This window comes from Chryseobacterium sp. FG46 (assembly GCF_057809135.1).
On record NZ_JBMDJJ010000033.1, the window covers coordinates 1 to 41,577 of the forward strand.

General features: G+C 36.1%; 41 protein-coding genes and 3 tRNA genes. 31 read left to right on the forward strand and 13 right to left on the reverse strand.

Features of this window, described 5'->3' with window-relative positions:
• Positions 1-196: 196 nt before the first annotated feature.
• The 3 genes from ACODR7_RS18760 to ACODR7_RS18770 all read right to left on the reverse strand — a co-directional run bounded on the left by ACODR7_RS18760 (position 197) and on the right by ACODR7_RS18770 (position 488).
• Positions 197-270 (reverse strand) — tRNA-Arg (locus ACODR7_RS18760).
• Between the two features lie 43 nt (positions 271-313).
• Positions 314-388 (reverse strand) — tRNA-Pro (locus tag ACODR7_RS18765).
• A gap of 15 nt (positions 389-403) precedes the next feature.
• Positions 404-488 (reverse strand) — tRNA-Ser (locus tag ACODR7_RS18770).
• A 136-nt stretch (positions 489-624) separates the two neighbouring features.
• Between ACODR7_RS18770 and ACODR7_RS18775 the strand changes: the two genes are divergently transcribed.
• From ACODR7_RS18775 to ACODR7_RS18790, 4 genes are all read left to right on the forward strand, one after another.
• Complete coding sequence (locus ACODR7_RS18775) at positions 625-1,650, forward strand: N-acetylmuramoyl-L-alanine amidase (protein WP_488841454.1); 1,026 nt, start codon at positions 625-627, stop codon at positions 1,648-1,650.
• A 72-nt stretch (positions 1,651-1,722) separates the two neighbouring features.
• The gene (gene aspA / locus ACODR7_RS18780) at positions 1,723-3,123 is read left to right on the forward strand and encodes an aspartate ammonia-lyase (protein WP_488841456.1); all 1,401 of its coding nucleotides are present in this window, start codon (positions 1,723-1,725) and stop codon (positions 3,121-3,123) included.
• Positions 3,124-3,214: 91 nt separating this feature from the next.
• Complete coding sequence (locus tag ACODR7_RS18785) at positions 3,215-4,069, forward strand: glycosyltransferase family 2 protein (RefSeq protein WP_488841458.1); 855 nt, start codon at positions 3,215-3,217, stop codon at positions 4,067-4,069.
• A gap of 122 nt (positions 4,070-4,191) precedes the next feature.
• Positions 4,192-5,232, forward strand: coding sequence for a hypothetical protein (locus ACODR7_RS18790; protein WP_488841460.1), 1,041 nt, complete (start codon positions 4,192-4,194; stop codon positions 5,230-5,232).
• Positions 5,233-5,250: 18 nt separating this feature from the next.
• Here the strand turns inward: ACODR7_RS18790 and ACODR7_RS18795 are convergent, their stop codons facing one another.
• The 3 genes from ACODR7_RS18795 to ACODR7_RS18805 form a co-directional block, all read right to left on the reverse strand.
• Positions 5,251-6,729, reverse strand: a complete 1,479-nt coding sequence (locus ACODR7_RS18795) for a lipopolysaccharide biosynthesis protein (protein ID WP_488841462.1) — start codon at positions 6,727-6,729, stop codon at positions 5,251-5,253.
• An 8-nt stretch (positions 6,730-6,737) separates the two neighbouring features.
• Positions 6,738-7,532, reverse strand: coding sequence for an FkbM family methyltransferase (locus ACODR7_RS18800; RefSeq protein ID WP_488841464.1), 795 nt, complete (start codon positions 7,530-7,532; stop codon positions 6,738-6,740).
• 268 nt (positions 7,533-7,800) lie between these two features.
• The gene (locus ACODR7_RS18805; RefSeq protein WP_488841466.1) at positions 7,801-8,466 is read right to left on the reverse strand and encodes a DUF2461 domain-containing protein; all 666 of its coding nucleotides are present in this window, start codon (positions 8,464-8,466) and stop codon (positions 7,801-7,803) included.
• A 468-nt stretch (positions 8,467-8,934) separates the two neighbouring features.
• On the opposite strand from ACODR7_RS18805, the gene ACODR7_RS18810 reads away from it, so the two are divergent.
• The 8 genes from ACODR7_RS18810 to ACODR7_RS18845 all read left to right on the forward strand — a co-directional run bounded on the left by ACODR7_RS18810 (position 8,935) and on the right by ACODR7_RS18845 (position 17,129).
• Positions 8,935-10,635 carry a DEAD/DEAH box helicase gene (locus ACODR7_RS18810; protein WP_136522270.1) on the forward strand — a complete coding sequence of 567 codons (1,701 nt, stop codon included), beginning with the start codon at positions 8,935-8,937 and terminating at the stop codon, positions 10,633-10,635.
• 151 nt (positions 10,636-10,786) lie between these two features.
• Positions 10,787-11,425 (forward strand): DUF47 domain-containing protein, encoded by a 639-nt coding sequence (locus ACODR7_RS18815; protein WP_027374906.1) that lies wholly within the window; start codon positions 10,787-10,789, stop codon positions 11,423-11,425.
• A gap of 12 nt (positions 11,426-11,437) precedes the next feature.
• Positions 11,438-12,580 carry an inorganic phosphate transporter gene (locus ACODR7_RS18820; protein ID WP_488841469.1) on the forward strand — a complete coding sequence of 381 codons (1,143 nt, stop codon included), beginning with the start codon at positions 11,438-11,440 and terminating at the stop codon, positions 12,578-12,580.
• Positions 12,581-12,681: 101 nt separating this feature from the next.
• Positions 12,682-13,653, forward strand: coding sequence for a polyprenyl synthetase family protein (locus ACODR7_RS18825; protein WP_309432567.1), 972 nt, complete (start codon positions 12,682-12,684; stop codon positions 13,651-13,653).
• A gap of 76 nt (positions 13,654-13,729) precedes the next feature.
• Positions 13,730-14,680, forward strand: a complete 951-nt coding sequence (locus ACODR7_RS18830) for a GSCFA domain-containing protein (protein ID WP_488841471.1) — start codon at positions 13,730-13,732, stop codon at positions 14,678-14,680.
• Entirely contained in the window at positions 14,681-15,202 is a 522-nt protein-coding gene (locus tag ACODR7_RS18835) for a DUF4269 domain-containing protein (RefSeq protein WP_488841473.1), read from the forward strand.
• Between the two features lie 5 nt (positions 15,203-15,207).
• A complete protein-coding gene (locus ACODR7_RS18840; RefSeq protein ID WP_488841475.1) occupies positions 15,208-15,975 on the forward strand; it encodes a TatD family hydrolase in 768 nt (255 codons plus the stop codon).
• A gap of 8 nt (positions 15,976-15,983) precedes the next feature.
• Positions 15,984-17,129: a hypothetical protein gene (locus ACODR7_RS18845; RefSeq protein ID WP_488841477.1), complete on the forward strand. Its 1,146-nt coding sequence runs from the start codon at positions 15,984-15,986 to the stop codon at positions 17,127-17,129.
• Positions 17,130-17,186: 57 nt separating this feature from the next.
• On the opposite strand, the gene ACODR7_RS18850 is transcribed toward ACODR7_RS18845, so the two are convergent.
• The 7 genes from ACODR7_RS18850 to ACODR7_RS18880 all read right to left on the reverse strand — a co-directional run bounded on the left by ACODR7_RS18850 (position 17,187) and on the right by ACODR7_RS18880 (position 23,592).
• On the reverse strand, positions 17,187-18,491 hold the full coding sequence (locus tag ACODR7_RS18850; protein ID WP_488841479.1) for a DEAD/DEAH box helicase: 1,305 nt from the start codon (positions 18,489-18,491) through the stop codon (positions 17,187-17,189).
• Positions 18,492-18,708: 217 nt separating this feature from the next.
• Positions 18,709-19,200 (reverse strand): DUF6438 domain-containing protein, encoded by a 492-nt coding sequence (locus ACODR7_RS18855; RefSeq protein WP_488841481.1) that lies wholly within the window; start codon positions 19,198-19,200, stop codon positions 18,709-18,711.
• Between the two features lie 319 nt (positions 19,201-19,519).
• A complete protein-coding gene (gene obgE, locus ACODR7_RS18860; RefSeq protein ID WP_076596748.1) occupies positions 19,520-20,503 on the reverse strand; it encodes a GTPase ObgE in 984 nt (327 codons plus the stop codon).
• Between the two features lie 56 nt (positions 20,504-20,559).
• Positions 20,560-21,138, reverse strand: coding sequence for an adenylate kinase (locus ACODR7_RS18865; RefSeq protein ID WP_034697446.1), 579 nt, complete (start codon positions 21,136-21,138; stop codon positions 20,560-20,562).
• A gap of 154 nt (positions 21,139-21,292) precedes the next feature.
• Positions 21,293-21,847 carry a phosphoribosyltransferase gene (locus ACODR7_RS18870; protein ID WP_076596749.1) on the reverse strand — a complete coding sequence of 185 codons (555 nt, stop codon included), beginning with the start codon at positions 21,845-21,847 and terminating at the stop codon, positions 21,293-21,295.
• Between the two features lie 193 nt (positions 21,848-22,040).
• Entirely contained in the window at positions 22,041-22,964 is a 924-nt protein-coding gene (locus ACODR7_RS18875) for an alpha/beta fold hydrolase (RefSeq protein ID WP_488841483.1), read from the reverse strand.
• A 13-nt stretch (positions 22,965-22,977) separates the two neighbouring features.
• Positions 22,978-23,592, reverse strand: a complete 615-nt coding sequence (locus ACODR7_RS18880; RefSeq protein WP_488841484.1) for a hypothetical protein — start codon at positions 23,590-23,592, stop codon at positions 22,978-22,980.
• Between the two features lie 148 nt (positions 23,593-23,740).
• On the opposite strand from ACODR7_RS18880, the gene ACODR7_RS18885 reads away from it, so the two are divergent.
• The 19 genes from ACODR7_RS18885 to trxA all read left to right on the forward strand — a co-directional run bounded on the left by ACODR7_RS18885 (position 23,741) and on the right by trxA (position 41,400).
• On the forward strand, positions 23,741-25,027 hold the full coding sequence (locus tag ACODR7_RS18885) for an adenylosuccinate synthase (RefSeq protein ID WP_488841486.1): 1,287 nt from the start codon (positions 23,741-23,743) through the stop codon (positions 25,025-25,027).
• Positions 25,028-25,356: 329 nt separating this feature from the next.
• Complete coding sequence (locus tag ACODR7_RS18890) at positions 25,357-26,202, forward strand: energy transducer TonB (RefSeq protein WP_488841488.1); 846 nt, start codon at positions 25,357-25,359, stop codon at positions 26,200-26,202.
• 164 nt (positions 26,203-26,366) lie between these two features.
• The gene (locus ACODR7_RS18895; protein WP_002981269.1) at positions 26,367-27,140 is read left to right on the forward strand and encodes a ParA family protein; all 774 of its coding nucleotides are present in this window, start codon (positions 26,367-26,369) and stop codon (positions 27,138-27,140) included.
• A gap of 73 nt (positions 27,141-27,213) precedes the next feature.
• A complete protein-coding gene (locus ACODR7_RS18900; RefSeq protein WP_076596756.1) occupies positions 27,214-28,104 on the forward strand; it encodes a ParB/RepB/Spo0J family partition protein in 891 nt (296 codons plus the stop codon).
• A complete protein-coding gene (locus ACODR7_RS18905; RefSeq protein ID WP_076596757.1) occupies positions 28,105-28,743 on the forward strand; it encodes a DUF5683 domain-containing protein in 639 nt (212 codons plus the stop codon).
• Positions 28,744-28,805: 62 nt separating this feature from the next.
• The gene (dapB, locus tag ACODR7_RS18910; protein ID WP_488841491.1) at positions 28,806-29,507 is read left to right on the forward strand and encodes a 4-hydroxy-tetrahydrodipicolinate reductase; all 702 of its coding nucleotides are present in this window, start codon (positions 28,806-28,808) and stop codon (positions 29,505-29,507) included.
• Between the two features lie 131 nt (positions 29,508-29,638).
• Positions 29,639-31,294 (forward strand): signal peptidase I, encoded by a 1,656-nt coding sequence (gene lepB / locus ACODR7_RS18915; RefSeq protein ID WP_488841493.1) that lies wholly within the window; start codon positions 29,639-29,641, stop codon positions 31,292-31,294.
• Positions 31,294-31,968 carry a signal peptidase I gene (gene lepB / locus ACODR7_RS18920; protein ID WP_488841495.1) on the forward strand — a complete coding sequence of 225 codons (675 nt, stop codon included), beginning with the start codon at positions 31,294-31,296 and terminating at the stop codon, positions 31,966-31,968. The genes lepB (ACODR7_RS18915) and lepB (ACODR7_RS18920) overlap by 1 nt, the downstream gene beginning before the upstream one ends.
• 11 nt (positions 31,969-31,979) lie before the next feature.
• Positions 31,980-32,597 carry a WbqC family protein gene (locus ACODR7_RS18925; RefSeq protein WP_488841497.1) on the forward strand — a complete coding sequence of 206 codons (618 nt, stop codon included), beginning with the start codon at positions 31,980-31,982 and terminating at the stop codon, positions 32,595-32,597.
• Between the two features lie 93 nt (positions 32,598-32,690).
• Positions 32,691-34,373: a S8 family serine peptidase gene (locus tag ACODR7_RS18930; protein WP_488841499.1), complete on the forward strand. Its 1,683-nt coding sequence runs from the start codon at positions 32,691-32,693 to the stop codon at positions 34,371-34,373.
• A gap of 124 nt (positions 34,374-34,497) precedes the next feature.
• Entirely contained in the window at positions 34,498-34,989 is a 492-nt protein-coding gene (locus tag ACODR7_RS18935; protein ID WP_413931806.1) for a hypothetical protein, read from the forward strand.
• A gap of 26 nt (positions 34,990-35,015) precedes the next feature.
• Positions 35,016-35,705 (forward strand): YiaD family glycine zipper/OmpA-like lipoprotein, encoded by a 690-nt coding sequence (locus ACODR7_RS18940; protein WP_488841501.1) that lies wholly within the window; start codon positions 35,016-35,018, stop codon positions 35,703-35,705.
• A 107-nt stretch (positions 35,706-35,812) separates the two neighbouring features.
• Entirely contained in the window at positions 35,813-36,700 is an 888-nt protein-coding gene (locus ACODR7_RS18945) for a decaprenyl-phosphate phosphoribosyltransferase (RefSeq protein WP_488841503.1), read from the forward strand.
• A complete protein-coding gene (locus tag ACODR7_RS18950; protein ID WP_488841505.1) occupies positions 36,697-38,016 on the forward strand; it encodes an FAD-binding oxidoreductase in 1,320 nt (439 codons plus the stop codon). The genes ACODR7_RS18945 and ACODR7_RS18950 overlap by 4 nt, the downstream gene beginning before the upstream one ends.
• On the forward strand, positions 38,016-38,741 hold the full coding sequence (locus ACODR7_RS18955; RefSeq protein ID WP_488841507.1) for an SDR family NAD(P)-dependent oxidoreductase: 726 nt from the start codon (positions 38,016-38,018) through the stop codon (positions 38,739-38,741). The genes ACODR7_RS18950 and ACODR7_RS18955 overlap by 1 nt, the downstream gene beginning before the upstream one ends.
• A gap of 4 nt (positions 38,742-38,745) precedes the next feature.
• Complete coding sequence (locus tag ACODR7_RS18960) at positions 38,746-39,333, forward strand: HAD family hydrolase (RefSeq protein ID WP_488841509.1); 588 nt, start codon at positions 38,746-38,748, stop codon at positions 39,331-39,333.
• 24 nt (positions 39,334-39,357) lie between these two features.
• Entirely contained in the window at positions 39,358-39,825 is a 468-nt protein-coding gene (locus ACODR7_RS18965; RefSeq protein WP_488841511.1) for a hypothetical protein, read from the forward strand.
• A 2-nt stretch (positions 39,826-39,827) separates the two neighbouring features.
• Entirely contained in the window at positions 39,828-41,003 is a 1,176-nt protein-coding gene (locus ACODR7_RS18970) for a cysteine desulfurase family protein (protein WP_488841513.1), read from the forward strand.
• A gap of 79 nt (positions 41,004-41,082) precedes the next feature.
• Positions 41,083-41,400, forward strand: coding sequence for a thioredoxin (gene trxA, locus ACODR7_RS18975; RefSeq protein ID WP_047380983.1), 318 nt, complete (start codon positions 41,083-41,085; stop codon positions 41,398-41,400).
• Positions 41,401-41,577: the final 177 nt, after the last annotated feature.

Consider the following 41,577-nt stretch of genomic DNA (forward strand, 5'->3'; position numbering starts at 1 on the left):
GGAGTAAAAGACAAAACTTTCTTTCTATTCAGATTATCCAAACTTTTTGCTTAGCTCCCAACTTTTGCGCTTGATCCGGGACTCTGAAGAATGTACAAGATAGAATTTATCCAAAGTTTCGGAATAAAGTATATAACAGAAGTACATGAAACTAAAATAAACAAAAAACCTCACAATAAGAATTGTGAGGTTTTTGTGAGCGCGAAAGGATTCGAACCTTTGACCGTCTGCTTAGAAGGCAGATGCTCTATCCAGCTGAGCTACGCACCCTTAAAAGTTGATTCCCGCTTAGTAAATAAGCACATTAAAAAAGTCGGGGCGGCAGGATTCGAACCTGCGACCTCCTGGTCCCAAACCAGGCGCGATGACCGGACTACGCTACGCCCCGAATATATAAGAAGAGCGGAGGGTAAGGGATTCGAACCCTTGCGACACTTTCGCGTCGACAGTTTAGCAAACTGCTCCGTTAACCACTCCGGCAACCCTCCTTTTTTGTTTATTTTTTAATGATCGTTGTTCCGTTATTGCGAGTGCAAATATAGAACAGATTTCTTTATTTACCAAATAAAATTCAAGAAAATTTTGTGTATTTTTGAACTAATAAATCATCCAAAAACCAAACTGATGCGTAAAACATTATATATCATCGGATTAAGCACATTTGTTTTTTCATGTACTTCCAGGCAAAATGTGAAAAATAATACTTACAAACCGAAAACCCCAACAACACAGGCGAAACCAGCTGTTCAGACAAAACCTCCGGTTGCTCAAAAACCCAAAGTTGTATCTGATCATGGAGTGGATTTTTTTACGACCAATATAGCAGATCCAACCAAAAATGATAATACGGCAAGTTATGGTTCTATCGTATCTGCAAAACCAGGCGGATATAAAGTGGTGAAAACTTTTTTTCCTGCAGTGGCCCAGAATTTCAGACAGCGTTATCTGATATTACATTATACCGCTCTTGCAGATGATAAATCAGTTACTGTTCTGACCCAACAGGCAGTAAGTGCCCATTATCTTGTAAATAATACCGGAGATAATGAGATTTATCAATTGGTGGATGAAAACAAACGGGCATATCATGCAGGCGTAAGTGCGTGGAGAAATGATAAAAATCTTAACGATAATTCTATCGGTATTGAAATTGTAAATACTGGCTATACTACAGATAGTACCGGTAAAAGAATTTTTGCCCCTTTTAGTGATGAGCAGGTAAAAAAAGTGGCTGCATTGGTTAAAGATATTGTAACAAGGTATCAGATCCAGCCAACAAACGTATTGGGCCATTCAGATATTGCCCCTACAAGAAAGCAGGATCCTGGACCGATGTTCCCATGGAAAAAGCTCTATGACGAATATCAGGTTGGAATGTGGTATGATGAAGCTGCCAAACAGACGTATCTTGAACCTGCACAGGCAGACCTGGCAGCCAGATATAATGATTCCAGCTTTATTTTCCTTATTCAGACTTCATTACAGAAATTCGGATATGCACTTGATCTTAGCGGACAATGGGACGATGCTACCAAGAAAACAATTGAAGCTTTCCAGTACCACTTCCGTCCACAGAATTATGACGGAATCATGGATGCTGAAACATGGGCAATACTCCAGGCTTTAAATCAAAAATATACTGTAAAATAATTCAAATTAAAACGCATCGGTTAGATGCGTTTTTGCTATCTTTAAACGATCAAAAACAGTAAAATATCTGTAATGGAAAATTTCAGAAAAGAAAGTGATCTATTAGGCGAACTGAATGTGCCTTTAGACGCTTATTATGGGGTTCAGACACAAAGAGCTATCGACAATTTTAAAATTTCAGGACAGCTTTTGTCTTCATATCCGGATTTCATAAAAGGATTGGCGTTTGTAAAAAAAGCAGCGGCAAAAACCAATTATGAATTAGGGCTTTTAGACGAAAATCTGTATTTTAAAATAGCAGAAGCATGTGATGAAATTGTAGAAGGGAAATATCATGAGCAGTTTCCGGTAGATATGATTCAGGGAGGCGCTGGAACTTCCATCAACATGAATGCGAATGAAGTGATCGCCAATATCGTGTTGGAAAAATTAGGAAAAAATAAAGGAGAATACGAGTTCTGTTCACCTAATGATCATATCAATCTCTCTCAATCTACGAATGATGCTTATCCTACGGCAATCAAAATGGGACTGCTTCAGATGAACATCGGATTGGTGGAAAAACTGGAAAGAATTATCACTGCTTTCCGTGCAAAAGGACAGGAATTCCAGGATGTGATCAAAATGGGACGTACACAGCTTCAGGATGCCGTTCCGATGACTTTAGGACAGGAGTTTGAAGCCTACGCAGCCACTTTGGAAGAAGATATCTCCAAGCTTAATAACAATGCCAGCCTATTTGTGGAAGTAAATATGGGAGCTACAGCAATCGGAACAGGATTAAATGCTCCGGTAGGATATGCTACCCTTTGTGCTAAAAACTTAGCTCAGATTACAGGATTTCCGATTGTTTCAGCACCGGATTTAGTAGAAGCTACTCCTGATACAGGGTCTTATGTGATCTACTCTTCAGCAACAAAGCGTCTTGCAGTAAAGCTGTCTAAAATCTGTAATGATTTAAGATTGCTTTCATCAGGTCCAAGAGCAGGTCTTTTTGAAATCAACCTTCCGCCAATGCAGCCAGGATCTTCTATCATGCCTGGGAAAGTAAATCCTGTAATTCCGGAAGTGGTCAACCAGGTTTGTTTCAAAGTAATCGGTAATGACCTTACCGTAACTTTTGCCGCAGAAGCAGGACAGCTGCAGCTGAATGTAATGGAACCGGTACTTTCTCATGCCATTATGGAAAATATCAACTTCCTTTGCAATGCTTTAGATACGCTTCGTGACAAATGTGTGGTTGGAATTACTGCCAATAAAGAAGTCTGCCTGAATATGGTAAAACACAGCATCGGTATTGTAACCGCATTAAACCCTTATATCGGATACAAACAGTCTACACAAATTGCAAAAGAAGCATTAGAAACCGGTAAAAGCGTTTACAACCTTGTTCTGGAGAAAGGAATTCTTTCTCAGGAAAAACTGGATGAAATTCTTGATCCGAAGAACATGCTGAAACCGCATAACAAATAAAATCATCAACGATAAATGATCAATGATAATTGATGCCCTCAAAAGCTTCTCATCATTGATCATTTATTATTCATCATTTATACTATAATTCGTGAGGTTTTTAATTATCATTCCTGCTCATAACGAAGAAGACAACCTCCCATTTACTCTTAATTCTCTGCAACAGCAAAACAGCAAAGATTTTAAAGTAGTGGTAGTGAATGACGGTTCTACAGACAGAACAACTGAGGTGATCAGGAAATACACAGAAACTGATTCCCGTTTTGAAACAATCAACCTTCAGAAATCTGAACATCAGCCAGGTTCTAAAGTAGTTCATGCTTTTAACAACGGACTCAATACTCAAACGATAAATGAATTTGACATTATCTGTAAATTTGATGCCGATATCATTCTTCCGGAAAACTACCTCACTGCAGTAGAAACAGCTTTTATCACTCATCCCGAATATGGCCTTGTAGGAGGTCTTCTGTATATAGAAAAAGACGGAAACTGGGTGTATGAAGGAAATTCTAATAAACATCACGTAAGAGGTCCTATGAAGGCTTACCGTAAAGAATGTTTTATTCAGATTGGCGGTTTAAGGGAAACTTTGGGCTGGGATAATATTGACTCTATACTGTTGGAAAATCTGGGATGGAAAGAAGTTGTACTTCCTGAGCTCCATGTAAAGCTGATTAAATTAAAAGGAGCTGATTATACGATACGTCCTGCAGATTATTACGGAAGATATTTTTATTTCTTAGGACTGAACAGGTTTCTGGCATATATCGCCTCCTCAAAAGAAGCTATGAAAAGTAAGTCTGCTTCATTTTTCTTTGATATCATCAGGTCTTATGAAAGCTGCAGATCAAAGAAATTAGAATTGAAAATTACAAAAGAAGAACAAAAAGCCGTTAATGATCAGCGTTGGAGAATGCTGAAAAAGAAATGGCTTAAGATGTAAAAGATAAATTATTTTATACATTGTAAATGTTCATCAGTAGAAACGGGCTTTAGCCCGTTTAATTAAAAAAATAAAAATCCATTGGCTTTAGCCAAAACTTAAGATATAACTCCCGTTAACCTGTGAAAAAAATAGCTTACATAGAAATAGACACTCATGCAGAAATTGCTCAGGCTTTCATGGATATTATGGAGGGTTGTAAGGATTTTGCCGTAGACTATTATTTTTCAAAAAGGATAAAAGATCAGATCAACCATCGTGACGAAGCTGTTTTCTTATCAGACAGTTCCATGATTCTGGATCAGTTAAACGGGAAAGGATATGACCTTGTGGTAATAGGAACTGTTCATCGTTATTTTAATACATTTTTGGCAGTAACAAAAAAGTATAATACCGCAGTCATTACCCATAATCTTAATTTCATAAAAGCCTCAAAGCTGGATCTGATGAAAAGTGTTTTCAAAGGAGATGTTATTTTCAGGTTAAAACTATGGCTGAAGGAAGGGTTATTTTACAAAACCAAAGTTTATAAGACGTCAAGAACTCTTTTCGTGCTGGATGAAGCATTGGTTTCAGGGAGATATCAGTATTTGCCGCTGTTTTATACAAGAGATTTTGATAAAGCAAAAAATGAAGAGCTTGTGGTGGTGATTCCTGGTGGGGTCTCACAGAAAAGAAGAGATTACGCCCATATTTTTAAAACTATTCAGAAACTCAGTACGGATCAGCCCTGCAAATTTGTTTTCCTTGGAAAAGCAGGCGGACACGAGTTAAAACAACTTGAAAATCTGTCCGGAAAATTACCCGAAAACATTAAAATTACCTATTTTTCAGAAAGAGTGTCCTCCGAAGATTTTGAAAAATGGATGCAGAAAGCAGATGTTTTATGGTGCCCGATTCAGCAGGAAACAGAGTTTTTCGGCATGAAAGAAATTTATGGACTGACTAAAATGACAGGAAATCTGGGCGATGCCATCGCCTACGGAAAATTGGCGGTTTTTCCAGGAAATTATCCTTCAAAACTGGACTTTATTATTGCTGAAAAAGAAAATGTTCTTGAACAATTAAGAACTGTTTCAGAGACTTCATTTGATTTTTTGACAACATACAGCAGGAAAGAAGTTCAGAAAAGGCTGGAACAGTTTCTAACATCTTTGATCTAAAAAGTCTGGATTATTCTCTTATTTTATCTTAAATACACTCTTGATAAACCTCATATTCAGATAATCTTCAACCGGGAAAATCTTGGTGAAGTAATTTCCGATATAGATCAGTATCAAAACAACTGCAGGTTTGTAAACAAGATTAAGCAGGTTGCTGTTGAAATTGGGAAGAACAATAGACACGGTAATAGCTAAAGTACAGATAATGGAGACAAAAATCATTTCAATACTCAAAGGCGAAACCTTAAACACAATATAATTGAAAACAATTTTCACCACATTGTAAATGGTAAGGGAAATTGCTGTAGACAGAGCAATTCCGATCAGTTTCAGAGATGTATTTTTGATAAAATAGTAATTCAGTCCGATCGTTAATCCTGCCAGCAAAAGCATCACCAGAATATTGAATCTGTAATATTTTGAGAGCGAAATAATATTTCCATTAAATCCCGTAGCAAGGTCGATCAATACAGCAGAGCCCCAGATCCATACTACCGGCTCATACTCTCTGAGCATGGTCCCGTTCTTTGGCATGAACTGTGTCAGATAAGGGAATCCTACCATAATACATGAGAATAAAACAGCACCAAGGAAATACAGTGTTAAAGAAGTTTTCTTATGGAATCTGTCCAGTTCTACCATATCTCCGTCTGCCAGATTTTTACTGATAATAGGAGCTGAAATGTTGAATAGTCCCAATTGGGGGATAGAGATCAGAGAGATCAAAGCATAGAGAACAGAATAGATTCCGTTTTCTTCCATTCCCATAAATTCTCCAATCATAAAGCTGTTGATTGCCAGATAGTTTCCAAACGTCCCCAGAAATCCAAAAAAACTGTAGTTCAGGAATTCTTTCCAAAAATGATTTTTCCTGAAATAATCTGTGCTGATGTCGAACTTTATTTTTTCCAGTTTATTGGTATAATATATATACCCGAAAAGCATGAGCGCAAATATTCCGAAGAAAAAAGCCAGTGCGATATTTTGAGACAAAGAAAAATAGAAGAAAAGACAGAAAGCTCCCAGATTTGCTATTTTAGGAAAAAGATTGTCAAAGATATTCGAAACAACAATTCTTTTATAATTTGAGGTGTATTTATTGAAAATAGCGCAGAGTGATAAAATTAAAATCAAGGGTAAAATAATTTTTTTAATTTTCCACGCTTCTGAATGTACAAATTTGGGATAAAAATAGGGGAGGATAAAAAATACAGTAACAAAAATGAGAAAATTGATCAGGACCGTCACAAGAGAGAGTGAAAGCATATTCTGATTTTTTCCTTCTTTCTGCAAAGCATTAAAAAATTTTACATTCGCATAAGAAATACCAAAAACAACAAAAGGAACGAGCATTTCAGCAGTTTGCATACTGTAGCGCAGCTTTCCGTAAAATTCAAAATCATTCGGAAATATGAATATTGCGGAAACCGTGCCCAGCAAAAAACCAATATAACCGATAATGGAATATTTGAAGCCTTGTCTCGCTACTACACTCATAAGTTGTTTTAAATGTTTTTAGGTATAAAAATAATATTGTTGATGTACTGAGTCTTATTTTTTTCGTCGTTTGTATTTTGTGTTATGATATCTTCTGTAAGATTTTCCAGCGTAAAGCTGTTTCTGTTCAGATATTTGGCATCGTATCCCCAGCTCATCACTTCGGATATTTCATTCCATATAGGAGTTTGGTGGTGTCTTTGCTCCATTTCGACCATTAAAGTCGGCTTGAATTGTCTGATGGTTTCTCTCGCCCCGGACAATGTTTTTATTTCGTTTCCTTCAACGTCTATTTTGATAAAATCAAGTCTGCTGAAATTTTCCAGTGCAGCCCATTCATCAAGCTTGATAACTTTTACTTGTTCCGTATAGCTTTTCTCTTCTCCTTTTTCTTTGTAAGAAGTATTTAAAGTGCCGCGGGAAGCAATGGTTTTTCCATTAATAATGGGTACTTTGAACTCTGCAATTCTGTTTTCGTCAGAAAGAGCCAAAGGGAAAATGTGCATGTTCGAAAAAAGTCTTTTTAGTCTTCTGTAAAGCTTTTTATTAGGTTCAAAACCATAAATATGCTCATGCTTCAAGGTGTTTTCCAGCTGATAAAGGAAAGTTCCCACATTGGCACCAATATCCAGTATCACAGCATTTTTAGGAAGATATTCTTTAATCCATACCAATTCCGGTTCTACATTACGTTCCGAAAAGTTATTTTTATTAAGATTATTTAAAGCTTTAAAATATCTTTTTTTGTAGAAATTCGGGCTTATGTATTGTAGTTTCTCTGCAATTTTTTGGTATAAAGACATCTTTGGCTTTTTGGCGAACAGCAAAGATACGTAAAAATGTAAAACTTTTCTTAAAAAATGTTAATTGTAATGGCTTGATTTTCAGGATTGGTTTTTAAAATTACTTTGGTAACCTGTTGAATTTTAATATATTTTTGATTTGTCCCAGAGATATCTGCATACCCTGAATATCTCAGTTAAAATATTCTAAAATAATACAACCCAACAAGAATGCACCCGATATTCTGTTAAAAAATGAGTGATCTGTGATTAAAAAAAATAAAACTGTTTAAAGAAAAGGTGTATTCAGGAAATCATTGAAAGGCTTCATCAGTTTGAAAACTTTGGTCATGTTTTTTACCGCATTTTTGTCCAGTACTTCCTCATCTTTCAGAGAATATACCACAATAAAGTTTTTAAGTTTGAGATATTCTCCCATGGGATCCTCTTTCTCAAAACCCTGAGGTATTTTCTTCAGTTTGTCTTCCTGATCAAGCTCCGGAAAATGTTTTTTGAAATCTTTATTATTGAGAATTTTCAGAAAATCGTCTCCATACAAAGAAATTTCTTTACGAACTTCTTTCAGTACGGAAGATTCCGGCATGTAGATTCCTCCGGCTAAAAAGGATTTTCCAGGTTCCAGGTGAAGGTAATAACCTCCTTTCTGATTTCCTTTTCCCATTCCAAGAGAAGCTCCGAAATTGGTTTTATAAGGAGATTTATCCTTAGAAAAACGGGTGTCTCTGTAAATTCTGAAAAGGGCTTTTTTACTGTCAATTTTAGCAAGCTCTTCATCAAAACCAGACATTTCTTTGATGAGTTCATCTAAAAATAAAACTACATTTTGCTGAGATTCTGTGTACAGGTTTTTATTTTCATTAAACCATTCGCGGTTATTATTTTTATTTAACTTTTGTAAAAAATCAAAAGTTTTGGAAGAAATACTTGCAGACATATTGTGTTAAGTGTTTTTTTGTTATTAAATGAGATTCGAAACTGCTTCCCGATCCCGGACCAAAACTTCAAATCCCCGAAACCTCAAAACCAAATGTACAAAAAGTATTCATAGAAATATTATTCTGTTTTTTCTACTCAATAGAATTTCCCAGATTTCATACGGACGCATAATGGCATGTATGGACAAGTATTTAAATGATTAGGCAGGAAGGTGTCAAAAAGAAAAATTTGCTTTTCATGGCTTTATTTTTGAAAATTCATAAATAGTACAGAAAAAATCAATCGAATTTAATAAAAAAAAATAATGTTTAACAATTTTCTAATCTGAGGCTTGTTTTTTTGGGTTTAATTTTCCAAAAATTAAAAAAATATTACAGGATTGTGAATTTAAGATTGTATATTTAAAACTTTATTCAAAAACAAATCAAATATTTATTGTATCTTTGCAAAAATTTTAAAATAGTTAATGAATTTATTTACGGAAACCAATTTAAGTCCTGATATCCTTAAGGCGATTGGCGAACTGGGCTACGAAAGCCCAACAGAAATCCAAAAACAGACTATCCCTTTTATTCTTTCAGATATTCGCGACTTGATCGCACTTGCGCAGACAGGGACAGGCAAAACAGCAGCGTTTTCGCTTCCGATTTTGGATATGATTGACGATACGAGTCGCAAAATCCAATTATTGGTGCTTTGTCCGACACGGGAATTATGTCTTCAGATTTCGAAGGACATAAAGAACTACTCTAAGTATATGAAAGACATCAAGACAACTGCGGTTTATGGTGGAAGTAGTATTGTAGAGCAGATGAGATCTTTGAAGGATAAACCACAAATCATTGTGGGAACTCCGGGAAGAGTAATTGATCTTATCAACAGAAAAGCACTAGACTTTTCTGCGATTCATTGGTTGGTATTAGACGAAGCTGATGAAATGCTTTCTATGGGATTCAAGGATGAATTGGAAACCATTCTAAGCGAAACTCCGGAAACGAAACAAACTTTCTTATTCTCTGCAACGATGAATAAAGAGGTGGAAAGAATTTCCAAGAATTATCTTACAAAACCACATCGTATTTCAGTAGGTTCTATCAACGAAGTGAAGAAGAACATTACTCACGAATACTATGTTGTAGGATACCGTCAGAAAAAAGAAGCATTGAAGAGACTTATTGATGCGAATCCTAACCAGTACTCCATTATCTTCTGCAGAACGAGAATGGAAACTCAGGAGGTTGCTGATTTCTTAATGCAGAACGGATATGCAGCTGATGCTCTTCACGGTGATCTTTCTCAGGCGCAGAGAGATACGGTAATGAAGAAATTCAGATTGAAAAACATCGATATTCTTGTAGCAACAGACGTAGCAGCAAGAGGATTGGATGTGAACTCTTTAACTCACGTTATTCACTTCTCTTTACCGGATGATCCTGAAGTATTCGTTCACAGAAGCGGAAGAACAGGTAGAGCTGGGAAAGATGGTATTTCCATGGCTTTAATCAAGCCTGAAGAAAGCAGAAAACTGAAACAGATCAAATCTGCAACAAAAATTGAAATCAACGAGAAATTCATTCCTACTGGTGATGATATTATCAAAGCTCAGGTAGGTGGTGTATTCGAAAAATTATTGACGGAGCACGAAGATCTTTTCGAATTTGATGACAGCTTAATCCCGGATCTGAGCAACTTTACAAAAGAAGAACTGGTACACCAGCTTCTACAGTTCCAGTTGAGAGATCTTGCTTTATACTACAAAGACAAGCATGACCTTGTTGAGCAGAAATTTAGCAGCAGAGATGACGATTACTCCAGAAGAGACCGTGGCCGTGAAAGAGACAGAGACAGAGGTCGTGACAGAGATAGAGGAGATCGTGGAAGAGACAGAGATCGTGGAGCAAAACCAAGAAGAAGAGATGAAAACATGGTAAGATTCTTCTTCAACCTTGGTAAGAAAGACCATTTGAAAAAGCTTGATGTTTTAGATATTATCAATAAGGCAACTGCCGGCGGAAAAACCAAAAAGAGAGCTGAAATCGGTGATATCGAAATCTTAGAGAAATTCTCTTTCTTCGAAGTTGAAAAATCTTTCAAAGACAATGTATTGAGCAATATTCAATCTATGAAGTTCAAAGGAAAAGATATGAGAGCTGAAGTAGCAAACTAATCTCTTCCTATACCATACAAAACCGGCATTAATGCCGGTTTTTTTATTTGATAATCAGTAGTTAAGCGAATGTTAACAAAACTTAATGTCATATAGTTTCACGTACAATCCTTTTTTAAGAAATTTGCACACGAATTATAAATACTAAAAAATGGGAATTGGTAATATTTTCCACGCTTTTCAACCAAAAGATAAAATCTTCTTTGTACTTTTCGAAAAAGTAACTGAAAATCTCGTTGCAATGTCAGAAGAATTCAACACAGGAATCAAGGATTTCGATCTTAATGACGATTCAATGTTGAAGAAAATGAGCGACTTCGAACACAAGAATGATGAACTCACTCACGAAATTTTCGTAGAATTAGGGAAAAACTTCATTACACCTTTTGACCGTGAGGATATCCACACACTGGCAACCGGGCTTGATGATATCGCTGATTATATCTACGCATCCACAAAATATATTTTCCTTTACAAATCACCTGAGATGAAGGCTTATTCAGACTTCTCTTTATTGATCCACAAAGCATGTCTTGAAATTCAGAATGCTATGAAAAACCTTAAAGGGTTTAAAAATATGGAACAGGTGAAAGAAGCTTGTATTAAGGTGAACTCTATTGAGAATATTGCTGACGATTTGCTTTCCAACTCAATGGTAGAATTATTTGAAACCAATGATGCTATCAACATTATTAAAGTTTCATCCGTATTAAACTACCTTGAAATTGTAACAGACAAAGCAGAAGATGTTGCCAATACCATTGAGAACATCATGATTAAATACGCCTAATACATAGCAAAAATGGAATTTCCGATTTTACTTATAGTTATTATTGCGCTGGCACTGATCTTCGATTATATCAATGGTTTCCATGATGCAGCCAACTCAATTGCAACTATAGTTTCTACAAAAGTTTTAACTCCATTCCAGGCTGTACTTTGGGCGGCGCTTTGGAACTTTGCAGCTTTCTTTATTGCTGCTTATATTATTGGAGAATTCAAAATTGGTAACACAATTGCCAAAACAGTTAACGAGAATTTTATCACCCTTGAAGTTATATTTTCCGGTCTTGTGGCAGCTATTGCCTGGAACCTCCTGACGTGGTGGTTCGGAATCCCTTCATCATCATCACATACGCTGATTGGAGGTTTCCTGGGAGCAGCTCTTATGCATGCTTTCATGATGGATTATCATGATGTGGTGACAACACAGCCAGATCTTGGAATGTGGGGTACTGTTAAAGAAGCTTTCAATCAGGTTACCCACCAAAGTGTAGTGAAGTTTGATAAAGTAATTCCTATCTTCCTGTTCATTTTTATGGCACCGATTATAGGGATGATTATCTCGATCATTATTACCCTGATTATTGTACACCTTTATAAAAGATCAAACCCACACAAAGCAGACCAGTCTTTCAAAAGATTACAGTTGGCTTCATCAGCTTTATTCAGCTTGGGACACGGTTTGAATGATGCTCAGAAAGTAATGGGGATCATTGGTGCGGCACTTATCTATTATCATGTTGAAATGCTGCATGACCCGGTTTATCTGAATATTCCTGCTGCAGGACGTTTTGATTATTTTGCTGAACATTATCTTTGGGTTCCTTTGGTATCATTCCTTGCTATCGGTTTAGGAACCATGAGCGGTGGTTGGAAGATCATCAAAACCATGGGTACCAAGATTACTAAAGTAACTTCATTAGAAGGAGTAAGTGCAGAAACTGCAGGTGCTATTACTTTGTTCATCACAGACCACTTTGGTATTCCTGTATCTACAACCCATACGATTACTGGTTCTATCATCGGGGTAGGATTAACAAAAAGAATTTCAGCGGTAAGATGGGGAATCACTGTAAGCTTACTTTGGGCTTGGGTTCTTACCATTCCGATCTCTGCAATAGTAGCGGGAATTACCTATCTTGTGGTAACTTTCGTTTTCTAAAAAACAAATCATATAATTATATAAACTTTGTCCGTTTGGGCAAAGTTTTTTGTTTTATAAAGCCTTGAAAAATCGTATTTTTGTTCAAATTATAAGATTTTATGGAATTTTTAGACAGATACCAGCAGATTGTTGCAGATGCCATCACTAAATATACTTTTAAAGATAAACCTTCGGAGCTCTATGAGCCGATGAATTATATTATTTCCCATGGTGGAAAACGTCTTCGTCCCATTATGGTGCTTATGGCATGTGAGATGTTCGGTGGAGATCTTAAACAGGCCATCAAACCGGCATTGGCTATCGAGTTTTTCCATAACTTCACCCTGATTCATGATGATATTATGGATGAAGCTCCTTTGAGAAGAAACAAGCCTACCATTCATACTTTACATGGCCTTAACGTAGGTATTCTTTCCGGAGACGGGCTGATGCTGAAAGCCTATAAGTTTTTTGAAGATCTTGAACCTGAAATTTTCAAAGCATGTATCAGAATATTTACCCACACAGGACTTCTGTTATGTGAAGGACAGCAGTATGATATCAACTTTGAAACTCAGAAAGACGTTACTTTTGATGATTATATCAGAATGATTACCTATAAAACCGGAGTTTTGAGTGCTTCTTCATTTGAAATCGGAGCTTTGATTGCAAGAGCTGATTTTAAAGATGCGAAAGCTATTTTTAATTTCGGAAAGCATATCGGAATTGCCTTCCAGATTATGGATGATTATCTTGATGTATTCGGAGATCAGGCACAGTTTGGAAAAAAGCATGCCGGAGATATTTATGAGAACAAAAAAACGGTTCTGTATCTGTTAGCAAGAGAACATGCTACCGATGAAGAAAGAAAAGAACTGGATTACTGGTATTCTAAGAAGACTGAAAATGTTGATAAGGTATATGGCGTAGAAAAGATTTTCAGAAGAACAAAAGTAGATGAAAAAGCTTTACGTCTGATTGAAAAACATAATGAAATAGGACAAAGTTACCTTCAGAAAATAGATGTTCCGGAAGAAAAGAAAAAACCTTTCATTGAACTGGCTAATTATTTGTTGAGAAGAGAAAGTTAATATAGGTAACAGAGGGTAGTTCGCAGGTAACAGCAATTTACCTGCAACCTTTTACCTGCAACCTAATCCCTATACAATGAAATTCAGAACCGAAGTTGATATTCCCGTATCAGAAAAGAAGATTGAGATTGAAAATAAAATATTTTCAATAGGATCATGCTTTGCCTCTGAAATGACAGATCTACTGCAGGACGGACAACTTCAGACTCTTAACAACCCCTTTGGGACTATTTTTAATCCTTTTTCCATCAATAATGCCATCAACAGATTACATGATTCTGCATTTTATGAAGAAGAGGAGCTGATTACTTACAATGAAGAATATATTTCTCTGGATCATCACACCAGTTTTGATACCCGATATATTCATCAGACCCTGGACAAGATTAACGGTGCTATTGAAGCGGGAAATGCCTTTCTTCAGGAAGCTGACTGGATCATTATCACCTACGGATCTTCATTTATCTATGAATTTCTTCCCAAGAAAAAGCTGGTGGCCAACTGTCACAAAATTCCGCAGAAGTTTTTTGAGAAAAGATTACTTTCTCATCAGGAGCTGACAAGTTCAATTTACCATACAATTCTGGATCTTAAAGATATTTGTAAAGAAGGAGTGCAAATTCTGTTTACCGTTTCACCCGTAAGGCATACAAAAGACGGAATGGTGGAAAACCAGCTAAGCAAGTCCAAATTAATTACAGCTATCCATGAATCTATTTCCATGTTCGAAGACTGTCATTATCTGCCAGTTTACGAAATTTTAATGGATGACCTCAGGGATTACCGTTTTTATAAAGAAGATATGATTCATCCTAGTACGCAGGCGGTTAATTATATATTTGAGAAATTCGGGAAGTCTTATTTTTCAGAAGAAACCCAGAACTTTATCAAAGAAAATTTTAAGATCATCAAGGCTCTTGAACACAAGACAAGCGATAAGAAAGATCCTAAGTTTATTGAGTTCAGAGAAAAACTGGACCAGAGAATTGAAGTACAGCGCAGGAAGGTAAAACATAAAATATTTTAAATGCCTGATTTCACCAGAATTGACTATCTGAAAGATGGAAATGAAAGACAGAAAAAAGCGTACGAAATTCTTACAAAATATCGTGTTTTCGATAAATTGAAGGATTATTCTCCAATTTTAGCAGGAACTATTCCTATTGAAATTGATATTGAAGGCAGTGATCTGGATCTTATTTTTGAAGTGGATTTACAATTTGAAGAAGACTTTCTGGATGATTTAATGTGGAGCAAATTTATTCCTTATGATGTAGAGGTGGAGTATGCTATTATAAACGGTGAAAAATGTATTACGTTAAATTTTATGCTGGATGGATTCTCCATCGAAATTTTCGGACAGAATAAGCCCACAACACAGCAGAACGCCTATCTTCATATGATTGCCGAATACAAAATATTACAGGAAAAAGGAGAAAAATTTAAACAAAAAATAATAGAACTTAAAAAGCAGGGAATAAAAACAGAGCCGGCTTTCGGACTATTGCTGGGACTTGAAAACCCTTATGAAGATCTGTTGAAATTTTAAATAAAATGATTGATACACATACACATCTATACGCAGAAGAATTTGATGAAGACAGAAAAGAAGCCATTCAGAGAGCTTTAGATAAAGGGATTACAGAATTTTATCTTCCTGCTATCGATTCTGAATCCCATGAGAAAATGCTGCAGCTGGAAACAGAGTATCCGGGACAGATTTTTTCAATGATGGGATTACATCCTTGTTATGTAAAACCTGAATCGTGGGAAAAAGAACTTGAAATCGTAAAAAATTATCTTGGCCAGAGACATTTTCCGGCCATTGGAGAGATTGGAATTGATCTTTATTGGGATAAAACAACACTTGATATTCAGGTGAAAGCCTTTGAACAGCAGATTGACTGGGCGATAGAAAAAGACCTTCCGATTGTCATCCATACCAGAGAAAGTTTTAATGAAACATTTGAGGTCCTGGAAAGAAAAAAACATCCGAAACTTAGAGGGATCTTTCATTGCTTTTCTGGAAATCTGGAACAGGCAAAACATGCCATTGATCTTAATTTTATCTTAGGAATCGGTGGAGTAGTGACTTTTAAAAATGGAAAAATAGATCAGTTTCTGAACGAAGTTCCATTGGATAAAATTGTTCTGGAAACAGATTCTCCATATCTGGCTCCGGTTCCTCACAGAGGGAAAAGAAATGAAAGCTCTTATCTTGATCTGGTTGCCGGAAAACTGGTGGATATCTATGGGAAAGACTTTTCTGAGATAGACCGTATTACAACAGAAAATGCTAAAAACATTTTTCAAATACCATAATTTAATCAATGAATGCCCTGTTAAATTTTACAAAGAGCAATCGATTTAATGGCATATTGCTGTTTGCTGTGTATTTCATCATTAATCTTTTATTTCTGACAAAATATGGAATCAGGCAGTCTTTTGTTCCTCTTACTATTTTAGTTATTCTTTTTTCAGGGGGCAATTTATTATTATTCTCTTTAGGAAAATGGTCCTGGTTGAAAAAATTATGGACCGAAAAATCTGTATATCTTCTTATCGTTTTTATAACTCTTGTTTACATTGCTTTGTGCCATGTGATAAAAGATCCCTACAAAATGAATATTGACAGATGGGCAACTTTAGAATTTTCTGTGGAGCATTGGACAAAAGGAGAATATATCTATGATACTCCAAATTTCATGGGAAATTTATCCTCTTATCTCCCCGGGCAACTGCTTTTGTCAAGTGTTTTTTATTTTTTAGGGAATGTCGGCTACCTTCAGGTTGCTGCCTTCTTACTGTTTTCCTATGTTATTTTGGTAGAATTTAAAGGCAATTTTCATAGATTTCTTGCGATAGGAATGTTAGGTATTTCCCTGGCTTATATTTATGAAGTGGTCTGTAAGAGTGATTTTATCTCTTCCTTTATTGCAGTTGCAGCCTTTATTCTTTTTTGGAGCAGAAAGTTTAAAGATAATTATTTTAAAAGACCTTTTCTGTTGGGAATATGTATTGGAATTCTATGTCTTACAAGAAGCGCAGTGATCATTCCTTTGATTATTTTTTTATTAAATCCTTTTATTAAAACCTACTGGAAAAATAAAATAAAATTTGGGGTAAGCTTTTTATTGACGGTAGCAATCTTATTGGCATCTGTTCTGCTGCCTGCCAAAAATATTGAGCATGTGCTGCAATATAATCCTCTTAATCTTCAGGGACAAAGCAATAAATTTGTTATGCTGTTTTTTATTATGCTGTCGGCCATACTTTCCTTTTATGTTAAGAAAATAGAAACAGTATTTTACTTTTCAGCTTATATTCTTTTTTTTGTGATGTTAAGTTTTGTAGGTGAACAGTATTTCACTTTAGGGTTTTCTTACCAGAATAATTTTTTTTCTACCACTTATCTGGCAGCTTGTTTACCTTTTTGTATTATCGGTTATTGCTATACAAAACAAAAAACAGAATAATAATCAACGATCATAAAAAAGGCCGTTTTCACAAGTTGTGAGACGACCTTTTTTATTTTATTTCTTTCTTGTGAAATTCTTGTTCTTAGGTTTTTTAAACCCTACCGAAGCTCCCGCAGAAGGCTTTTTACGGTTGTTATTCGGCCTTGAGCTGTTACTGTTGCCTGTTTTAGGTTTCTCACCACCTGCATGCACAGGTTTGTTATTTGAATCCCTTTTCTGGGCAACAAGATCATCAGTATGGAACGGATGATCTTTGATTACAGGGATTTTCTTTCCAATCAGTTTCTCTGTATTCTTTAAATTCAAAAGATCAAGTCCGTCTACAAAAGATATAGAATTACCTTCGGCTCCGGCTCTTCCGGTTCTTCCGATTCTGTGTACATACGTTTCAGAAACATCGGAAAGCTCAAAATTGATCACGAACTTCAATTCATCAATATCAATTCCTCTGGCAGCGATATCTGTGGCGACAAGAACCCTTGTTTTTCCGGATTTAAAATTATTCAATGCATTTTGTCTCGCATTTTGAGATTTGTTACCGTGAATTGCTTCCGCAGAGATATTATCCTTCTGAAGTTTTCTGGAAATCTTATCTGCACCGTGCTTCGTTCTTGAAAAAACCAATACAGAATCTGCAATGTCATTTTGCAGAATATGAGAAAGTAAATTCAGTTTATTATCCTTTTCTACGAAATATACAGATTGTTTGATGGTATCTGCCGTAGAAGAAACCGGAGTTACCTCTACTTTTATCGGATTATTCAGGATAGAATTAGCCAGTTTCTGAATTTCAGCCGGCATTGTTGCGGAAAAGAATAAAGTCTGTCTTCTCTGAGGTAAAAGTTTAATGATTCTTTTTACATCATGTACGAATCCCATGTCCAGCATTCTGTCTGCTTCATCAAGAACAAAAATCTCAAGATTTTTCAGGCTGATGATGCCCTGTGCAATAAAGTCCAGAAGTCTTCCCGGTGTTGCTACCAGAATATCAATACCTTTTCTCAAAGCTGCCTCCTGGTTTCCTTGCTTTACTCCTCCGAAGATAACAAGTTGTTTTAATGGAAGATATTTACCATACGCATTAATGTTTTCCTCAATCTGAATAGCCAGTTCTCTGGTTGGCGTAAGGATTAATGCTTTAATATGTTTGTTGGGAATTTTATTTTTGGATAAATTCTGTAGGATGGGGATGGAAAAAGCGGCTGTCTTCCCTGTTCCTGTCTGCGCACAACCTAAAAAGTCTCTGCCTTCCAGAATATCAGGTATAGATCTTTCCTGAATAGGCGTAGGTGTGGTGTATCCCTGCTCCTGGATTGCTTTTGCAATAGGTTCTATTAAGTTTAAGTCTGTAAAATTCAAATGAATTATTTTAAAATTTAAATAAAAATTCCTTCAGTCTGAAAGAATTACATTCTGCAAAGGTAGTTTAAAAAAAATTAAGATTTTTATTCTGCTCATTTGCATCTTTATAAAGCTTATTTTATGGCTGTAAAATATCAATGGCCACCCATATACAAGCAGCCAATTGTTTTATTGTAAAAATCTTATCTGGATCAAAAGATCATAGTAAATGAAATTATTTCACTTTAGTCCATTGCTGGTTTTTTCGTAAATTTTCAAAAAACTGATACAGTTCCGAAAGCTTTTCACTTCCACGCTTTCCGTAATCTTCCACATTTTTTGAAGTTCCGTCAGCGAATTGTACTCTTAAATAGGCGGTTGGAAGATCGGTAATATTGTGTTCACCGTATTTGTTATTCAAACTTTTTACATTTAAGCCATCAAGTAAACTGATTAATTTATTATAATCTTCTTCTTTAATGACTCCTTTAAAAGTTCCTTCACGTGGTTTGGAGAACTCATCTTTGGAAGGCTTATCATTAAAATTAAAATGTTCTGCTTCAAAAATTGCAGTTCTGTCCGGGTTGATTGTTATTTTAAAAACAGGGCAGAATCCAAAACACGGAGTTGCCTCATATTCAATTGCAGTATATTTTGAATTTACTTTTTGAGAAGTTGTACAGGATGTCAAAAATACAAATGCGCAAATGGCGAGGAAATATTTCATAGTCTTTTTAAATTTGAAAGAGTCTCCCAATAATTGTTCCAAAAGATAAAATTTTCTTTGTTTCGATGTTAAACATAAAATAGTAAATCTGCTTAACCTTTAAGATTGTATCAAGTGTTAAGAATATGAAGATAAGCTCTGCTTTATGCTTAAGAGATCAGAATGATTCATCTTAACGATGCTTTATTTTTAAATCTTTTCTTAATGGTTTAAAAATTTACGGGAAATTTTATAAAGAAAACAGCCTCAGAGGAAATCTGAGGCTGTTTTTTATGCTGCAGTTCTATTTTCAAAATAAAACTGATAAATCAATGTACTTCTATCCGTGCAATTGTTTCCAGATAGCATCTTTCAGCTCCATAAGACCTTCTCCGGTAACCCCTGAGAAAAATAGAGGCTGTTTGTTTTCCGGGAACTCTGCTGCAATTTCTTTTTTTAGTTCATCATCCAGAAGATCAGATTTTGAAACGGAAACAATGAAATCTTTATCCAAAAGTTCCGGGTTGTACTCCTTCAGTTCATTTTCAAGAATTTTAAACTCCTGGAAATGGTTTTCAGAATCGGCCGGAATTAAGAATAAAAGGATAGAGTTTCTTTCAATATGTCTCAGGAATCTGTGTCCTAAACCTTTTCCTTCTGCTGCTCCCTCAATGATTCCCGGGATATCGGCCATCACAAATGATTTGTAATTTCTGTAATCTACAATCCCAAGATTAGGAGTTAAAGTGGTAAAAGCGTAATTGGCAATTTTTGGTTTTGCTGCAGAAACAGAAGCCAAGAGTGTAGATTTTCCAGCATTTGGAAATCCAACAAGTCCTACATCGGCCAAAATTTTAAGCTCGAAGACAACATATCCTTCTTCACCATCCATTCCGGGTTGAGCATATCTTGGAGTTTGATTGGTAGAGGATTTAAAATGCTCGTTTCCTTTTCCTCCTTTTCCTCCTTGCATCAAAATGATTTCCTGTTTATCCTCAAGGATTTCTCCGATAATTTCACCTTCTTCATTTTTAGCGATAGTCCCAATGGGAACATCGATATAAATATCAGAACCGTCAGCTCCTGTCAGCTGGTTTTTCGCTCCGTTTTCACCTCGTTCTGCTTTTATGTGACGGGTATATCGGAGTGGAAGCAAAGTCCATTCATTAGCATTTCCTCTCATGATGACGTGTCCGCCGCGACCTCCGTCGCCACCGTCAGGACCACCTTTAGGAATATACTTTTCACGGCGAAGGTGGGCAGAACCAGCACCTCCGTGTCCGCTTTTACAATGGATCTTTACGTAATCTACAAAGTTAGACATATAGTTTGTGTTGCGGGTTGCAGAGATGAAACTTCTTATCCCTTGCCATATCCCGATTATTTAATTTTCTCTACCTCAGCGAAAAGTTTTTGGGAAATCTCATCAATTTCTCCAACACCGTTTACCTCTACATATTTACCCTGCTGCTTATAAAGCTCGGCAACTTCTGCTGTCTTGGTATAATATTCTTTAATTCTGTTTTCGATGATCTCTACATTGCTGTCGTCTGATCTTCCGCTGGTCTCACCTCTTTTCAGAAGTCTTTCAACCAAAATTTTGTCCTCTACTACCAATGAAAGACAGATGTCAATCTCGTCATTCAGTACTTCTTTAACGATAGTCTCCAATGCTTCTGTCTGAGCAGTTGTTCTTGGATATCCGTCAAAAATAAAACCGTTGGTATCAGTAGGTTTTTTGATCTCGTCGATCAGCATATCTGTTGTTACCTGATCCGGAACCAATTCTCCCTTATCGATGTATGACTTCGCCAGTTTTCCAAGTTCAGTGTCATTTTTCATGTTGTATCTGAAAAGATCACCTGTTGAAACCTGTTTTAAATTGAATTTCTCGATTAGATTTTGAGCTTGTGTTCCTTTTCCACTTCCTGGAGGGCCGAACAGAACAATGTTTATCATAATGTTGATACGCTTCCAGCAATTGGCATTTTGCTTCCGGCTCCTGGCTTTTGGCGGTTTGCTATTTTGCTTTCAGCTTTTTTAAGTTAATATTAAATTTATTTCTTTATTATAATTTTTAAGCTAAAAGCTATCAGCTATTAGCCAACAGCGTTTAATGGTTGATTTGTCCGTCTTCCAGCTGATATAAATTTGGAAGGTTTCTTCCCAATTCATCATAATCCAGTCCGTATCCAAGTACAAATTTGTTTGGGATTTCTTTTCCGATGTAATCCAGTTTGAAATCTTTCTTGTAAATCTCCGGTTTTAATAGGAAACTAGCCAGTTTTACAGATTTGGGACGTTGTGTTTCTTTGAAATATTTGAAAAGACTTTCAACCGTATTTCCTGTGTCTACGATATCCTCAACAATGATAATATGGCGGTCTTTTACGTCTTTTGTAAGCTCCATTTTCTGATAAACGATCCCCGTAGACTCAGTTCCTACATAAGAACTCATTTGAATGAAGGCAATTTCGCATTCCCCCGGGTAATATTTTAAAAGATCTGAGAAGAACATCACCACCCCATTTAACACCCCAATGAAAACAGGAACTTCATCCTTGTAATCTTCATAAATTCTTAACGCTGTCTCTTTTACAATTTCCTGAATTTCGGCATCCTTTAAATAAGGAACGAAAGTTTTGTCGTGAACTTTAATGCTTTCCATAAAATTTTTAGTAGTTGGCAAAGTTACGGATTTTTGATTAAAATACTTTCCTGTTTTTATCAGTTTGAAAGTTTGTCTTTTTGAGAAGGGGAAAATTTTTTTATTTTCTTAATGGTATCAAGATAAATCTTTTTGATGCTGATTTCTTAATTTATAAATCTGCATAATCTACATGATCAGCGGGAGTCTTTTCCTATTTTGAAATCCAGTGATAGATTTCATCCAGTACCTGTTCCCGTATTTCCTCATTCAAAATCTCATGACGCATTTCCGGATAGATCTTTACGTCTACATTTTGAAAACCGTCAGATTTTAAGTTGTTGACAGTATGCATCACGCCTTTTCCAAAATCACCAATCGGATCATTCTGTCCGCTTACGAATAAAAAAGGAAATGATTTTGAAATTGAAGATGCCCAGTCTCTTGCGGTAGCCTTTTTATAAACGGTAAATAAAGTATAAAAAGCATTATGGGTGAACGGAATTCCACAAAGTTCATCCTTTTCAAAGGCTTTTCTGTTTTTTGTATTGACACTCAGCCAGCTGGTATCGCTGAAATCTTTATCCTTTTTAAAATGTTTGTTATTAACGCTCGTGAAAACAGAATTCAAAAAAGTACGATGACGAGGTGCGATGGTATTAGCTAATGATAAATAAGCTCTCAATAGATTTATTCCAGGCAAAGGCCCACCTGTTCCCGTAATGATAGCTCCGGAAAATTGACTGCTTGCCTTTTGAAGAAGACAACGTGTGATAAAAGATCCCATAGAATGTCCCATAATAAAATGAGGAACTTCCGGAAACTGCTCTGCAAGATGATCCGCCATCATTTTTGCATCGGCTACAAGCCTTTCATCTGGTTTTTCAAGCTGGAAGAAACCAATGTCTTTTTTCTCCTTTACAGATTTTCCATGTCCCAGATGATCATAGGTCAATACAGCAATTTCATGAGCCGCAAAATATGCTGCAATCTCTGCATATCTTCCGCTGTGCTCCTGCATGCCGTGAACGATGAGTAGCGTGGCTTTTGCGGTTTCTGGAGAGAATAGGGTGTAGAAGAGCTGGGAGGTGCTGTTTATTTTAGATGGTAAATAGGCAGACTTTTGTGATGGGTTCATAGTAATTGGAATATTATTTTATTTCAATATCTGGAAGTTTATAATTTCCAACTGTTTCAATTAATTTTGAAGTATTGGTTTTTAAATTATTAAAGAAAGAATCCATATTTTCCGGATACCCTCTTTCACTCAGTGCAAAAAGAAGAACGCCCTTATTCTTTCCATTACTAATAATTTTATAGCGATAAATATTTCTTTCTGCAATAAGTATTTCCTTGCCGTCCTTTGAATTTTCACTGATAAGAAAATCTAAAATATATTCTTCCTTATTTTCAAAAATCTTGTAATTGACGACTGGGTTGGTCTTTTTCATTTCTTGCAGTTCAGCTACTTTTTGATCCACAACATCCTTGATATTAAAATCACCTTTTATAAAGTCGATCAATACCATGCTGTTGTATTTATTGATGTTTTCATGTGAGCTTACATATTCCTGTTTAAAATAATTTTCATTAGGATGCGAACTCCATACGAGATTATATTCCATTTGATTTAGTTTAATGGGACCAGGTATATTTAGATAATCATTTACTTTATTTTGAGCGTTCACATAAATTAGAGGGATTATTAAAAGTAGAATCAGAATTTTAATTTTCATTTGTATAAATTTATAGTAAATATAATCCATTTTATATAGGTGTGAAAGTAAAAAGGTAGAAATGAAGTGATCTTCAACCTCATGATTTTCACCCCAACCCAAAATAAATATCCTCTATAATTTGGTCGTCATTTTTTTTAAAAGTAATTTTGCACGAATCTAAAAACAAAAGTAAAATATGTCAACTTATGTAGTTGTAGGTCTTCAGTACGGAGATGAAGGCAAAGGAAAAATCACGGATGTTTTATCAGCAAAATCGGACTATGTAGTGCGTTTCCAGGGTGGAGACAACGCTGGTCACACGGTTTATGTGGGTGAAGAGAAATTCGTTCTGCACCTTCTTCCTTCAGGAGTTCTTCAATGCAAAGGGAAATGTATCATTGCGAATGGAGTAGTGGTAAACCCTAAGTCTTTCATTAAAGAAGTTGGTCAGATTGAGAGCAAAGGCTTAAGAACAGATCACATCTTTATCAGCAGAAGAGCGCATGTTATCATGCCTTACCACATCCTTTTGGATACTTACCGTGAAGAGGAACACGGAGGAACACAGATCGGAACTACCAAAAAAGGAATCGGACCTTGTTATGAAGATAAAATTGCAAGAATCGGGATCAGAATGGTAGATCTTTTAAATCCTGAAATTTTAAGAGATAAAATTGAGAAAAACTTAAAAGTTAAGAATTCTCTTTTTGAAAAATATTACGGAAAACCAACGTTAGACGTTGAAGAAATCTACAATGAATATCTGGCAATCGGAAAACAGCTTCAGGACAGAATTGTTGATACTGAATTAGAGCTGAACGAAGCGATCAGAGACGGCAAAAACGTATTATTTGAAGGAGCGCAGGCGTTGATGTTGGATATTGATTTCGGTACTTATCCATACGTAACTTCATCTTCTCCGTCTACAGGAGGAGTTTGTACAGGAGCTGGTGTTCCACCAACTTCGCTTCAGAACTTAATCGGTGTGGCAAAAGCATACTGTACAAGAGTAGGAAACGGACCCTTCCCTTCTGAATTAGATAACGAACTGGGTGAAAAAATCAGACAGATCGGTGGTGAATTCGGAGCAACTACAGGTAGACCAAGAAGAACAGGTTGGTTAGACCTTGTTTCTTTAAAGCATGCTTGTATGATCAACGGTATCAACAACCTTGTCATCACTAAACTTGACGTTCTTACAGGAATTGAGAACCTGAAAGTAGTAACACATTACAAAACTGAAGATGGAAAAATCATCGATTATTTCACTTCTTCAACAGAAAAACTATACAATTACGAGCCAATCTACCAGGATTTACCGGGCTGGAGCGAAGACATTACGAAAGCAAGAAGCTATGATGAACTTCCTGACACTGCTCAGAAATATATCGAGTTTATTGAAAAATACTTAGGAATCAACGTATACTTGGTTTCTGTAGGTCCTGAAAGAAGTCAGAACATCATCAGAAAAGAATTATTCTAATATTCTTAGAGATTAAAATAATAAAGAGATTATCATTGGATGGTCTCTTTTTTTTGGTTTTATAACCCTTGCCAAGGTTCAACTTTGATAAGGGTAAGAGGTAATTATTCTGTTTATTATGAATTGCTATTTACAGAAGAAATAACTCCTTTTTCTTCTGTAAACTTTCTATTTATAAATGTTAAAATTTAAACATTATCATAAAATTTTCTAATATTATGTTGTTTCGATAAAATTTTGGCAAATGTTTTGATATTACAACATTGCTTATCGATAAGAGCTAACAAAACTAATAATCACAATTTTTAACAGTTTAAATAGTAGTAGTGATGAAACAACATAACCAAAACCAGGAATTTCGGTTCAACGAAGTCCTCTTTGAGCACCGCAATAAAGAATATGGTGCCTATGTATTAAGAAACGAATCAGATAGAATATTAACCAAAGCGCTTTTTATCGGAGCAAGTTTAATGGCTGCAGTATCCATTACGCCGTTTGTGATTTCTGCATTTAAGACAGTAGAAACAACAGATAAAATATGGGAACTCCCACCACCAGTAATCATTCCTGATGATCCGGTTGCACCTCCGGTAAAAATTACTCCGGTAAAGCCTGAAACAGCTCCTAATACAAAAACGTTTGACAGTACAGTGCCTACACCATCAAGTACAGCTCAGGATAATGTGAAAAAAGATCCCATTCCCGATGATGCTGTAGCGGGTTTTAAAGACAATTTTAAAGGAGATCCTGTAGCGCCAAATACACCCAATGCTCCAACAGTAACAGTGGGAACAGGTCCTGTAATTACAACACCTCCACCAGTGATTTCTGATCCGGTGGACAAAAATAAAATTGCAGAATCCGGAGAACTTGGGGTAGAAGCCAATTTTGCAGGAGGAATAGACTCCTTTCGAAATAAAGTGATGAACAGCTTCGATAGTTCAGGATTTGAATCCGAAGATGTTGTAAAAACGACAGTTACCTTTATTGTAGAAATGGACGGAACCATCTCAGGGGTAAAAGCTAACGGAACCAACGCCGATTTTAACAATGAGGCAATGAGAACAATTAAAATGATTTCCAACAAAGGAAAATGGATTCCAGCCAAAAACAAAAAAGGAGAATTCGTAAGAAGTTATTTCAAATTTCCCATCTCCATGAAATTTGAGAATTAATACGAAAAAGTAAATTTCAAATAGTTATCCACAAAGATTTTTTTTTGTGGATAATTTTTTTTATCCTTAAATTGCTTATTAACAATATTTTAACTCAATTTTGATTTTCCTCACTCACCGAGAGCAAAGAAAAAAGTGTATTTTTGAAACTTAAAGTTCTAATAATGGCAAAAATCATAGGTATTGCTAATCAAAAAGGAGGCGTTGGTAAAACTACCACCGCTGTAAACCTGGCGGCAGCATTAGGAGTATTGGAAAAAAGAATATTAATCATCGATGCTGATCCTCAGGCGAATGCTACATCCGGCCTGGGTGTTGAAGATGTTCAGTATTCAACATATAATCTGCTGGAGCACAGTGCGGATACGAGAGTCTGTATCAAAAGAACGGCAACTCCGAACCTGGATATTATTCCGTCACATATCGATCTGGTAGCTGCGGAAATTGAATTGGTAGACAAGGAAGACCGTGAGTATATGCTGAAAAAAGCATTGGCAAGCGTAAGAGATGATTATGATTATATTATCATCGACTGTGCACCGAGTTTAGGTCTTATTACCGTCAATGCTCTTACGGCAGCAGATTCTGTAATCATTCCGATCCAGTGTGAATATTTCGCATTAGAAGGGCTTGGGAAACTTTTGAATACCGTTAAAAATGTTCAGAAGATCCATAATAAAGATCTTGGAATTGAAGGTCTTCTTTTAACCATGTATGACAGCCGATTGAGATTATCCAATCAGGTAGTGGAAGAAGTAAATCTGCATTTCCCTGAGATGGTTTTTGAAACCATTATCAGCAGAAACGTAAGATTGAGTGAAGCGCCAAGTTTTGGAGAAAGTATCCTGAACTATGATGCAGAAAGTAAAGGAGCGGTTCAGTATATTCAATTAGCTGAAGAAGTTCTTTTGAAGAATGAAAACTTAATAAAGAATTAAATTAATAATAAATGGCCAATAAATAAGTGAATGCCGGGCATCACTTTTCAAACATCATTTATCAATTATATCTATGAAGGACAAAAAAAGAGCTATGGGACGCGGCTTGGGCGCCATTTTAAGTGCAGAATCCAAAGCAACTATCAATTCCGCTACTGATGAAGGAGCAGATAAGTTTGTGGGAAATATTGTGGAAGTTGCGCTTGAAGATATCTATCCGAACCCAACGCAGCCGAGAACTTATTTTGATGAAAAAGCATTAAATGAGCTAGCACAGTCAATCAAAAACTTGGGTGTAATCCAGCCGATTACCCTGAGAAAAGACGGTGAAAAGTTTGAAATCATTTCCGGGGAAAGACGTTACAGGGCAACTAAAATTGCAGGGTTAACGACTATTCCTGCCTACATTCGTTTAGTCAATGACCAGGAGCTTCTTGAGATGGCTCTTGTTGAAAATATCCAGAGAGAAGATCTTGATGCTATCGAAATAGCATTAACCTATCACAGGCTTTTAGAAGAAATAGGTCTTACTCAGGAAAACCTTAGCCAGAGAATAGGAAAGGACAGAAGTACCATTACCAATTCTATCAGACTGTTAAGATTAAATCCGGATATTCAGAATGCCATCAGAAGCGGTGAGATTTCTGCAGGACACGGAAGAGCTATTATCAGCCTTGAAAGTGAAGAGGATCAGCAGGTTTTGTTTGATCTTATTATCAAAGAAAAATTAAACGTTCGTCAGGCTGAGCAGGCTGCTGCTGCATTAAAGAACCCAAAATCTGCTGCCGCTAAAAAAGCAAAAGTAGAGCTTTCCAATAACTATAAAAAAGCCCAGAAGACCATTGCAGATATCTTGGATGTAAAAGTAGAGATCAAAGCTTCTGGAAATGGTAAAAAAGGTAAGATTGTTCTGGACTTCAAAAATGAAGAAGAGCTGGAATATATTTTATCCCATATTAAATAAATGAAGAAAATATTTTTCACATTTTTCTTGTGTATCGCTGCACTGGCTTACTCACAAGTAAAACCTATCGATACCGTTCGGATGCAGACTCTTCCGAAAGAAGAACCTCGTGTGGTGAAACCAGGCAAAACAGAAGCAAAGATTATTGAAGATCTTGAAAAAGCCAATGGTCCCACAGTAAAAACCATAAAGCTGAATCCTACCAGAGCGGGATTGTATTCCGCAGTTTTACCAGGGTTAGGACAGTTTTATAACAAAAAATACTGGAAAATTCCCATTGTTTGGGGAGCGGTAGGAGCGGGAGTTGGTATTGCCGTATGGAATGATAATCAATACAAAAAATATCGGGAATATTACGTAGCAAAGCTGAACGGTACACCTAATGAATTTGTAGACACCCACCCTTGGCTGGACAAAAGAGCTTTGGGTAATGCACAGGACAGAGCCAAAAGGCAAAGGGATTATGCCATTGCCATTACAGGTTTGATCTATATTCTGAATATTGTAGATGCTGTAGTAGATGCCCATCTTTACGAAAGCCGTCATGACCCGGATCTGGTTTTTAAGCCATCGGTTATTCAGGATCAGTATGGGTACAGTGCACCGAAAACAGGATTCAGTTTAAGTTACAGATTTTAAAAGATAATACACCTGCAGAAAGTTCTTAGGATTGAATGCAGATTAAAAAATAAAAAGATTATATGAAAATAGCATTAGTGGGTTACGGTAAAATGGGTAAGATCATTGATGAGATCGCACAGCAGAGAGGTCATGAAGTAGTTGCCCGTCTGAAGGAAACCCCAACTGCTGAGAATCTTAATAATCCGGATGTTGTGATTGAATTTTCACTGCCGGAAGTTGCATTTGAAAACATTAAAGCTTGTCTTGAAAATAAAATTCCGGTGATCTGCGGAACAACAGGATGGCTTGATCAAAAAGCTGAAATTGAAAAACTGGTTGTAGATAACGAAACAGCTTTCCTATATGGCTCTAATTTTAGCTTAGGAGTAAATTTATTCTTTGCTTTAAATGAAAAATTGGCAGCTCTGATGAAAAATGTAGATGAATACTCTTGCCAGCTGGAAGAAATTCACCACATTCATAAGAAAGATGCTCCAAGTGGAACCGCCATTTCCATTGCAGAAGGAATCATTCAAAACAATCCGAAATTTGATGCCTGGAAGCTGGAAGAAACAGAAGGGAAGCAGCTTGGAATTTTTGCAGTACGTGAAGATGAAGTTCCCGGAACGCACAGCGTGTACTACAGAAGTGAGGTAGACGAAATCGAGATCAAACATACCGCATTCAACAGAAATGGTTTTGCACTGGGAGCTGTAGTAGCTGCAGAGTGGATTAAAGATAAAAAAGGAAACTTCGCAATGAAAGACGTTTTGGGGCTTTAATTTGTAACAAATTCTGTAAATTGCGACAAATAAAGAAGATGATGAATAGTGAATTGTAAACAGCGGACTGCTTTTATCATTTATTACTCATCATTTTATCATTGATATCATAAGAATAGGCACAAAAATTTATGAATTATTTTTTAACTTATACAGTATATGTCCTCATACTATCCGTATTGATGGGCATTTCATCTTGGAAACTGTTCAAGAAAATGGGTTATAGCCCTTTATTTGCTTTTATCCCTTTCTACAACTATTTCATTATTCTGAAAGAAACAAAACACCCGAAATGGTGGGCAATCCTGTCTTATCTTCCGATAGTAGGGCCAATCATGATGTCTGTTTTCCACCTTTACCTGGTGAAAAAGTTTGGGAAAACACTTTTCAAAGATCAGATTCTTACCGTGATCCTGCCATTTATTTATATGGCGGTCATCAACTATTCTAAAGATGTAGAGTTAGAAGATGAAAAAGCAAACGATCTGTTTCTTACAGATGAAGAAAAAAATGATAAGAAGAATGATACATTCATTGGTTCCATTACCTTTGCGGTAGTTTTCGCTACCATTATCCACGTTTTTATAACACAACCTTTCGGGATTCCTACAGGATCCATGGAAAGAACATTATTGGTAGGTGACTTCCTTTTCGTAAACAAATGGAGCTACGGTTACAGACTTCCAATGCGTCCGGTAGCCATACCTTTCCTTCAGGGAACCATTATGGATACAGGACAGAAAGGGAATCCGAAAGATGATCCGAAGTCTTATGTAGACGCAGTAAAGCTTCCTTATACAAGAATATTACAATTCAATAAGCCGCAGAGAAATGATGTGGTGGTTTTCAACTATCCTCAGGATTCAGTACATACAGCAATTGACAGAAAAGATCCTTACGTAAAAAGATGTGTGGCTACAGCAGGAGATACTTTTGAGATGAGAGCCGGAAGACTTTTCGTCAACGGAAAACCGGAGACTGTTTTAGGAGACCAGGAAGTACAACATGCATATGTTGTTAATACTAAGGAACAATTAGATATTCCTACGTTATATAAAGGTTATGGTTTTTTACCTGTAAATGAGGAACAAACAAATAGTGGTTTTCGATATACTTTCCAAGGATTAACTAATAAAATCGCTAAAGACATTAAAGAATTACCTAGTGTAATTGATATGGAGGAAAGTGTCTTGCCTAAAGGAATGGCTGCTATCCAACATAAATTAAATTCAGATAAAACAGCATATACAAAAAGTATAGATACTACCCAGTCTATATTTCCAATCAACAAACCATGGAATCAGGATTGGTACGGACCGGTTAGAATTCCTAAAAAAGGAGATGTAGTGGCAATCAATCAGGAAACACTGCCAATGTACCAGTGGATCATTTCTGAATATGAACACAACAGCTTAGAGAAAAAGAACGGAAAGATCTTCATTAATGGTAAAGAAGCGAATCAGTATACTATTCAGCAGGATTATTATATGATGATAGGGGACAACAGAGATGCTTCATTGGATGCAAGATTCTTTGGTTTCGTTCCGGAAGAAAATATTGTTGGAAAACCAATGTTTACATGGATGAGTCTTCAGGGTGCTTTCTCTGACAGCAGTTCCACTTACCAGGCTCCATTCAAAATCCGTTGGGAAAGAATGTTCAAAGCCACCAACACAGGTGAAGCCAATAAAACTTCTTACTGGTGGGTTGCAGCGATGATCCTGATCTTATTCTTCGGATGGGATTATTTCATGAAATTATTCGGAAAGAAAAAAACTGAAGAATAGTGTTTAAAAATAAAATATTTAATAGAGTCCTTTTAATAGGCAGCTTTATTGTAACTCTTTTTATTATTGCAAAACTCTCCGGGGTTTTGCAATATGCTTTTGTACCAACGGCAGGCAATGAGCCTACCATCAAAAAAAAGTCATTTATTGTGATGACCAATATCCTTCCTTATGATAAGTTTAAAATGATTGCTTACAATCAAAATAATGTGGATTATCCTCAAGGTGTTTATGTACAAAGATTAATAGGAACTGAAAATGATGAGATTTTAATTAAGAATGGTGATTTATATGTTAATGATATATTGATAGATAAATTCAACGTGAAACATTCTTACAAAATAGATAGAGGATATGCAAATGATCTTCTATCTAAAGGTACTGAAGAAAGTGAAATCTTTCAGCTTGACGATAATTATTTTATTACACAATTAAGCGATAAAGAACTTAATGATAATTTTTTTCATGAAAGGTTTGTAAACCCGAATGCAAATCAGGATATTCGTAAAATTTATCATAAAGATTGGACTGCTGATAACTTTGGCCCCATAAAAGTTCCAAGTGGAAAATTATTCTTTTTAGGAGATAATCGTAACGCAAGCTTAGATTCCCGTTATTTAGGCTTTGTTGATGAGAAAGATGCTGTAGGACGAGTGGTTTATCCTAAAAACTAGATTATATTATTATGCAAAATATTTTATTACCGGCATTTTATTTGCCCCCAATCTCATGGTTCTCAGTGTTTTTGAATCCTGAGAATGAAATTGTATTTGAACAGTTTGAAAACTTCCCGAAGCAAACCTATAGAAACAGAGCCAATATTTATGGTGCCAACGGAAAATTGTCATTAATAATTCCTATCAACCATAACGGAAAAAGAGAATTTAAAGATGTTGAAATCTCTTACCGTGAAGACTGGAGAACGCTTCATTGGAAATCCATTAAGACCGCATATCAGAGCTCTCCTTATTTTGAGTATTACGAAGACAAGTTCAGAAAAATATTTGACCTTAAAGAAAAGTTTCTTCTTGATTTTAACCTTAAAGGAATAGAAGTAATCCAACAGATACTGAAAACAGAAAAGGCACACTCTTTGAATGAAGAATATATCAAAAATCCTGAGAGTATCAATTTCAGAGAAAAGTTTTCTGCAAAACTTCCTTCAGAATTTCGGATGGAAGAATATTACCAGACATTTTCTGATAAATTAGGATTTTTGGAAGATCTTTCGGTTCTTGACCTTATTTGTAATAAAGGGCCGGAATCGTTAGTGTATATAAAAAATATAAAACAATTAGATTAGCATACCATCGCCTTTGATGACATTTTCAATATAGAACAGATGCAGGTGGCGATTGGAATATGCATAGGTCTTTAAAAAATTAAATATCAACATATGAAAAAGGTATTATTAGCTGCAGTTTTTTTGACAGGTTTTAGTTTCTCTTTTGCACAGGAATCTAAAGCTAAAAGTATTGATCCCAACGAAGATAAAGATCTTATGACATGGTATCATAAAGATTTTGCAACTTCAAAAGTATATGGGGTAAATACAGCAAATGCTTATAAATACTTGGAATCTAAAGGGCTGAAACCTAAAACCGTAGTGGTGGGTGTGTTAGACAGCGGAGTACAGGTAGATCATCCGGGATTGGTAAAGAATCTATGGTCAAATCCGAACGAAGTTCCCGGAAACGGAAAAGATGACGATGGAAACGGATATATTGATGATGTACACGGATGGAACTTTATAGGAGGAAAAAACGGTGATATTGATATCGATAACATGGAGGTGACAAGAGTAGTTGCTAAATATAAACCTGTTTTCGAAGGAGATGACTCCACAAAAAATAAAGCCAATCAGACTAAGATGAAGGATGAGTTTGAGATGTACATGAAAGCCAAAGAGATGTTCAATAAAAAGAGTATCGAGGCTCAGCAGAACTTCAGAACCTATTCTATGCTGAACGAATTGATTCCTAATATGGTAAAACTGCTGGGAGGTAAGCCTGTAACTGCAGAAACGATTGCTGGGATCAAAGCTCCTACAGATCAGAGAGATGCCATTGCGATGGAATTTTTAGGCCAGATCTCACAAAGCCCTGAATTCAAAGGAAAATCAGCTGCAGAGTTTGAAAAGAAGATGAAGGAGGAAATGAAAGAAGCAATCGATCACTTTGCTCCTGCAGCAAAACAATATGACCTTTCATATGATCCAAGAAAAGAGATTGTAGGGGATAACTATGATGACTATTCTGAAAAAATTTATGGAAATAATCATTATGAAGGACCGGACGCAGAACATGGAACTCACGTGGCAGGTATTATTGCCGGACTTCCGCAAGGAAAAGAAGTTCAGTACGGAGTCGCTTCCAAAGTGGCTAAAATCATGTCTGTAAGAACAGTCCCGAATGGAGATGAAAGAGATAAAGATGTTGCCAATGCCATCAGATATGCAGTAGATAACGGAGCAAAAGTTCTAAACATGAGCTTCGGGAAACCTGTTTCTCCAGGTAAAAATGTGGTTTGGGATGCTTTCAAATATGCTGAAGATAAAGGTGTTCTTTTGGTAAAAGCTGCTGGTAACGAAAATGAAGATGTAGCAGAACATCTTGCATATCCTACCAACTTTAAAAATGTTACAGATGAAAAGCCATTTGTAAGTAACGTTCTTGTAGTAGGGGCAAGTACCAATAAAAATAATGCCCTGAGAGCAGATTTTTCTAATTACAACAAAAAAATGGTCAACGTTTTTGCTCCGGGAGAGGAAATCTATTCTACCGTTCCTAAAAACGAATATAAATACCTGCAGGGTACTTCTATGGCTTCCCCTGTGGTAGCTGGAGGAGCGGCTGTTTTACTGGCTTATATGCCGGATCTGAAGCCTTATCAGATCATTGAAGCTCTTGTGAAAAGCAGCAATCCAAGTACAGCAAATGGATTTGGAGACCAATCTCAGGCTGGTGGAGTTATTGACCTGAAAAAGGCCGCAGAATATGCCTATACCAATTTCTATAAAGGTAAACCTTCAGGCACGGCCAAGCCTTCGAAATCCGTAAAAAAGGCTGTTAAAAAATAATTTATCTCCCTGTATTTAAGGAGAAACCATAAAGAGTCCGGATTTTTTCGGACTTTTTATTTTTTATTATAAATTTTGGCACGGTTTTTTGTAACTTTATAGTAACAAAATAATAAACAACAAAATGAAAAAGTTACTACTTGCAGGGATGTTGGGAACATCACTTTTTGCAGTTTCATGTTCCTCTGTTAACAAAGCAGCTACATCTCAAAATCAAAGAGCCGACTTCCTGAAAATGAAAGGTGACTGGCAGATTGTAAGCATAGATTATGATAAAGGTTATAAAATTAAGCCTTTTGACGAAGGTGCAGACGCACAGTGTTTCGTAGGAAGCCACTGGAGATTGATTCCCAATAACTGGACAGGAGCATATACTTTAAACGGTGGTGGAGATTGCCCGGCAATTACACAGCCCATCAAATTTGAAGTAAAAGGCGGTAATACATTTATGTTTAAAAAAATTGCTTCAGGTACAAAAGCTAAACAAAATACAGCAGGTTACAGCCTAACAATGATCAATCAGACTACAGATCAGTTTTCACTTGAGCAAGATGTTCCTTTTGAAGGAGGTAATGTAAAAGTAGTTTACAACTTCCAGAGAGCAGGAATGAAATAATTTATCAACATAAAAGATCAAAAAAAATGAAATTTACAAAAACATACGTAGGAGCCCTTTTCTTATCATCAGCATTATTATTGACAAGCTGTGAAGCGGTTCAGAATTCAAATCACCAACAAAAAGGTACAGCAGTAGGGGTTGCTTCAGGAGCCGTAATTGGAGGTATCCTTGGTAACAATGTAGGAAAAGGAGGAAACGGAGCTATCGGAGCTATATTGGGAGGTATTATAGGTGGCGTTGCAGGTAACGTTATTGGTAACAAAATGGATAAGCAGGCAAAAGATATTAAAGAAACTTTGCCGGGAGCTCAGGTAGAAAGAGTAGGAGACGGTATTAAGGTAACCATGAATGAAAGTATTGTAAACTTTGCTTTCGACTCTTCAAACCTTACTTCTGTTGCACAAACAAACCTTGACAAATTAGCTGAAGTACTGGTTAATAATCCGGATACGAATATTAATATCTATGGTTACACAGACAGCAAGGGTGCAGATGCTTACAACCTTAAGCTTTCTCAAAGAAGAGCAGACGCTGTGAAGGCATACCTGGTAGGAAAAGGAATTGCATCAGCCAGAATGTTTACAAAAGGTGAAGGTGAAGCTATGCCTGTAGCTAGCAACGATACCGATGAAGGAAGAGCTAAAAACAGAAGAGTAGAGTTTGCTATTACTGCCAATGAAAAGATGATTAACGATGCCAAACAAGGCCAATAGTTAATTTAATATATAAATATTTTCGTAAAAGACCGCCCCGGCGGTTTTTTTTGTATTTTTATGCTAGAAATTTTGAATTTATTATTTTTGTATTTGAAATAACATAAATGAAGAAATATTTAAAGCTGCTCCGTGTGGAGCAATGGGTGAAAAACCTTTTTGTATTTGTCCCTCTTTTCTTTTCAGGTAATATTACCAATATAGATCTGCTTCTCAAGAGCATTTTTGCATTTGTTATATTTTCACTTGCAGCAAGTGTGGTCTATATACTGAATGATTATAACGATATTGAAGCAGACCGAAAACACCCTGAGAAAAGGAGAAGACCTTTGGCTAGTGGTGCTATTTCAAAATCAAAAGCCGTAGGAATTCTTATCGGTCTTATTGTGGCAGATATTGCTCTTGTATTCTTTACAAAAATTTATTTCCATGAATTACTTTGGAAATTTGCCATCATCATAGTTTTTTATGTGGTGATGAATCTTGCCTATACTTTCAGGCTGAAGCATGTTCCTATCATTGATATCTTTATTATTGCCATAGGATTTGTTCTGCGGGTACTGGCCGGAGGTTATATTACAGGAATAAGTATCTCACAATGGGCGATTCTGCTTACATTTGTATTGGCTTTGGTACTGGCTATAGGAAAAAGAAGAGGCGAGCTTATCAATGCACAGGTTTCAGGAAAAACAAGAAAAGCGCTGGATGGATATAACGTTCAGTTTGCAGATATTGCTTTATCCATTTCTATTACACTGGCTATTGTCTGTTATCTGATGTTTACCCTTTCTCCGGAAGTTCAGGAAAGATTTCACGAAAGAGTTTTTTATACCGTAATTTTCGTTGTATTCGCGTTGTTAAGATATCTTCAGCAGACCCTTGTTTACAACAGAACGGAGTCTCCAACAAAAATTGTTTACAGAGACCGTTATATACAGGTTACTTTATTGCTTTGGGTAGTTGCATTTTTAATTCAAATTTATTTTAAGAAATGAAACCGAATTTCACACAGAAAGTTACAAACTGGGGAAATTTCCCAATAGTAGAGAAGGAAATGAGATCTGAGGACAGTTTCAGAAAAATAAAAGAATTTGTACTCAATCACAACGAAGTTATTGCAAGGGGAAATGGAAGATGCTACGGAGATGCTTCGTTGGGAGAATCTATATTTTCAACTAAAAAATTAAATAAATTTATCAATTTTGACCGTTTGAACGGCATCATAGAATGTGAATCCGGAGTGCTGCTTTCAGATGTACTGGAAATAGCAGTTCCCCAGGGATATTTTCTATATGTTACTCCCGGGACAAAATTTGTATCAGTAGGAGGTGCTATCGCTTCTGATGTTCATGGAAAAAACCATCATGCAGAAGGATGTTTTTCAGAATATGTGATTGAGTTTAAGCTAATGACTGAGAAAGGTGAAATTATTACCTGTTCCAGAGAAGAAAATGTGGAAAAGTTCTGGGCTACCATTGGAGGAATGGGACTTACAGGAATTATTCTTACCGCAAAATTTAAACTTAAAAATATAGAATCTGCATACATTCGTCAGGAAAGCATCAAAGCGGATAATCTGGATGAGATCTTTAAATTGTTTGATGAAAGTGAAAACTGGACCTACACGGTTGCCTGGATTGATTGTCTTCAGAAAGGAAAAAATATCGGAAGAAGTATTCTGATGAGAGGAGAACATGCTTTCCAGCATGAACTTCCCCAGAGTTTTTCCAAAACACCTTTGAGATTGAAGAAGAAATTTTCTCCTACAGTTCCGTTTTATTTTCCGGGATTTGTACTTAATGCCCTTACCGTAAAAATATTTAATTGGTTATATTATAAGAAACAGTCTAAGAAGGAAGTTAAGAATTTTATCGATTATGAGACGTTTTTCTATCCTTTGGATGCTATTAATGACTGGAATAAAATCTATGGCAAATCAGGATTTATACAGTACCAAATGGTGATTCCTAAAGAAACAGGAAAAGAAGGAATGAGAAAAATCCTTGAAACGATAGCGAATAGCGGAAACGGATCATTCCTGGCTGTTTTAAAACTTTTTGGAAAAAACAATCCTCAGGCTTACAATTCATTCCCTGTTGAAGGGTATACATTGGCTCTGGATTTTAAAGTTAATTCAAAACTGAAAAAACTGGTAGATCAGCTTGATGCTATTGTTCAGGAGTTTGGAGGAAGAATTTATCTTACCAAAGACAGTATGAGCAGATCATCATTGACCAGTTACCTGAAAAATATTCAAAATCCTAAATTTGTGTCTTTACAGCACAAAAGAATCATAAATAACAATTCATAATGATAGTTCTGGGAAGTACATCTGAAGTGGCACAGGCTTTTGTGGAAAAAGCACTTCAGGAAGGAGAAAAGTTTGAAAAAATCTATCTTTTTACCTCAAATAAAGAAACTACAGAGCGTTTTGCAAGACATATTGATGTCAAGTTTCTGCAGCAGGCGGAAGTTGTAGAACTGGATCTGACAAAAGAAATTGATTATAATAGATTTGATAATATCAATTCAAATGTATTATTTTGTGCCGTAGGATATTTAGGAGAAGGAACCGAAGAAGGATTATATGATAACAAAAATACAGAACGTATCATTGAGATTAATTATTCAAAACTGGTTCCTGTGATGAATTATTTTGCCCATAAGTTTGAAAGCAGAAGATCAGGAACGATTATCGGGCTTTCATCAGTGGCAGGAGACAGAGGGAGACAGAGTAATTTTATCTATGGAAGTGCAAAAGCTGCTTTTACGGCTTACCTGAGCGGTTTGAGGAACTACCTTTTTGATAAAAAAGTACATGTTCTTACAATAAAGCCTGGGTTTATGGCAACCAAGATGACAGAAGGCCTGCCTTTAAATCCGAAACTGACAGCAACTCCAAAACAGGCAGCTTCCTGTATTTATAAAGCCTTTAAAAAGCAGAAGGATGTGGCATATGTTTTGCCGGTTTGGAGTATTATCATGATGATTATCAGGAATATCCCTGAATTTGTATTTAAAAAATTAAAGCTTTAAAAAAATGAAAAAATTGTATTGTTTTGATTTTGACGGAACCCTGACATATAAGGATACCATGTTTATGTATCTTAAATTTTACGATTCTACAAAATACCGTATACAATTTTTAAGACATGTACCTCTTTTTATCCTGCTGAAGCTGAAACTGGCCGAAACGGAAAAAGTGAAAAAAAGCTTTATCGGTTCTATTTTAAGGGGACAGACTCAGGAGAAAATAGAGCAGAAGTCTAAAAAGTTTTTTGAGCTGCATTATCCTAAAATAGTGAGGGAGAATGCATTAGACTTTATAAAAAATATCGATAGGAATAATACACAGAGTTTATTGGTAACCGCTTCATTAGATATCTGGGTGAAACCCTTCGCGGAAGAACTTAAAATGGAGCTTGTTTCTACGCGGGCAGAGTTCAAGAACGGGGTTTTCACCGGAAATTTTGTAGGAAAAAATTGCAATGGAAACGAAAAACTGGTAAGAATCAAAGAAGAAATTAATGATTCCAAATACGATAAAATTATTGCATTTGGTGATACTTCCGGAGATCGTCCAATGTTGAAATGGGCAAATGAGGGACATTACCAATTTTTTCACTAATTTTGGGAGATAAAATTGTAAAAAATGAAAAGCCTGATCATTGCATGTGCAGTACTCTTCATGGGCTGTGCCGGCACTTCATCTCAGAAGTCTTCTGCTATGCAGGAAAACACGGAACTCCTGGTTTCTGAAAATCAGGGAGGAACCGATGCTCCCGGCTTTAAGATCATTAAAGACGAAAAGGATTTTCGGAACATTATCAGCGGAAGTTTTGGTATTTCAGAACCAGGAAAGGAATCGTATATCAAATATCCACAATTTCCGAAAAATAAAAAAGTTGTTTTATATAATTTGGGAAGCTTCAGATCAGGGAGTCACAAAATTGAAGAGATCAAAAATATATCTGTTAAAAATCAGATTTTATATGTGGAAGTTCCGGCTGGAGAACCCTCAGGTGGAATGGAAATTCAGATAATTTCAAGCCCCTGGATTATATTTACTGTTCCCTCAGATTACAAATTTACCTCTGTAGAATTAAAATATTCAAAATAATAATGGATAAAGTATATTTAGATAATGCCGCAACCACTCCGCTTGCAGAAGAAGTCATAGATGCAATGGTTGGCACTATGAAAATGAATTTCGGAAACCCGTCTTCAACACACAGCTTTGGGCAGGAAGCAAAAATCCTTATTGAAAATGTAAGAAGACAGGTTGCAGACTATCTTCATGTAACTCCTGCTGAAATCATTTTCACTTCCTGTGGTACCGAATCAAACAATATGATCATCAAATCCTCGGTAGAACACCTTGGAGTAGAAAGAATCATCAGCTCTCCTCTGGAACATAAATGTGTTTCTGAAAGTATTCTGGATATGAAAAGCAGAAAAGGAGTAGAAGTAAATTACATCCGCCCGAATGAAAAAGGAGATATTGACCTTGTTAAATTAGAAGAGCTTTTAAAAGCTTCAGATAAAAAAACACTGGTTAGCTTAATGCATGCCAATAACGAAATCGGAAATATCATTAACCTTAAACAAGTTGCCCAGCTGTGCAAAGAGCATCATGCGCTTTTCCACTCAGATACTGTACAGACAATGGCTCATATGAACCTTGATTTCTCTGATATCCCTGTGGATTTTGCATCTTGTAGTGCTCATAAATTTCATGGACCAAAAGGTGCTGGATTTGCATTTATCAGGAAATCAACAGGCTTAAAAGGAATTATTACCGGAGGACCTCAGGAAAGAAGCCTTAGAGCGGGAACAGAAAATGTTTGCGGTATCGTAGGATTGGGTAAAGCATTAGAGCTTTCTCTGAATCATATGGAGGAATATACCAACCATATGCAGAATATCAAAGAGTATGCAATTGAAAGGCTTTCTGCCGAAGTTGAAGGAATTAAATTCAACGGAAGAAGTGCTGAGAAAGAAAACAGTCTTTATACGGTTTTAAGTGCTTTATTGCCTTATAAAAACCCATTGATAGGACTTCAATTGGATATGAAAGGCATTGCAATTTCTCAGGGAAGTGCATGCTCATCAGGTGCGTCAAAACCTTCAATGGTTATGATGATGGTGCTTTCTGAGGACGAAATGGACCACTGTACTCCATTACGTATCTCGTTCAGCCATATGACCACAAAAGCAGAAATCGATATATTGGTCAATGCATTAAAGGAAATTTCAAGCGATTACTCTATAGAAAAAACTAATGTTGAGCATAGATAGTCTTGTGCTCTAAAAAGCGTAATTTTGAACATCCAATAAAGGAAAAGAAAATAATATTAATTAAAATAAAGAAACAAAAATGGCTTTAGAAATTACAGACAGCTCATTTCAGGATACGGTTTTAAAATCAGATAAACCAGTATTAGTAGACTTCTGGGCAGTATGGTGCGGACCTTGCAGAACTTTAGGACCAATCATCGAAGAAGTAGCATCAGATTTTGAAGGTAAAGCAATAGTTGGGAAAGTAGATGTAGACAACAACCAAGAGATTTCTATGCAGTATGGTATTAGAAATATTCCTACAGTCCTTATTTTTAAGAATGGAGAAGTAGTAGATAAATTAGTAGGTGTAGCTCCAAAAGAGGTAATTGCTGAAAAATTAAGCGCTCACTTATAAAAAAATAAGTTTGATAATGAACGCCTTCCAGTATTGGAAGGCATTTTTTTTAAAATAATTTGCAGATAACAAAAAAAGTTGTAATTTTGCAACCACGAAAAAGAAACGAAGTTCTTTAAAATAATGATCCGGTAGTTCAGCTGGTTAGAATGCCGCCCTGTCACGGCGGAGGTCGCG

Coding starts and splice junctions, on each gene's coding strand:
- ACODR7_RS18775 (WP_488841454.1), top strand. CDS start 625: ATGCGTAAAACATTATATATCATCGGATTAAGCACATTTGTTTTTTCA.
- aspA (WP_488841456.1), top strand. CDS start 1,723: ATGGAAAATTTCAGAAAAGAAAGTGATCTATTAGGCGAACTGAATGTG.
- ACODR7_RS18795 (WP_488841462.1), bottom strand. CDS start 6,729: ATGAGTGTAGTAGCGAGACAAGGCTTCAAATATTCCATTATCGGTTAT.
- ACODR7_RS18800 (WP_488841464.1), bottom strand. CDS start 7,532: ATGTCTTTATACCAAAAAATTGCAGAGAAACTACAATACATAAGCCCG.
- ACODR7_RS18805 (WP_488841466.1), bottom strand. CDS start 8,466: ATGTCTGCAAGTATTTCTTCCAAAACTTTTGATTTTTTACAAAAGTTA.
- ACODR7_RS18810 (WP_136522270.1), top strand. CDS start 8,935: ATGAATTTATTTACGGAAACCAATTTAAGTCCTGATATCCTTAAGGCG.
- ACODR7_RS18815 (WP_027374906.1), top strand. CDS start 10,787: ATGGGAATTGGTAATATTTTCCACGCTTTTCAACCAAAAGATAAAATC.
- ACODR7_RS18820 (WP_488841469.1), top strand. CDS start 11,438: ATGGAATTTCCGATTTTACTTATAGTTATTATTGCGCTGGCACTGATC.
- ACODR7_RS18825 (WP_309432567.1), top strand. CDS start 12,682: ATGGAATTTTTAGACAGATACCAGCAGATTGTTGCAGATGCCATCACT.
- ACODR7_RS18830 (WP_488841471.1), top strand. CDS start 13,730: ATGAAATTCAGAACCGAAGTTGATATTCCCGTATCAGAAAAGAAGATT.
- ACODR7_RS18835 (WP_488841473.1), top strand. CDS start 14,681: ATGCCTGATTTCACCAGAATTGACTATCTGAAAGATGGAAATGAAAGA.
- ACODR7_RS18840 (WP_488841475.1), top strand. CDS start 15,208: ATGATTGATACACATACACATCTATACGCAGAAGAATTTGATGAAGAC.
- ACODR7_RS18845 (WP_488841477.1), top strand. CDS start 15,984: ATGAATGCCCTGTTAAATTTTACAAAGAGCAATCGATTTAATGGCATA.
- ACODR7_RS18855 (WP_488841481.1), bottom strand. CDS start 19,200: ATGAAATATTTCCTCGCCATTTGCGCATTTGTATTTTTGACATCCTGT.
- obgE (WP_076596748.1), bottom strand. CDS start 20,503: ATGTCTAACTTTGTAGATTACGTAAAGATCCATTGTAAAAGCGGACAC.
- ACODR7_RS18865 (WP_034697446.1), bottom strand. CDS start 21,138: ATGATAAACATTGTTCTGTTCGGCCCTCCAGGAAGTGGAAAAGGAACA.
- ACODR7_RS18870 (WP_076596749.1), bottom strand. CDS start 21,847: ATGGAAAGCATTAAAGTTCACGACAAAACTTTCGTTCCTTATTTAAAG.
- ACODR7_RS18875 (WP_488841483.1), bottom strand. CDS start 22,964: ATGAACCCATCACAAAAGTCTGCCTATTTACCATCTAAAATAAACAGC.
- ACODR7_RS18880 (WP_488841484.1), bottom strand. CDS start 23,592: ATGGATTATATTTACTATAAATTTATACAAATGAAAATTAAAATTCTG.
- ACODR7_RS18885 (WP_488841486.1), top strand. CDS start 23,741: ATGTCAACTTATGTAGTTGTAGGTCTTCAGTACGGAGATGAAGGCAAA.
- ACODR7_RS18890 (WP_488841488.1), top strand. CDS start 25,357: ATGAAACAACATAACCAAAACCAGGAATTTCGGTTCAACGAAGTCCTC.
- ACODR7_RS18895 (WP_002981269.1), top strand. CDS start 26,367: ATGGCAAAAATCATAGGTATTGCTAATCAAAAAGGAGGCGTTGGTAAA.
- ACODR7_RS18900 (WP_076596756.1), top strand. CDS start 27,214: ATGAAGGACAAAAAAAGAGCTATGGGACGCGGCTTGGGCGCCATTTTA.
- ACODR7_RS18905 (WP_076596757.1), top strand. CDS start 28,105: ATGAAGAAAATATTTTTCACATTTTTCTTGTGTATCGCTGCACTGGCT.
- dapB (WP_488841491.1), top strand. CDS start 28,806: ATGAAAATAGCATTAGTGGGTTACGGTAAAATGGGTAAGATCATTGAT.
- lepB (WP_488841493.1), top strand. CDS start 29,639: ATGAATTATTTTTTAACTTATACAGTATATGTCCTCATACTATCCGTA.
- ACODR7_RS18925 (WP_488841497.1), top strand. CDS start 31,980: ATGCAAAATATTTTATTACCGGCATTTTATTTGCCCCCAATCTCATGG.
- ACODR7_RS18930 (WP_488841499.1), top strand. CDS start 32,691: ATGAAAAAGGTATTATTAGCTGCAGTTTTTTTGACAGGTTTTAGTTTC.
- ACODR7_RS18935 (WP_413931806.1), top strand. CDS start 34,498: ATGAAAAAGTTACTACTTGCAGGGATGTTGGGAACATCACTTTTTGCA.
- ACODR7_RS18940 (WP_488841501.1), top strand. CDS start 35,016: ATGAAATTTACAAAAACATACGTAGGAGCCCTTTTCTTATCATCAGCA.
- ACODR7_RS18945 (WP_488841503.1), top strand. CDS start 35,813: ATGAAGAAATATTTAAAGCTGCTCCGTGTGGAGCAATGGGTGAAAAAC.
- ACODR7_RS18950 (WP_488841505.1), top strand. CDS start 36,697: ATGAAACCGAATTTCACACAGAAAGTTACAAACTGGGGAAATTTCCCA.
- ACODR7_RS18955 (WP_488841507.1), top strand. CDS start 38,016: ATGATAGTTCTGGGAAGTACATCTGAAGTGGCACAGGCTTTTGTGGAA.
- ACODR7_RS18960 (WP_488841509.1), top strand. CDS start 38,746: ATGAAAAAATTGTATTGTTTTGATTTTGACGGAACCCTGACATATAAG.
- ACODR7_RS18965 (WP_488841511.1), top strand. CDS start 39,358: ATGAAAAGCCTGATCATTGCATGTGCAGTACTCTTCATGGGCTGTGCC.
- ACODR7_RS18970 (WP_488841513.1), top strand. CDS start 39,828: ATGGATAAAGTATATTTAGATAATGCCGCAACCACTCCGCTTGCAGAA.
- trxA (WP_047380983.1), top strand. CDS start 41,083: ATGGCTTTAGAAATTACAGACAGCTCATTTCAGGATACGGTTTTAAAA.